This window comes from Amycolatopsis ponsaeliensis (assembly GCF_030182635.1).
GTDB classification, from domain to species: domain Bacteria; phylum Actinomycetota; class Actinomycetes; order Mycobacteriales; family Pseudonocardiaceae; genus Amycolatopsis; species Amycolatopsis ponsaeliensis.
This window is the reverse complement of sequence record NZ_JAPZLD010000042.1, coordinates 1-55,057: the sequence shown is the minus strand read 5'-3', so window position 1 is coordinate 55,057 and position 55,057 is coordinate 1. Positions and strand designations below refer to the sequence as shown.

General features: G+C 71.7%; 59 protein-coding genes (1 of these 59 cut by a window edge). 39 read left to right on the top strand and 20 right to left on the bottom strand.

Translation table 11 applies throughout. From position 1 onward, the window contains the following. A protein-coding gene (locus tag QQ657_RS42930; protein ID WP_284748123.1) for a sigma-70 family RNA polymerase sigma factor crosses the window boundary here: on the bottom strand, positions 1-464 show its 5' portion. The gene continues 229 nt to the left of window position 1, outside the view; 464 of the gene's 693 nt are visible here — the first part of the coding sequence; the start codon lies at positions 462-464; the stop codon falls past the left edge of the window. Between the two features lie 316 nt (positions 465-780). On the opposite strand from QQ657_RS42930, the gene QQ657_RS42925 reads away from it, so the two are divergent. From QQ657_RS42925 to QQ657_RS42895, 7 genes are all read left to right on the top strand, one after another. After that, complete coding sequence (locus QQ657_RS42925; protein WP_284748122.1) at positions 781-2,298, top strand: long-chain-fatty-acid--CoA ligase; 1,518 nt, start codon at positions 781-783, stop codon at positions 2,296-2,298. Positions 2,299-2,317: 19 nt separating this feature from the next. Further along, a complete protein-coding gene (locus QQ657_RS42920; protein WP_284748121.1) occupies positions 2,318-2,557 on the top strand; it encodes a glutaredoxin family protein in 240 nt (79 codons plus the stop codon). Positions 2,558-2,639: 82 nt separating this feature from the next. Continuing rightward, complete coding sequence (locus QQ657_RS42915) at positions 2,640-4,226, top strand: molybdopterin-dependent oxidoreductase (RefSeq protein WP_284748120.1); 1,587 nt, start codon at positions 2,640-2,642, stop codon at positions 4,224-4,226. A gap of 426 nt (positions 4,227-4,652) precedes the next feature. Then, positions 4,653-5,564 (top strand): redox-sensing transcriptional repressor Rex, encoded by a 912-nt coding sequence (locus tag QQ657_RS42910; RefSeq protein WP_284748119.1) that lies wholly within the window; start codon positions 4,653-4,655, stop codon positions 5,562-5,564. Then, a complete protein-coding gene (locus QQ657_RS42905) occupies positions 5,561-6,868 on the top strand; it encodes a glutamyl-tRNA reductase (protein WP_284748118.1) in 1,308 nt (435 codons plus the stop codon). Before QQ657_RS42910 ends, QQ657_RS42905 begins: the two co-directional genes overlap by 4 nt. Positions 6,869-6,889: 21 nt before the next feature. Next, a complete protein-coding gene (hemC, locus tag QQ657_RS42900) occupies positions 6,890-7,819 on the top strand; it encodes a hydroxymethylbilane synthase (protein WP_284748117.1) in 930 nt (309 codons plus the stop codon). A gap of 83 nt (positions 7,820-7,902) precedes the next feature. After that, positions 7,903-9,435: a bifunctional uroporphyrinogen-III C-methyltransferase/uroporphyrinogen-III synthase gene (locus QQ657_RS42895; RefSeq protein WP_284748116.1), complete on the top strand. Its 1,533-nt coding sequence runs from the start codon at positions 7,903-7,905 to the stop codon at positions 9,433-9,435. Between the two features lie 63 nt (positions 9,436-9,498). On the opposite strand, the gene QQ657_RS42890 is transcribed toward QQ657_RS42895, so the two are convergent. Further along, positions 9,499-10,389, bottom strand: coding sequence for an NAD-dependent epimerase/dehydratase family protein (locus tag QQ657_RS42890; RefSeq protein ID WP_284748115.1), 891 nt, complete (start codon positions 10,387-10,389; stop codon positions 9,499-9,501). Next, positions 10,386-11,243 carry a helix-turn-helix domain-containing protein gene (locus QQ657_RS42885; RefSeq protein WP_284748114.1) on the bottom strand — a complete coding sequence of 286 codons (858 nt, stop codon included), beginning with the start codon at positions 11,241-11,243 and terminating at the stop codon, positions 10,386-10,388. The genes QQ657_RS42890 and QQ657_RS42885 overlap by 4 nt, the downstream gene beginning before the upstream one ends. Positions 11,244-11,310: 67 nt before the next feature. On the opposite strand from QQ657_RS42885, the gene hemB reads away from it, so the two are divergent. From hemB to QQ657_RS42845, 8 genes are all read left to right on the top strand, one after another. After that, the gene (hemB, locus tag QQ657_RS42880) at positions 11,311-12,282 is read left to right on the top strand and encodes a porphobilinogen synthase (protein ID WP_284748113.1); all 972 of its coding nucleotides are present in this window, start codon (positions 11,311-11,313) and stop codon (positions 12,280-12,282) included. Between the two features lie 18 nt (positions 12,283-12,300). Beyond that, entirely contained in the window at positions 12,301-12,858 is a 558-nt protein-coding gene (locus tag QQ657_RS42875; protein WP_284748112.1) for a heme-copper oxidase family protein, read from the top strand. Then, positions 12,855-13,301, top strand: coding sequence for a transport-regulating membrane protein Mce1N (gene mce1N, locus QQ657_RS42870; protein ID WP_284748111.1), 447 nt, complete (start codon positions 12,855-12,857; stop codon positions 13,299-13,301). The genes QQ657_RS42875 and mce1N overlap by 4 nt, the downstream gene beginning before the upstream one ends. Positions 13,302-13,314: 13 nt before the next feature. Continuing rightward, complete coding sequence (locus tag QQ657_RS42865) at positions 13,315-13,653, top strand: hypothetical protein (RefSeq protein WP_284748110.1); 339 nt, start codon at positions 13,315-13,317, stop codon at positions 13,651-13,653. Positions 13,654-13,715: 62 nt separating this feature from the next. Further along, positions 13,716-15,029, top strand: coding sequence for an efflux RND transporter periplasmic adaptor subunit (locus QQ657_RS42860; protein WP_284748109.1), 1,314 nt, complete (start codon positions 13,716-13,718; stop codon positions 15,027-15,029). Then, a complete protein-coding gene (locus tag QQ657_RS42855; protein WP_284748108.1) occupies positions 15,026-15,730 on the top strand; it encodes an ABC transporter ATP-binding protein in 705 nt (234 codons plus the stop codon). Before QQ657_RS42860 ends, QQ657_RS42855 begins: the two co-directional genes overlap by 4 nt. Then, on the top strand, positions 15,727-16,932 hold the full coding sequence (locus tag QQ657_RS42850; RefSeq protein WP_284748107.1) for an ABC transporter permease: 1,206 nt from the start codon (positions 15,727-15,729) through the stop codon (positions 16,930-16,932). Before QQ657_RS42855 ends, QQ657_RS42850 begins: the two co-directional genes overlap by 4 nt. Positions 16,933-16,944: 12 nt before the next feature. After that, positions 16,945-17,568: a hypothetical protein gene (locus QQ657_RS42845; RefSeq protein ID WP_284748106.1), complete on the top strand. Its 624-nt coding sequence runs from the start codon at positions 16,945-16,947 to the stop codon at positions 17,566-17,568. On the opposite strand, the gene QQ657_RS42840 is transcribed toward QQ657_RS42845, so the two are convergent. Next, on the bottom strand, positions 17,565-18,041 hold the full coding sequence (locus tag QQ657_RS42840) for a TspO/MBR family protein (RefSeq protein WP_284748105.1): 477 nt from the start codon (positions 18,039-18,041) through the stop codon (positions 17,565-17,567). The two genes, QQ657_RS42845 and QQ657_RS42840, sit on opposite strands and share 4 nt — an antisense overlap. Before the next feature lie 60 nt (positions 18,042-18,101). Between QQ657_RS42840 and hemL the strand changes: the two genes are divergently transcribed. The 8 genes from hemL (at position 18,102) to QQ657_RS42800 (ending at position 26,159) form a co-directional block, all read left to right on the top strand. After that, entirely contained in the window at positions 18,102-19,403 is a 1,302-nt protein-coding gene (gene hemL / locus QQ657_RS42835) for a glutamate-1-semialdehyde 2,1-aminomutase (RefSeq protein ID WP_284748104.1), read from the top strand. Then, on the top strand, positions 19,400-20,026 hold the full coding sequence (locus QQ657_RS42830) for a histidine phosphatase family protein (RefSeq protein WP_284748103.1): 627 nt from the start codon (positions 19,400-19,402) through the stop codon (positions 20,024-20,026). The genes hemL and QQ657_RS42830 overlap by 4 nt, the downstream gene beginning before the upstream one ends. Next, on the top strand, positions 20,023-20,592 hold the full coding sequence (locus QQ657_RS42825; protein WP_284748102.1) for a TlpA family protein disulfide reductase: 570 nt from the start codon (positions 20,023-20,025) through the stop codon (positions 20,590-20,592). The genes QQ657_RS42830 and QQ657_RS42825 overlap by 4 nt, the downstream gene beginning before the upstream one ends. Positions 20,593-20,682: 90 nt before the next feature. Continuing rightward, positions 20,683-21,048: a hypothetical protein gene (locus QQ657_RS42820; protein WP_284748101.1), complete on the top strand. Its 366-nt coding sequence runs from the start codon at positions 20,683-20,685 to the stop codon at positions 21,046-21,048. A 371-nt stretch (positions 21,049-21,419) separates the two neighbouring features. Continuing rightward, entirely contained in the window at positions 21,420-22,193 is a 774-nt protein-coding gene (locus QQ657_RS42815; RefSeq protein ID WP_284748100.1) for a cytochrome c biogenesis CcdA family protein, read from the top strand. Then, the gene (gene resB, locus QQ657_RS42810; RefSeq protein ID WP_284748099.1) at positions 22,190-23,785 is read left to right on the top strand and encodes a cytochrome c biogenesis protein ResB; all 1,596 of its coding nucleotides are present in this window, start codon (positions 22,190-22,192) and stop codon (positions 23,783-23,785) included. Before QQ657_RS42815 ends, resB begins: the two co-directional genes overlap by 4 nt. A gap of 4 nt (positions 23,786-23,789) precedes the next feature. Beyond that, complete coding sequence (ccsB, locus tag QQ657_RS42805; protein WP_284748098.1) at positions 23,790-24,758, top strand: c-type cytochrome biogenesis protein CcsB; 969 nt, start codon at positions 23,790-23,792, stop codon at positions 24,756-24,758. Between the two features lie 75 nt (positions 24,759-24,833). After that, on the top strand, positions 24,834-26,159 hold the full coding sequence (locus QQ657_RS42800) for a MinD/ParA family ATP-binding protein (protein ID WP_284748097.1): 1,326 nt from the start codon (positions 24,834-24,836) through the stop codon (positions 26,157-26,159). A gap of 128 nt (positions 26,160-26,287) precedes the next feature. Here the strand turns inward: QQ657_RS42800 and QQ657_RS42795 are convergent, their stop codons facing one another. After that, positions 26,288-26,473 (bottom strand): hypothetical protein, encoded by a 186-nt coding sequence (locus QQ657_RS42795; protein ID WP_284748096.1) that lies wholly within the window; start codon positions 26,471-26,473, stop codon positions 26,288-26,290. 151 nt (positions 26,474-26,624) lie between these two features. Continuing rightward, the gene (locus QQ657_RS42790) at positions 26,625-26,837 is read right to left on the bottom strand and encodes a BldC family transcriptional regulator (protein WP_072474890.1); all 213 of its coding nucleotides are present in this window, start codon (positions 26,835-26,837) and stop codon (positions 26,625-26,627) included. Between the two features lie 280 nt (positions 26,838-27,117). On the opposite strand from QQ657_RS42790, the gene QQ657_RS42785 reads away from it, so the two are divergent. From QQ657_RS42785 to QQ657_RS42765, 5 genes are all read left to right on the top strand, one after another. Then, positions 27,118-27,591 (top strand): Lrp/AsnC family transcriptional regulator, encoded by a 474-nt coding sequence (locus QQ657_RS42785; RefSeq protein WP_284748095.1) that lies wholly within the window; start codon positions 27,118-27,120, stop codon positions 27,589-27,591. A gap of 11 nt (positions 27,592-27,602) precedes the next feature. Further along, positions 27,603-27,890 (top strand): DUF4229 domain-containing protein, encoded by a 288-nt coding sequence (locus QQ657_RS42780; protein WP_284748094.1) that lies wholly within the window; start codon positions 27,603-27,605, stop codon positions 27,888-27,890. Next, positions 27,887-28,969: an L-cysteine desulfhydrase Cds1 gene (cds1, locus tag QQ657_RS42775; RefSeq protein WP_284748093.1), complete on the top strand. Its 1,083-nt coding sequence runs from the start codon at positions 27,887-27,889 to the stop codon at positions 28,967-28,969. Before QQ657_RS42780 ends, cds1 begins: the two co-directional genes overlap by 4 nt. Positions 28,970-29,100: 131 nt before the next feature. Continuing rightward, on the top strand, positions 29,101-30,684 hold the full coding sequence (locus QQ657_RS42770) for a DUF7405 family protein (RefSeq protein WP_284748092.1): 1,584 nt from the start codon (positions 29,101-29,103) through the stop codon (positions 30,682-30,684). Between the two features lie 101 nt (positions 30,685-30,785). After that, on the top strand, positions 30,786-31,550 hold the full coding sequence (locus tag QQ657_RS42765; RefSeq protein WP_284748091.1) for a response regulator transcription factor: 765 nt from the start codon (positions 30,786-30,788) through the stop codon (positions 31,548-31,550). Positions 31,551-31,554: 4 nt separating this feature from the next. Here QQ657_RS42765 and QQ657_RS42760 read toward each other — a convergent pair whose 3' ends face one another. From QQ657_RS42760 to QQ657_RS42745, 4 genes are read right to left on the bottom strand one after another with little or no spacing between them, the layout of a single operon-like run. Beyond that, on the bottom strand, positions 31,555-32,424 hold the full coding sequence (locus QQ657_RS42760) for a 1,4-dihydroxy-2-naphthoate polyprenyltransferase (protein WP_284748090.1): 870 nt from the start codon (positions 32,422-32,424) through the stop codon (positions 31,555-31,557). Between the two features lie 49 nt (positions 32,425-32,473). Beyond that, positions 32,474-32,617 carry a hypothetical protein gene (locus tag QQ657_RS42755; protein WP_284748089.1) on the bottom strand — a complete coding sequence of 48 codons (144 nt, stop codon included), beginning with the start codon at positions 32,615-32,617 and terminating at the stop codon, positions 32,474-32,476. A 51-nt stretch (positions 32,618-32,668) separates the two neighbouring features. Beyond that, positions 32,669-33,802 (bottom strand): o-succinylbenzoate--CoA ligase, encoded by a 1,134-nt coding sequence (gene menE, locus QQ657_RS42750; RefSeq protein WP_284748177.1) that lies wholly within the window; start codon positions 33,800-33,802, stop codon positions 32,669-32,671. A gap of 1 nt (position 33,803) precedes the next feature. Next, positions 33,804-34,727 carry a 1,4-dihydroxy-2-naphthoyl-CoA synthase gene (locus tag QQ657_RS42745; RefSeq protein WP_284748088.1) on the bottom strand — a complete coding sequence of 308 codons (924 nt, stop codon included), beginning with the start codon at positions 34,725-34,727 and terminating at the stop codon, positions 33,804-33,806. 51 nt (positions 34,728-34,778) lie between these two features. On the opposite strand from QQ657_RS42745, the gene menD reads away from it, so the two are divergent. The 3 genes from menD (at position 34,779) to QQ657_RS42730 (ending at position 38,579) form a co-directional block, all read left to right on the top strand. Then, positions 34,779-36,455, top strand: coding sequence for a 2-succinyl-5-enolpyruvyl-6-hydroxy-3-cyclohexene-1-carboxylic-acid synthase (menD, locus tag QQ657_RS42740; RefSeq protein ID WP_284748087.1), 1,677 nt, complete (start codon positions 34,779-34,781; stop codon positions 36,453-36,455). 134 nt (positions 36,456-36,589) lie between these two features. Then, positions 36,590-38,107 carry a M1 family metallopeptidase gene (locus tag QQ657_RS42735; protein WP_284748086.1) on the top strand — a complete coding sequence of 506 codons (1,518 nt, stop codon included), beginning with the start codon at positions 36,590-36,592 and terminating at the stop codon, positions 38,105-38,107. A 22-nt stretch (positions 38,108-38,129) separates the two neighbouring features. Next, the gene (locus tag QQ657_RS42730) at positions 38,130-38,579 is read left to right on the top strand and encodes a DUF3592 domain-containing protein (RefSeq protein WP_284748085.1); all 450 of its coding nucleotides are present in this window, start codon (positions 38,130-38,132) and stop codon (positions 38,577-38,579) included. On the opposite strand, the gene QQ657_RS42725 is transcribed toward QQ657_RS42730, so the two are convergent. Beyond that, on the bottom strand, positions 38,551-39,102 hold the full coding sequence (locus tag QQ657_RS42725) for a GNAT family N-acetyltransferase (protein WP_284748084.1): 552 nt from the start codon (positions 39,100-39,102) through the stop codon (positions 38,551-38,553). The genes QQ657_RS42730 and QQ657_RS42725 overlap by 29 nt on opposite strands. Positions 39,103-39,132: 30 nt before the next feature. Continuing rightward, positions 39,133-39,969 (bottom strand): inositol monophosphatase family protein, encoded by an 837-nt coding sequence (locus QQ657_RS42720; RefSeq protein WP_284748083.1) that lies wholly within the window; start codon positions 39,967-39,969, stop codon positions 39,133-39,135. Positions 39,970-40,146: 177 nt separating this feature from the next. On the opposite strand from QQ657_RS42720, the gene QQ657_RS42715 reads away from it, so the two are divergent. Continuing rightward, a complete protein-coding gene (locus QQ657_RS42715) occupies positions 40,147-41,217 on the top strand; it encodes a glycosyltransferase family 4 protein (RefSeq protein WP_284748082.1) in 1,071 nt (356 codons plus the stop codon). Between the two features lies 1 nt (position 41,218). After that, a complete protein-coding gene (locus tag QQ657_RS42710) occupies positions 41,219-42,322 on the top strand; it encodes a glycosyltransferase family 4 protein (protein ID WP_284748081.1) in 1,104 nt (367 codons plus the stop codon). 217 nt (positions 42,323-42,539) lie between these two features. Here the strand turns inward: QQ657_RS42710 and QQ657_RS42705 are convergent, their stop codons facing one another. Then, entirely contained in the window at positions 42,540-43,220 is a 681-nt protein-coding gene (locus QQ657_RS42705; RefSeq protein ID WP_284748080.1) for a hypothetical protein, read from the bottom strand. A gap of 44 nt (positions 43,221-43,264) precedes the next feature. Here QQ657_RS42705 and QQ657_RS42700 point away from each other — a divergent pair, with 44 nt between their 5' ends. After that, positions 43,265-43,921: a response regulator gene (locus QQ657_RS42700; protein WP_284748079.1), complete on the top strand. Its 657-nt coding sequence runs from the start codon at positions 43,265-43,267 to the stop codon at positions 43,919-43,921. A 4-nt stretch (positions 43,922-43,925) separates the two neighbouring features. On the opposite strand, the gene QQ657_RS42695 is transcribed toward QQ657_RS42700, so the two are convergent. From QQ657_RS42695 to QQ657_RS42670, 6 genes are all read right to left on the bottom strand, one after another. Beyond that, positions 43,926-44,105 carry a hypothetical protein gene (locus QQ657_RS42695; protein ID WP_284748078.1) on the bottom strand — a complete coding sequence of 60 codons (180 nt, stop codon included), beginning with the start codon at positions 44,103-44,105 and terminating at the stop codon, positions 43,926-43,928. A gap of 125 nt (positions 44,106-44,230) precedes the next feature. Next, positions 44,231-44,443 (bottom strand): DUF5988 family protein, encoded by a 213-nt coding sequence (locus QQ657_RS42690; protein WP_284748077.1) that lies wholly within the window; start codon positions 44,441-44,443, stop codon positions 44,231-44,233. Between the two features lie 134 nt (positions 44,444-44,577). Continuing rightward, entirely contained in the window at positions 44,578-46,134 is a 1,557-nt protein-coding gene (locus QQ657_RS42685; protein WP_284748076.1) for a helix-turn-helix domain-containing protein, read from the bottom strand. Next, positions 46,134-47,516: a carboxylesterase/lipase family protein gene (locus tag QQ657_RS42680; protein ID WP_284748075.1), complete on the bottom strand. Its 1,383-nt coding sequence runs from the start codon at positions 47,514-47,516 to the stop codon at positions 46,134-46,136. Before QQ657_RS42680 ends, QQ657_RS42685 begins: the two co-directional genes overlap by 1 nt. Then, positions 47,513-48,895, bottom strand: coding sequence for an FAD-binding oxidoreductase (locus QQ657_RS42675; protein WP_284748074.1), 1,383 nt, complete (start codon positions 48,893-48,895; stop codon positions 47,513-47,515). Before QQ657_RS42675 ends, QQ657_RS42680 begins: the two co-directional genes overlap by 4 nt. A gap of 99 nt (positions 48,896-48,994) precedes the next feature. Continuing rightward, positions 48,995-50,374: a dihydrolipoyl dehydrogenase family protein gene (locus tag QQ657_RS42670; RefSeq protein WP_284748073.1), complete on the bottom strand. Its 1,380-nt coding sequence runs from the start codon at positions 50,372-50,374 to the stop codon at positions 48,995-48,997. A gap of 74 nt (positions 50,375-50,448) precedes the next feature. On the opposite strand from QQ657_RS42670, the gene QQ657_RS42665 reads away from it, so the two are divergent. Then, complete coding sequence (locus QQ657_RS42665) at positions 50,449-51,372, top strand: AraC family transcriptional regulator (RefSeq protein ID WP_284748072.1); 924 nt, start codon at positions 50,449-50,451, stop codon at positions 51,370-51,372. Positions 51,373-51,486: 114 nt separating this feature from the next. After that, positions 51,487-51,855, top strand: coding sequence for an STAS domain-containing protein (locus tag QQ657_RS42660; protein WP_284748071.1), 369 nt, complete (start codon positions 51,487-51,489; stop codon positions 51,853-51,855). Positions 51,856-51,867: 12 nt separating this feature from the next. On the opposite strand, the gene QQ657_RS42655 is transcribed toward QQ657_RS42660, so the two are convergent. Then, complete coding sequence (locus QQ657_RS42655; RefSeq protein WP_284748070.1) at positions 51,868-52,275, bottom strand: ATP-binding protein; 408 nt, start codon at positions 52,273-52,275, stop codon at positions 51,868-51,870. A 130-nt stretch (positions 52,276-52,405) separates the two neighbouring features. Here QQ657_RS42655 and QQ657_RS42650 point away from each other — a divergent pair, with 130 nt between their 5' ends. The 3 genes from QQ657_RS42650 to QQ657_RS42640 are packed head-to-tail and all read left to right on the top strand — an operon-like array spanning position 52,406 to position 54,904. Continuing rightward, complete coding sequence (locus QQ657_RS42650; RefSeq protein ID WP_284748069.1) at positions 52,406-53,167, top strand: thioesterase II family protein; 762 nt, start codon at positions 52,406-52,408, stop codon at positions 53,165-53,167. A 34-nt stretch (positions 53,168-53,201) separates the two neighbouring features. Next, entirely contained in the window at positions 53,202-54,725 is a 1,524-nt protein-coding gene (locus QQ657_RS42645) for an acyl-CoA carboxylase subunit beta (RefSeq protein WP_284748176.1), read from the top strand. Then, positions 54,725-54,904, top strand: a complete 180-nt coding sequence (locus tag QQ657_RS42640; RefSeq protein WP_284748068.1) for an acyl-CoA carboxylase epsilon subunit — start codon at positions 54,725-54,727, stop codon at positions 54,902-54,904. The genes QQ657_RS42645 and QQ657_RS42640 overlap by 1 nt, the downstream gene beginning before the upstream one ends. Positions 54,905-55,057 lie beyond the last annotated feature (153 nt).

Sequence of the window (55,057 nt, the reverse complement as noted above, 5' to 3'; positions counted from 1 at the left end):
TGGACGCTCGCGCCGACGCTGAAGGGCGCCGAACCCGGCTCGGTCACCTCGTCGGTGACGACCTCGAGGCGGAACCGGCTCGACTTCACGTGGTCGAGCACGAGGTTGCGGGCGATGGTGACGAACCAGGCGCCGACGTCACGTCCCTGGTAGCTCACCGACGTGATCCGGCGCAGGGCGCGCAGGAACGTCTCGCTGGTGACGTCCTCGGCGAGGTCGCGGTCGCCCAGCCGGAAGAGCACGTACCGGTAGACGACGTCGACGTAGCGGTCGTAGAGCCGGCCGAACGCGGACGAGTCGCCGTCCTGCGCGGCGCGCACCAGGTCCCAGGCCTCGGCCTTCGCCGCCTCGGCGCGCTCCTCGTCGACCGCCTGCCTGCTCATCGGCACGGACGGCGATCGGCCGAAGACGCGCTCGGCGAACATGAAGACGGGCCCGCGGCTCACGGCGGTCGGCACGGTCATCGGGCGGCACCTCCGGCGGCGGCTTCGGCCCAGTGCCGGGCCACGGTACCCCCGGAACCCGGGCGAGCAAGGGCCTGCCGGCTCGCATGCCCCACGGCCTCGTGGGCAGGCAAGTTCGTCACGGCGACTCCCTCTCTCCGGTCGCGGCGGTGATCAACACCACCCCGCAACGCAGTGCAGCATACGTGTAGTTACCGCGAAGTAGGTAGTGGCTCCGGGGTTGCAGAGAAGCGACGCTCGCGGTCAGCACCCATGACGTCGCTTCGAATGACAGACTTGCAACGGTTTGGGCCGGGCGAGGAGAGGTGGACCGCGGATGAGTGCTCCAGAGGGGACGCAGCCAGGGGTCGGCGGCCTGCTCACGCGGGCCGCGGCCACCTGGCCGGACCACCCGGCCGTGCGCGAGACGGGCACCGGGCGAGGGCTGACTTACGCCCAGGTCGAAACGGCCGTGCAGGCGCAGGCCAGGCGGCTCGCGGACGCCGGGGCCGAGCCCGGCGACCGGGTCGCGCTGCGGCTGCCGACATCGGTGGACTTCGTGGTCGCGTTCTTCGGCGCGCTGCGCGCCGGCGCGGTCGTCGTGCCGCTGTCGCCGCAGGCGCCGGGGCCCGAGCTGGAGCAGCTGCTCGAGCACAGCGGTGCCAAGGTTGTCATCACGCGTGACGCCGAAGAGGCGCTGCCGGCCGGCGTGACCGGTCTCACTCCGGAATCCGACCCGGATGGCCCAATCGAATTCGTCGACGACGACCGGGCGGGCGCCGGTGAGGACATCGCCGTCGTCTCCTACACCTCGGGCACCACCGGCCCGCCGCGCGGCGCGATGCTCTCGCACCGCGCGCTGCTGGCGAACCTGGAGCAGCTGAGCGGCGTCGAGGGCGTCCTGACCCAAGACGACCGCGTGCTGATCACCATCCCGCTCTTCCACGTCTACGGCCTCGGCCCCGGCCTGCTGCAGGCGGTCTCGGTCGGCGCGACGACGATCCTGTCCGAGCGCTTCGAGGCGCAGCGCACGCTGGACGACTGCGCCGAGCAGGGCGTCACGACGATCACCGGCGTCCCGACGATGTACTCCGAGTTCGCCGCGCTCGGCACCGAGGAGCTGAGCCGGGGGCTGGCGACCGTCCGGCGGATGACGTCGGGCGCCGCGCCGCTGCACCCGAAGGTGCTGGGCGCGCTCCGCGAGGCGACCGGCCTCGACGTCTACGAGGGCTACGGGCTCACCGAGTGCGCGCCGGTGGTGACGTCGACGCTGGTTACGGGCTACCCGAAGCCGGGTTCGGTCGGGCGGCCGCTGCCCGGCGTCGAACTGCGGCTGGTCGACAGCGACGGCACCGACCAGGCCGTGCCGCTCGACCCGGACGACGTCGACGACGTCTTCGAGGCCGAGGGCGAGACCGGGCTGGTGTCGATCCGCGGCGCGAACCTGTTCTCCGGCTACTGGCCCGACGGCGGCCACGGGCCGGACGACGAAGGCTGGTTCCGCACCGGCGACGTCGGCTACCTCGACGTCGACGGCGACCTGCACCTGGTCGACCGCGCCAACGACCTGATCATCGTCAACGGCTTCAACGTCTTCCCGAACGAGGTCGAGTCGGTCATCTCCCGGCTGCCGGAGGTCGCGGAAGCGGCGGTGGTCGGGATCGTCGACGAGCGCAGCGGCGAGGCCGTGAAGGCGTTCGTGGTGCCGGTCGCCGGCGCTTCGCTGTCCGAACAGCAGGTCGTCGACCAGTGCGCGGCCCACCTCGCGGGGTACAAGGTGCCGCACGCCGTGGAGTTCGCCGAGTCACTGCCGCACTCGGCCACCGGCAAGCTCCGCCGCATGCGGCTGCGGTAGGTGCGGTAGTAAGGACGGCATGACGCACGAAGTGACGGTCATGAGCCGGGCGGGCTGCCACCTCTGCGAGGTCGCGGAGGCGGACGTCGCCCGGATCTGCGGCGAGCTCGCGGTGACGTGGAAGACGGAGGACGTCGACACGGACCCGGAGTGGCGCGCGGAGTACGGCGACCGCGTCCCGGTGATCCTGGTCGACGGCGCCGAGCACGGGTACTGGCGCGTGGAAGAGGAGCGGCTGCGCAAGGCGCTTTCGTCCTGAGTGTCCCGGCCTGGTGAAGCCGTAACACGTCCGTAAGCACCGGCGCCCACCCGATCGGCCCAGCGGTGCCGAAGATGGAGGCGTGAGCACTCTGCAGGAAGCGCCGCCCGAAGCGCCCAGGCGGCTTTCGCTGCCCGTCGCCACCCTCATCGGGCTCCTCGCGCTGGCCGCCGCCCTCGGGGTCGGGCACCTCGTCGCGGGCTTCGTCGGCTACACCGCTTCGCCGTTCATCGCGGTCGCCAACTACATCATCGACCACAGCCCGACCGGTATCGTGAAGTGGGCCGAGCGGACGCTGGGCACGTGGGACAAGCCGGTCCTCAAGATCGGGCTCGCCGTCGTGCTCGTGCTGTTCGCGATGCTCGCCGGCCAGCTCTCGCGCCGGACGCCACGCGCCGGGCAGATCCTCGTCTTCCTGCTCGGGGCCGCCGGGGTCGCCGCCGTCTACGCGCGCAGCGACCTCGGGCAGGTCTCGCTGTTCGCGCCGGTCGCCGCCCTCGTCGCCGGGCTCGTCGTGTTCACCCAGCTGCACCGGGTCGCACTTTCACGTGAAAGTGCCCACCAGGGGGCCGCACTTTCACGTGAAAGTGCGGATTCGGGGGCGTCCAGGCGGAAGTTCCTTCGGGTCGGCGTCGGGGTGGTGGCCGGATCCGGCGTCGCCGCCGTGGTCGGCCAGGTCGCCGGGACCAGCTCGAACGCCGAGGACTCCCGGGCCGCCGTCGGGCCGCTCGTCCCCGCGCGCACCGCGCCGCCGCTGCCCGCGGACGCCGACTTCGCGAAGCTGGGCTCGCCACCGTTCCTCACGCCGAACGGCGACTTCTACCGCATCGACACCGCGCTGGTCGTGCCGCAGATCCGCACCGAGGACTGGAGCCTGAAGATCCACGGGATGGTCGATCGCGAGGTGACGTTCTCCTACGCCGACATCCGCAACCGGCCGCTGGTCGAGCGCCGCGTCACGCTCACCTGCGTCTCCAACGAGGTCGGCGGCCCGCTGATCTCGAACGCGACCTGGCTCGGCGTCGACCTGGTGGACCTGCTGGACCAGGCCGGCGTGCAGGCGGGCGCCGAGCAGATGTTCGCCACCAGCGTCGACGGCTGGACGTGCGGCACCCCGGCGAACGTCGCGCTCGACCCGCAGCGCGGCGCGATGCTGGCGATCGGCATGAACGGCGAGCCGCTGCCGGTCGAGCACGGCTTCCCGGCGCGGATCGTCATCCCGGGTCTCTACGGCTACGTCTCCGCGACGAAGTGGGTCGAATCCCTCGAATTCACGAAGTGGGACGCCCGGCAGGCGTACTGGCTCAGCCGCGGCTGGGCCGAGCAGGCGCCGATCAAGACGGAGTCCCGGATCGACACGCCGACCGGCTTCGCGGGCGTGACGGCGGGGAAGGTCCGGCTGGCCGGCACGGCGTGGGCGCAGCACACGGGCATCGCGAAGGTCGAGGTCCGGCTGGACCAGGGGCCGTGGCAGCCGGCGGTGCTCTCGGCCGAGGTGAGCAAGGACACCTGGCGCATGTGGTGGATCGAGCTGGACGTGCCGAAGGGGACGCACCAGGCGTTCGTCCGGGCGACCGACCAGGACGGCTACACGCAGACGGAGAACCGCGTGGACCCGGTCCCGGACGGGGCGACCGGCTGGCACTCGGTGACCCTCGACGCCCACTGAGCCCGGCTCGGCCGCTCGCAAAGGTCTTGAATGAGTCATTCAGGACCTCCGAAGACCTGAATGACTCATTCAAGACACCGCGGACCCGGCCGGCACCCCGGCGCCGTTCACCGTGTCCGGTGGGCCGCTCGCCGCGTCGCGGCCGGCGGCAGCGGCCGGCACTCGAGCACCCTCGACGCCCGCTGAGTCCCGGAAGTGCCTGCCGGACAAGGATTCTGACGCCGTGTCATGATCGGTGGCCCCGTCCCAGCCCCCGGGAACCGCCTCCGACCAGTGACTTTGTGCGCGCGTTCACAAGTGGTCTACCGTAGGACCATCGCCCCCGGGCGGTCCGTATCGAACCGGACCCCGCGCCCTGGGTCAAGACACAGTTCGGACCGGCCGTGGCGATGGCCGCCGGGTGCACAGCGGGCAGGAGACGACGGCGTGGTGACACAGCGGGGGAGGCGCGACGAAGCGGGCTCCCCGGGCCGGCCGCCGCGCCGGTCGCGCCGGGACACCCCGGACGCGGACAACGCACCGACCGCCGAGATCCCGGCCGTACCCGCCGATGGCAACGGCCGCACCGGGGATGCCCCCGAGGCCGTCCGGGCGAAGCAGATCCCCGAGGCGGCGGTCGCCCGCCTCGCCGTCTACCTCCGCGTGCTGTCCGGAATGTCCGAACAGGGCGCGACGACCGTTTCGAGCGAGGAACTCTCGCAGGCGGCGGGCGTCAATTCCGCGAAATTGCGCAAAGACCTCTCGTACCTGGGCTCCTACGGCACCCGCGGCGTCGGCTACGAAGTCAGCGTCCTGATCAGCCAGATCGAGCGCATCCTCGGCCTGACCCGGCAGCACAAAGTGGCCGTGGTCGGGATCGGCAATCTGGGTCACGCGCTGGCCAACTACGGGGGCTTCCCGGGGCGCGGATTCCCGGTCGAAGCGCTGTTCGACCTGGACGCGGACCTGATCGGCGTGCCGGTCGGCGGCCTCCCGGTATCGCACATGGACGACATCCCGCGGGTGTGCGCCGAGCGCGGCATCTCCATCGGCGTGATCGCCACCCCGCCCACCGCCGCGCAATCGGTCTGTGACCGGCTGGTCGCGGGCGGTGTCCAGTGCATCCTCAACTTCGCTCCCGTCGTGCTGCAAGTTCCTGCTCACATCGAGGTCCGCAAAGTGGATTTGGCCGTGGAGCTGCAGATACTCTCGTTCCACGTGGCCCGCCGCGCGGATGACGCCGCCGGTAATCAGGGCAATTCCGGATTACCCGGTGCGGGCCTGCCGTCCGAGAATGGGAAGGGCGGCCGGAACGGTTCGGGTCCGGACGGCGGACGGGAAATGGTGGTGCGCGGATGAGTGTCCTGGCGGTCGGCCTTTCGCATCGGAGTGCGGAGCTGAGCACGCTCGAGCGCGTCGCGGTGCCCGCGCCCGAGGTCGGCAAGGTCCTCGACGAACTGCAGCAGGCCGAGCACGTCAGCGAGGTCATGCTCGTCTCGACGTGCAACCGGATCGAGGTCTACGCGGTCGTCGAGACCTTCCACGGCGGCCTCGACGACGTCTCCGCGGTGCTGGCCCGCCAGGCCGGCATGGAACCGGCCGACCTCTACGACAGCCTGTACGTGCACTACGCCGGCGCGGCTGTCGAACACCTCTTCTCCGTCACCTCGGGCCTCGACTCGATGGTCGTCGGCGAGACGCAGATCCTCGGCCAGGTCCGGTCGGCCTACGCCACCGCGCGCGAGGTCGGCACCGTCGGCCGCACGCTGCACGAGCTGATCCAGACCACGCTGCGCGTCGGCAAGCGCGTGCACTCCGAGACCGGCCTCGACCAGCTCGGCGCGTCGGTCGTCTCCGAGGCGCTCGCCGCGGCCGGTGACGTCACCGGCAAGCACGCCGTCATCGTCGGCGCCGGCTCGATGGGCGCCCTGAGCGCGTCACAGCTGCGCAAGGCCGGGATCGGCGAGATCACCGTCGCCAACCGCACCGACGCCCGCGCCCGCCGCCTCGCCGCGAACGTCACCGAGCAGGGCGTGCCCGCCCGCGCGATCCCGCTGTCCCACGTCGCCGACGCCGTTCGCGACGCCGACATCGTGATCTGCTGCACCGGCGCGCAGGACGCCGTCTTCGGACCGTCGCAGGTGCTGCCGCGCGGCGGCCGTGACCTCGTGGTCTGCGACCTCGGCCTGCCCCGCGACGTCGACCCGGCGGTCGGCGAGCTGGCCGCCGTGCGCGTCGTCGACCTGGCCACCGTCCAGCGCCGCATGCGCGAGGCCGGGACGCCGACCACCGAACGCCAGACCGCCAAGGCCACCGGCATCGTGCTCGACGAGGTGCGCGAGTACCTCGCCGGCCAGCGCAGCGCCGAGGTCACCCCGACCGTGACCGCGCTGCGCAAGCGCGCGGCCGAGGTCGTCGACGCCGAGCTGCTGCGGCTCGACCACCGGCTGCCCGACCTCGACGGCGCCGTCCGCGAAGAGGTCGGCCGCACGGTCCGCCGGGTGGTCGACAAGCTGCTGCACGCGCCGACGGTGCGGGTCAAGCAGCTGGCCGCCGAGACGGCCGACACCGACTACGCGAACGCGTTGCGCGAACTATTCTGCCTCGACCCGCAGGCACCCGCCGCGGTGGCGAGCCCGACGCCCCCACCAGAGAAGAAGTAGTAAGTGACCAGAGTCATTCGCATGGGTACGCGCGGATCGAAGCTCGCGCTCACCCAGACCGGGATCGTCGCCGACGCCCTGCGCGCCACCGGCGTCGAGGTCGAGATCGTCAAGGTGACCACCCCCGGCGACAAGTCGATGGCGCCCATCGCGACGATCGGCGTCGGCGTGTTCACCTCCGCACTGCGGGAAGCGTTGCTGCGCAACGAGGTCGACGTCATCGTCCACTCGTACAAGGACCTGCCGACCGCACCCGAGCCGGGCATCACGCTCGCCGCCGTGCCGCCGCGCGAAGACCCGCGAGACGCCCTGATCGCACGCGACGGGCTGACGCTGGGCGAGCTGCCGCCGGGTTCGAAGGTGGGCACCGGCGCCGCGCGCCGCACCGCGCAGCTGAACGCGCTGGGTCTCGGTTTGGAAATCGTGCCGATTCGCGGCAATATCGACACCCGCATGCGCAAGGTCACCGACGGCGAGCTCGATGCCGTGGTGCTCGCGCGTGCCGGACTGGCCAGGGTCGGACTGGTCGAGGCGATCACCGAGACCCTCGACCCGATCCAGATGCTGCCCGCGCCCGCCCAGGGCGCGCTGGCGGTGGAGTGCCGGACCGCCGACGTGGACCTCGAGCACCTGCTCGCATCCACATTGGACGACGAGGGCACGCGGGCCGCGGTGACGGCCGAGCGTTCCCTGCTGGCCGCGCTCGAGGCGGGGTGCAGCGCGCCGGTGGGCGCGCTCGCCGAGATCGTCGAAGATCTCGACGCCGACGGCAAGGTCGTGGAACGGATCTCGCTGCGCGGCACCGCCGCGATCGAGGGCGAGGAAGGTGCGGTGGACATGGTCCGGGCCATCGCGCTGGCCGACAAGCACCAGGCCGCCCAGCTGGGCAAGGACCTGGCCGCCGAGCTGCTGGACCTCGGAGCCGGAGCCCTCTCCGGTCCCGCTCAGTAGCGCTCTCGCGAGCGCTTCAGAAGACGTAGGAGACCTGCGTCCGTGCGATCCCGCACGGCCGCCGCAAGAGGAGAAACGCACAGATGACCCCCGCGCGAAAGACCACCGGGCGCGTAGCGTTCGTGGGCTCCGGGCCCGGCGACGCCGGCCTGCTCACGGTCCGTGCCCAGGAACTGCTCGCCAAGGCCGAGGTCGTGGTGACCGACCCCGACGTGCCCCAGGCCGTGCTGGCCATGGCCGCCGAGGGCGCCGAGGTCCGGCCCGCCGTCGGCGAGGCCACCGAGGTCGCCAAGGACCTCACCGCCGAGGCCAAGGCCGGCCGGCTGGTGCTGCGCCTGATCGCGGGCGACCCGCTGACCACCCCGGCCGTGGTGGCCGAGGTGCAGGCGGTCGCGCGCACGAGCGCCGTGTTCGACGTCATCCCGGGCGTCTCGCCGGGCGCGGCCGTCCCCGCGTACGCGGGTGTCGCGCTGGGCGGCACGCACACCGAGGTCGACGTCCGCGGCGACGTCGACTGGGCGGCCCTGGCGGCTTCGCCGGGCCCGCTGGTGCTGCACGCGACGTCGGCCCACCTGGCCGAGGCCGCGTCGGCGCTGACCGGCAACGGTGTCCCGGCGTCGACCCCGGTCGCGGTCACCGCGAACGGCACCATCAACACCCAGCGCACCCTCGACACCACGCTCGAGAAGGTCGCCAACGACGCGGGCGAGCTCGTCGGGCCGCTGATCGTCACGATCGGCCAGGCCGCCGGGCACCGCTCGAAGCTGTCGTGGTGGGAGTCGCGCGCGCTCTACGGCTGGAAGGTCCTGGTGCCGCGCACCAAGGAGCAGGCCGGCGAGATGGCCGAGCGCCTGCGCGGCCACGGCGCGACGTCGCACGAGGTGCCGACGATTTCGGTCGAGCCGCCCCGCAGCCCGGCGCAGATGGAGCGTTCGGTCAAGGGCCTGGTCGACGGCCGTTACCAGTGGATCGTCTTCACCTCCACCAACGCGGTCCGCGCGGTGTGGGAGAAGTTCGAGGAGTTCGGCCTCGATGCCCGCGCGTTCTCCGGCGTGAAGATCGCCTGCGTCGGCGCGGCCACCGCGGAGAAGGTGCGCTCGTTCGGCATCATCCCGGAACTGGTGCCCTCGGGTGAGCAGTCGTCGGAAGGCCTGCTGGCCGAGTTCCCGCCGTACGACGACGTGCTCGACCCGGTCGACCGCGTGCTGCTCCCGCGGGCGGACATCGCCACCGAGACGCTGTCGGCCGGCCTGCGCGAGCGCGGCTGGGAGATCGACGACGTGACGGCCTACCGGACCGTCCGGGCGGCGCCGCCGCCCGCCGAGACCCGCGAGATGATCAAGACCGGCGGGTTCGACGCGGTCTGCTTCACCTCGTCTTCGACCGTGCGGAACCTGGTCGGCATCGCCGGCAAGCCGCACACCCGCACGCTGGTCGCGTGCATCGGCCCGAAGACCGCGGAGACCGCGGTGGAATTCGGGCTCCGGGTCGACGTCCAGCCGGAGAAGGCGGACGTGCCGCACCTGGTGGACGCTTTGGCGGAACACGCCGCGCGTCTCCGCGCGGAGGGCGCGCTGCCGCCGCCGCGCAAGGCGAAGCGGGCCCGCCGCTCCTGAAGTTGTAGTACATGAAGGGCACCCTCATGGCTTTTAAGTCCATGAGGGTGCCCTTCATGGCATTCAACGGGGGTTGGCGGCGCGCCACTTCGTGTAGTCGGCTACCGAGGCGGCGACGTCGAAGGCCGGCTTGAAGCCGGTGTCCTCGGTCAGGCGGGAGATGTCCAGGTACGGGTCTTCGCCCGGCCCGTTCGCGCGTCCCGGCGGGAGTTCCAGCCCCAGCGCGGCCGCGAACTCGCCGTAGGTGAACGGGCGGCCACTCGACACGTTGTACGTGTCGTGCCGCAATGTCGGTGTCGTTGTCAGCAATGCGATCGCGCGACCCGCGTCCGGCGCGTAGCAGACGTCGCCGCCATCGTCCGCGTGCAAGTCCGGGGGCGGCGAGGCCGAGTTGACCAACGAGGGGATCGGGCAGAACGGCGACGCCGGATCCACCAGCGGACCCCAGATCGTCCCGATCCGCAGCACCACCGGCTCGACACCACTGCCCGCGAGGCTGTGCGTCGTCAGCGGCTCGACCGCCTTCTTGAACGCGATGATCACGTGCGGCAGGGCGGCCGTCGGCAGGGAAAGGTCCTCGGTCCAGGGGATCTCCGGGCGGCCGATGTACACCCCGAGGCTGCTCGCGACCGCGAACCGGCGCACACCCCACGCGCGCGCCGCGTCGAGGGCGTTGAGCAGGCCGGCCAGGTCCGTCCGGAAGAAGTCCACCGGGTTCTCGCCCGGGATGCTGCCGGCCAGGTGGACGATGTCGCCGATGTCGTGGCGCGCGCCGAGTGCGAGGAACGCGTCCCGGTCGGTGACGTCGAGGGTCTCCACGGTGACCCGCCCCTCGAGGAAGGACGGCACCTCGACGCGCCGGTGGGCGGTGACGACCACCTCGTGGCCGAGGTCGAGGAGCGCGCGGGCGGTGTGGGCGCCGATCATGCCGAGCCCGCCGGTGACGAGGATCATCGCGCCAGGCTAGGGACGCCGGCCCGGCCGTTCTTGAACGAATCGCGCAGGAACGGCAGGTAGGACGCCGAGTGGTCGTGGCCGCAGGCGCACTCCTCGACGCTGCCGCCCAGCAGCCCGCGCGGGGTGAGGCCGGTCAGCCGGACGCACTCCCGGTTGAGGTGGGCCTGGTCGGCGTACCCGGCGTCGGCGGCGAGCCCGGCCGCGCTCCGGAGCCCGGCCTGGGCCAGCGCGAGGAAACCCTGGAACCGCAGCGTCCGCTGGAGGACCTTCGGCGGGACGCCCACCGCGTGCAGGCAGCGGCGCCGCAGCTGGCTGGGGGAGAGCGCGAGCCGCGCGGCCAGGGAGTCGATGTCGACCGGATGCCACGGCATCAGCGCGTCGACGGCCGCGCCCACCAGCGGATCCGCCGCCTGCCGCGGCAGCTGGGCCTGCAGGACCGCGAGTGCGCGCTCCGGCGTTCCGGCGAGGGTCACGGCGGTCGCGAGCCGCTCGGCCCGGGCGCCCCACAGGTCCGCCAGGTCGACGTGCCGGCCGGCCAGCACGTCGAGCGGCACCGGGAGCGGCGGGGCGGCGCCCGGGCGGAACCGCACGCCGACGAGGGTCGTGCGCGCGGGAAGGACTTCGACCAGGGGTGCGGTCAGGGGGCCGAGCAGCCGGGGACGGCCACCGATCGGGAAGTGCAGCTCGACCCCGCCGGTGGGCAGGTGCCGCTGGACGTACGGCGCGGCGCCGGTGCGCTGGAACCAGACCGTCCGCACGACGTCCGCCAGCTCCGGCACGGGCAGGCGTTCGACGTACTCGGTCACGCCTTCCACCGAATCGTCCGGGCCGAACGGCGTCAAGCCATTCACCGAGCGGAAAGTGCCGCTGAGCACCCTTGCGGAACGCCGGCGAGCAGAGCGGGGGTAACTTGGAAGGGTGTTCCCAGAGCATCGTCCCCGCAGGCTCCGCACCACCCCGGCCATGCGCAGGCTGGTGGGTGAGACGACGCTGCGGCCACGCCAGCTGATCCTCCCGATGTTCGTCGCCGAAGGGCTCGACCAGCCGAAGGCGATCTCGAGCATGCCGGGCGTCGTGCAGCACACCCGTGACACGCTGCGGAAGGCCGCCGTCGACGCGGTCAACGCCGGGGTCGGCGGGCTCATGCTCTTCGGCGTCCCCGAGCACCGCGACGCCGAGGGCTCCGGGGCGGTCGACGAGAACGGCATCCTCAACGTCGCCCTGCGCGACCTGCGGCACGAGCTCGGCGACGCCACCGTGCTGATGGCCGACACCTGCCTCGACGAGTTCACCGACCACGGCCACTGCGGCGTCTTGGACGCCGACGGCGGGGTCGACAACGACGCCACCCTGCGCCTCTACGCCGAGATGGCCGTCGCGCAGGCCGAAGCCGGGGCGCACGTGCTCGGGCCGTCCGGGATGATGGACGGCCAGATCGGCGTCATCCGCCGGGCGCTCGACGAGGTCGGCCACAGCGACAAGGCGATCCTCGCGTACTCCGCGAAGTACGCCAGCGCGTTCTACGGCCCGTTCCGCGAGGCCGTCGACTCGCAGCTCAAGGGCGACCGCAAGACCTACCAGCAGGACCCGGGCAACGCCCGCGAGGCGCTGCGCGAGATCGAGCTGGACCTCGCCGAGGGCGCGGACATGATCATGGTCAAGCCCGCGCTGTCCTATTTGGACGTCATCAAGGCGGCCGCGGACATCTCCCCGGTCCCGGTGGCGGCGTACAACATCTCGGGCGAGTACGCGATGGTCGAGGCCGCCGCGGCGAACGGCTGGCTCGATCGCGAGCGCACGGTCCTCGAGGTCTTGACGTCGATCCGCCGCGCGGGCGCCGACATGATCCTCACGTACTGGGCCGCCGAGGCCGCTGCCTGGCTGGACTGACCAGCTATATTCACCCGCGTGGCGGACAGCAACCCCGAAAAAGCCGACATCGAGGACCTCAGCGGTCTCACCGACGACGAACGACGCAAGAAGGGCCGCTCGCCGGACCCGCTGATGCCGGGTCAGAAGGCACCGAAGGCGACACCGCCGCGGCCCGTGGCGATCTCGTTCTGGCTGTGGCTCGTCGGCGGCGTCGTGCTGATCCTCAGCTACGTCCAGCTGCTGACCAGCAAGTCCGCGGTCATCGACCAGTACGTCAAGGGCACCACCGACCCGAAGTACACGCCGCAGATGATCGCGGACGGCGTCACCGCGCTGCTGTGGTACCTGCTCGGCGGGTCGATCGTCTTCGTGCTGCTGTTCCTGCTCTTCGCGTACAAGGCCCGCGAAGGCACGCGCTCGGCCCGGACCGTGCTGACCATCCTGCCGATCGTCATGGTGCTGCTGATCATGGTCGTCGCGCCGATCATCAACTACCTGACGCTGGTCGCGGTGCTGCTGTTCGTCATCGCGCTGGTGATGATGTACCTGCCGTCGGTGGCCGGCTACTTCCCGAAGGCCGGCCGCAAGCCGTGAGTGACCGGCTCTATGCCGAGTCCGGCGTGAGCTGGGTCGCCATTGTGTGGGGCCCGGTGTTCGCGCTGGTCGGCGCGTTGGCGGAGCTCGCGACGGGCGGGCCGGTGCACATCGTGGGCTGGCTGATGGTCGGCGCCGGGCTGTGCGCGATCACCGTGCCGTGGGTGTACGCGCGGCGCCGGTTCCTCTCGCTGGAAGTCACCACGAAGCAGCTGCGCCAGGGCCGCGAGAAGGTCGCGGCGGACCAGCTGGCCTCGGTGCAGGACGTCGGCGTGCCGGTCGGGGCGCGGGTGCTCGGCGGCGGCTGGTCGGTCCCGCGGAAGTACGACTCGCTGCCGGTGGAGCTGGCGGACGGCACGGTGGTCCTGGCGTGGGCGAAGGACGTCGAAGCCCTCCAGGACGCGCTCGACCGGCTCGTGCGGGCGACGCGCAAGGAAGCATGAGAAAATCGCTTCCGTGATCGACCTTCCGCAGCCCACCGGGGCCGAGCTCTGGCCGCCCGAAGAGCCCGGCCCGCAGGCTCGGCTGCACAAGCCATGGCGGACGCTCGTCGCCGTCGTCGAGGTCGTGCTCGCCGTCGCCGCCGGGTGGGCCGCCTACGCGCTTTGGCACAGCGGGTCCGCCACCGTCGTCACGCGCACCGACGACGGTGCGATCCTCGAGTCGCACCGGTACTTCGGCGGGATGCTCGCCGCCGCCATCGGGCTCGGGACCGTGGCCGCGATCCTGCTGGTCGACGCGGTGCGTCAGCTCTCGCTCGCGGTCCGTGCGCGGCACCCCAAACCCAAGGCCTGATACACAGCTCCCGCACAGGGAACGAACAGTCAATTGCTAAGCGGCGGCACCACTGTTGCCGCATGACGCGCGTGCGTGCCTCGAAGGCATGGGTGATCAACGGTGCTCTGGTCGTACTGCTGGCCGGAGCCGGTTTCGGGATATACCAGGCATTCAGCCCCGAACCGAACACGGCGCAGGCGCAGACGCGCAGCACCACGGTGCGCCGGGCGACGGTCACCGAGACCATCTCCGCCGCCGGGACGCTCGCCAGCAGCTACACCGGCGCCGCGAACTTCTCGAGCGCGGGCAAGGTCACCTCGATCGACGTGAAGGTCGGCGACGTCGTGAGCTCCGGTCAGAAGCTCGCGACGATCGACAGCACGCAAGCGTCGAAGCAGCTTCAGGTCGCGAAGGCGAACCTCGCGGTCGCGCAGGACAGCCTCGACTCCGCCGAGGACGCCGAAGACACCCCGGCGACCGGGCAGAACAGCCAGAACTCCCAGAACAGCGCGCAGTCGGCGGCCAACAGCGTCACGTCGGCGCAGGCGAAGCTGGACCAGGCCCAGCTGGACGTCCAGACCGCGCAGGAAACCCTCGACAACACGACGCTCTACGCACCCGGCGCGGGCACCGTCACCGCGGTCAACGGCACGGTCGGGCAGCAGTCCTCCAGCGGCTCGGCTTCGAGCAGCAGCTCCCAGTCGACGTCGAGCAGCGGCAGCGGCCAGGGCGGGCAGGGCTCGTCGAACTCCACCGCCGCGACGAGCAGCAGTAGCAGCAGCGGCTTCATCACCATCACGAACATGACCGGCCTGGTCGTGAACACCTCGGTCGCCGAGATCGACGTCAGCAAGGTCAAGGCGGGCCAGAAGGCCACCGTGACGCTCAACGCGCTGCCGGACAAGCCGGTCCAGGCGACCGTTTCGAGCATCAACCTGACGCCGACCACGAGCGGCAGCGTCGTCTCCTACGGCGCGCAGCTGGCCCTGACCGACCCGCCGGACGGGCTGCGGCCCGGCCAGTCGGCGAGCGTCGTGATCACCGTCGCGTCCGCCGAGAACGCGCTGAGCGTGCCGGCCGCGGCCGTGACGACCGCCGGCAACACCAACATCGTCACCGTGCAGGTGAACGGCCAGAACGAGCCGCGTCAGGTGCAGGTCGGCATCCGCGGCGAGTCCACCGTGCAGATCACCTCCGGGCTGACCGAGGGCGAGAACGTCGTGCTCACCGCGACGGCCGCGACCGGCGGCACGGGAACCGGCCGGACCGGCACCGGGACCGGCGGCACGGGCGGGTTCCCCGGCGGCGGGACCGGCGGGTTCCCGGGCGGCGGTACCCGCACGGGCGGCACGGGCGGCACGGGCGGCACCGGTGGTTTCGGCGGCCGCGGGTGAACCCGGTGATCGCGGTCTCCGGGCTGCGCAAGACCTACGGCGCCGGGGAGACGGCCGTGCACGCGCTGCGCGGCGTCGAGCTCACCGTGTGGCCCGGCGAGTACGTCGCCATCATGGGTGCCTCGGGCTCGGGCAAGTCGACGCTGCTGAACATGCTCGGCTGCCTCGACGTCCCGACGTCCGGCCAGTACCTCTTGGACGGATTCGGCGTCGGCAAGCTGAACGAGCGGCAATTGGCGTTGCTGCGCAACCGGAAGATCGGGTTCATCTTCCAGTCGTTCAACCTGGTGCCGCGGACGTCCGCGCTGTCCAATGTGGAACTTCCACTCGTCTACAGTGGACTGCGCCGGTCCGAACGCCGCCGTCGCGCGCTCGCGGCGCTCGACATGGTCGGCCTGTCCGACCGGGCCAAGCACCTCCCGAGTGAGCTCTCCGGCGGGCAGATCCAGCGCGTCGCCGTGGCGCGGGCGCTGGTCACCGGCCCGGCGATGCTGCTGGCCGACGAGCCGACCGGCAACCTGGACCGCCACAGCACCGAGGACGTCCTCGGCGTCTTCGACCGGCTCAACCGGCTCGGCCGCACCATCGTCGTGATCACGCACGAGGACGAGGTCGCGGCGCACGCGCACCGCGTCGTGCGGGTCGACGACGGCCTCATCGTGTCGGATGAAGTGACCCGCGCGGTGGGGGCGGTCTCGTGAACTTCTTCGAAGTCCTGCGCTTCGCCGTCCGCGGGCTCACCGCGAACAAGCTGCGCTCGGCGCTCACCACGCTCGGCATCACCATCGGTGTCGCGGCGGTGATCCTGCTCGTCGCGGTCGGCAACGGCGCGTCGGCGGCCATCGCGGCCAGCATCCAGGGGCTCGGCACCAACGTCGTCAACGTCTCCCCGGCCCGCGGCGGCGGGCAGGGCGCGTCCGCGCGGCCGCTGACCGTCCAGGACGCGCACGCGCTCGTCGACCCCGTCGGCGCGCCGGACGTCAAGGCCGCCTCGCCGGTGGTGAACACGACGGCGACCGCGACCTACGGGCAGACGTCGTACGACATCTCCAGCGTCGCCGGCACCGAACCCGCGTACTTCACGACGACCAACCGCGACCTCGCCCAGGGCCAGCTGTTCACCAGCGAAGACGTCACGGCCGCGCGCAAGGTCGTCGTCCTCGGCCCGACCACGGCGGAGTCGATCTTCGGCAGCAGCACTGACGCGGTCGGCAAGAACGTGCTGCTCAACAGCATCCAGTTCACCGTGATCGGCGTGCTCCAGGCCAAGGGCAGCACCGGCCTGCAGAACGCCGACGACGTCGCGATCGCCCCGATCTCGGCCGTCCAGAACTCCCTGGCCGGCTACGGCAGCCTCAGCCAGATCGCCGTCCAGGCCACCAGCGCGGACTCCGTCTCGCTCGCGCAGTCCGAGATCACCGCGATCCTCAACGCCCGCCACGGCATCCGGCTCGGCGGCACCGCCGACTACCAGATCCAGAACTCCGAGCAGCTGCTCGCGACGCGGACGTCGGCGACCGAGACGTTCACCGTCCTGCTGGCGGCGGTCGCGGCGATCTCCCTGCTCGTCGGCGGGATCGGCGTCACCAACATCATGCTCGTCACCGTCACCGAGCGAATCCGCGAAATCGGCATCCGCAAGGCCATCGGCGCCCCGCGCGCGGCCATCCTCGGCCAGTTCCTCGCCGAAGCGACCATGCTCAGCCTCTTCGGCGGGCTGCTCGGCGTCGCGATCGGGCTCATCGGCAGCCGGTTCACCATCTCCGGGATCAAACCCGTCGTGGTGCCTTCGTCGATCCTGCTCGCCTTCGCGGTATCCGCCCTGATCGGGCTGTTCTTCGGCAGCTTCCCGGCGAACCGGGCCGCCAAGCTGCGGCCGATCGACGCCCTGCGTCACGAATAAGGAGTTCCCTCGATGTCTTCGTCCACGACGAACCCGCCGGGCTCGGCCCCTGGGGACGACCCGACGACCGAGCTGCCCCTGTCGGCGCTTTCCCGGGAAAGCGACGCTCCGGAGCCGACCGCGGAGCAGATCATCGCCAACCCGGCGGTCGGTGGCGACCTGAACGAGGAGATGCGCCGCGCCGCGAAACCCTTCTCCCGCACCACGGTGGTGCTGGCCGGGCTCGTGGTGCTCGCGATCGCGTTCGGCGGCGGCGCCTGGACGCACGCGGCGTTCGGCTCGTCGTCTTCGTCGACGCCCACCGGGCGCCAGGGCGGGACCGGGGGCACGGGCCAGACCGGCGGCCCGAGTGCTGCCCAAGGCGGCACGGGTCAGCAGCAGGGCGGCGGCTTCCGCGGCGCGGGCGGCCGCGGCACCACGGGCACGGTCGACCGCGTCGACGGCACCACGGTGTACGTGAAGACCGCGCAGGGCGCCGACGTCAAGGTGTCCACATCGGACTCGACCACGGTCGGCGTGACGCAGCAGGGCAAGCTCTCGGACCTCAAGCCGGGCTCGACGGTCGTCGTCCAGGGGCAGGCGGGTGACGACGGGACGGTGGCCGCGCAGGCCATCACCCAGCAGGCGGCGCGCTAGTTCAGCGCGATGATGGCGGTGTTGAGCGCGGTCGCGTAGAGGATCCAGGCCAGGTAGGGCACCTGCAGCGCGGCCGCGAGCTTCGACCTGCGGGCGAACAGGACGATCGTCACGACCACGACGACGTCCAGCACGACGATGTCGAGCAGCGCGAGCACGGCGGCGGCGCCTTCGAAGAACAGCGGGGGCCAGAGCAGGTTGGCCAGCAGGCCGATGCCGTAGGCGGCGAACCCGCGGGTCTCGCCGTCGGTGCGCCAGTAACACCAGCCGGACAGCGCGATCGTGACGTACAGCACTGTCCACACCGGACCGAACAGGGACACGGGCGCCGCCCACGACGGCAGGTCGAAGCGCTCGTAGACCGCCTTCGACGACGTCGCGGCCAGGGCACCGACCGCGGCGACCACGGCGACGACACCGAGGAAGCCGGCCAGCACCAGCCACGGGTTGCGCTGTGACACACGTTCGGTCACCGGCTGTTCCCCTCCCGGGCGGCGTCCGGCCATCTTAGGGGGGTTTGCGAGACTGGGACGGTGAGCACTGGAACCGAGCAGTCCAAGGCATGGTTCGAACGCGCGAAGGCGGCCGTCCCGGGCGGGGTGAACTCGCCGGTCCGGGCGTTCAACTCGGTCGGCGGCACCCCGCGGTTCATGGTCCGCGGCGAGGGCCCGCACCTGTGGGACGCCGACGGAAACCGCTATGTCGACTTGGTGTCGTCCTGGGGCCCGATGATCCTGGGCCACGCGCACCCGTCGGTCGTCGAGGCGGCGCGTGCGGCGGCGTCGTCCGGGCTGTCGTTCGGCACGCCGACCATCGGTGAGGTCGAGCTGGCCGAGGAGATCATCGGCCGGGTCGAACCCGTCGAGCAGGTCCGGCTGGTCAACTCGGGCACCGAAGCCACGATGAGCGCGATCCGGCTGGCCCGCGGGTTCACCGGCCGGTCGAAGATCGTGAAGTTCGCCGGGTGTTACCACGGGCACGTCGACGCGCTGCTCGCCCAGGCCGGCTCCGGCGTCGCGACGCTCGGGCTGCCGACGTCGCCGGGCGTCACCGGCGCCCAGGCCGCGGACACGATCGTGCTGCCCTACAACGACCTCGACGCCGTCCGGAAGTCCTTTGCGGACAACCCGGGCGAGATCGCCGCGGTGATCACCGAAGCCGCGGCGGGCAACATGGGCGCGATCGCGCCCGACGAGGGTTTCAACGCCGGTCTGCGCGACCTGGCCCACGAGCACGGCGCGCTGCTGGTCATGGACGAGGTGATGACCGGGTTCCGCGTCTCGCGCGCGGGCTGGTTCGGCCTCGAAGGCGTGGCAGGCGACCTCTACACGTTCGGCAAGGTGATGTCGGGTGGCCTGCCGGCGGCGGCCTTCGGCGGCCGCGCCGACGTGATGGCCAAGCTGGCCCCGGGCGGGCCGGTCTACCAGGCCGGGACGCTGTCGGGGAATCCCGTCGCGGTGGCCGCGGGCCTCGCGACGCTGCGCGCGGCCGACCACGCCGTGTACGCGGCCCTCGACGCCAACGCGAAGCGCCTCGGCGACCTCTTCCGGCGCGAGCTGAGCGCCGCCGGGGTCGCGAACAACGTCCAGTACGCGGGCAACCTGGTCAGCGTGTTCTTCGGCGACCGGCCGGTGCGCGACTACGCCGGCGCGCAGGCGTCCGAGACGTGGCGGTACCCCGCGTTCTTCCACGCGCTGCTCGACGCGGGCGTGTACGGGCCGCCGAGCGCGTACGAGGCCTGGTTCGTTAACGCGGCGATGGACGACGAAGCGTTCTCGGTGATCGAAGCGGCGCTGCCCGCGGCGGCTCGCGCGGCGGCGGAGGCAGTCAAGTGACCACCGTCGTCCACATGCTGCGCCACGGCGAAGTGCACAACCCCGAGAAGATCCTCTACGGCCGGCTGCCCGGCTACCGGCTGTCCGAGCGCGGACAGCGGCAGGCGCTGACGGTCGCCGAGGCCGTCGCCGGCCACGACCTCGTGCACGTGGTCGCGTCGCCGCTGCAGCGCGCGCAGGAGACGGCGCGCCCGATCGCCGCGGCGCACCGGCTCGACATCGCGACCGACGAGAACCTGATCGAGGCCGGCAACCAGTTCGAGGGCCTGCACGTGGCGGTCGGCGACGGCGCGCTGAGGGAGCCCAAGCACTGGTCGAAGCTGGTCAACCCGTTCAAGCCGTCGTGGGGCGAGCCGTACCTGGAGATCGCGCACCGGATGCTCGGCGCGGTCCACCGCGCGCGGGAGGCGGCGGCCGGGCACGAGGCGCTGTGCGTGTCGCACCAGCTGCCGATCTGGACGCTCCGGCGGTTCCTCGAGGGCAAGAAGCTGTGGCACGACCCGCGTCGCCGTCAGTGCTCGCTGGCGTCGCTGACGTCGCTGGTCTTCGACGGTGACGAGCTGCGCGAGATCGTCTACAGCGAGCCCGCCGGCACCACGGACCCGAAGGTGACCGGGGCATGAAACGGCTGGTCGCCGGGCTGATCGCGCTGGGTCTTCTGGCTGGCTGCAGCAGCGGCAAGGACGCGGTGGTGCAGGGGAGCAGCTTCAGTTTCGTGTCCCCGGGCGGCCAGGTCGACATCACCTACGACCTCGCCCAGCGCCAGACGGCCCCGGTGCTCGCCGGCGACGACCTGATGAACGAGGGCAAGCAGCTGTCGCTGGCGGACTTCCCCGGCAAGGTCGTCGTGCTCAACCTGTGGGGCCAGTGGTGCGGGCCGTGCCGCACGGAGGTGCCGGAGCTGGAGTCGCTGGCCCGCCAGGCACCGGGGGTGCAGGTGGTGGGCATCGACGTCCGCGACCCGGCGCGCGAGGTGGCGCAGGACTTCGTCCGCGACCGGCAGCTGACGTACCCGTCGATCTACGACCCGGACGGCCGGGTGCTGCTGAAGCTGAGCGGCTACCCGCGCAACATCATCCCGTCGACGATCATCCTCGACAAGCAGCACCGCGTGGCGGCGGTGTTCCTGCGGCCGGTGCTGGCCCAGGACCTGCTCCCGGTGACCCAGCGCCTGGAGAAGGAAGCCTGATCGAGGGGCTTTTGCCGGGTTTTAACCGGCTTGCGCGGTTGTTCGGCTAGGTTTCCCCATGATCGTTTTGGGTGACCATGGGGAGGAACCATGCTGAAGAAGATCGCGGCCGCCGCGCTGATCGCGGCGGCTGCCACCACGATGGCGGCGACGCCCGCGCTCGCGTCCGCGGGCGGCTGCAACGACCGGACCTGCATCGAGGTGGACGGGAGCGGCCTCCGGGTCGACATGATCCAGGGCCACCTCACGCCGGGGGACAGCTTCTACGGCCACTTCCACATCTACGGCGGCGGCATCGACGTCAACAGCCCGACGCAGACGTGGGGCTTCGCCGGGTACAAGATCTACCCGGGGCGAGACCTGCCGAACGGCTCGGTGCTGTGCGTCGAAGGCTGGGAGCAGACCGGCGGCGGCCACGCCCTGCGCGGCCGCCCGTGCGTCGAGGTGCACTTCTGATCCACCGGTGACGGCGGTGCCCCACCCATCCCTGGCAGGGCCCCGGCAAAGTCGGATTCTCGGCGGAAATTGCGGCGGGCGCAGGTCGGCGGCCTCGCCGGCGGCTGTCTTGAATGAGTCATTCAGGGCGTGGGAGGTCCTGAATGACCCATTCAAGACGTTTGGCCGGGGCACCACACCCGTCGGGACAGCCAATTCGGGCGACTTTGCCGGAACCCCGCCCATCCCTGGGGCGTGCCCTTGTCTAGTTTATCGGCGAGGTGTGACAAACCCCGCCCAAAGCGGGACCAACGTCCTGATCTGCTGTGACCGAGGTCCTGTGAACCGGCCCCGGAGTTCTCACCAGGACCTCACTGCCTACCCTCAACGGGGTGAACTCCGTGACCGAGCTGGCGATCTCCGGACCGCTGCTGCTCGCCGCGGGCGTGGCGCTGCTGGCCGGAACCATCTCCTTCGCCTCGCCGTGCGTCGTGCCGCTCGTGCCCGGGTACCTCGCGTACCTCGCCGCGCTCGTCGGTGCCGATGCCCCCGCCGTCAGCGGCGATGAGGAGCGCAAGAAAGGCCGGTGGGCCGTCCTCGGCGCCGCCCTTCTCTTCGTGCTCGGGTTCACCGTCGTCTTCGTCGCCACGCTGGGCACCCTCGTCTGGCTCGCCGACACCCTCACGCTCAACCAGGACCTCCTCCAGCGCATCGGCGGCGTCCTGACCATCGCCATGGCGCTCGTCTTCCTCGGCTGGATCCCCGGCCTGCAGCGCGAGGTCCGCTCGCACCGCGTCCCCGGCGGTGGTGTCTGGGGCGCCCCGCTGCTCGGCGCGATCTTCGGCCTCGGCTGGACGCCCTGCATCGGCCCGACGCTGTCCGCCGTCACCACGCTGGCCAGCGCCACCGGCGGTGCCGAGGCCCGCGGCTACCTGCTGATCGCCGTCTACTGCCTCGGCCTCGGCGTGCCGTTCCTGCTCATCGCGCTCGGCGCCCGCTGGGCCGTGCGCGCCACCGACTGGGTGCGCCGGCACGGCCGCCAGGTGCAGATCTTCGGCGGCGCGCTGCTGCTGATCGTCGGCGTCCTGCTGGTCACCGGCGTCTGGGGAGATCTGATGGGCTGGCTCCGCAACGAGCTCGCGGTCAACCTGGAGCTGCCGCTGTGACGACGACCGAAGCGCCGCCCGCGGCACCGCAGGGGCCCACCCCCGCCAAGCGCACCTTCGCCTTCGTCCGCAACACCTGGCGCGGCCTGACGTCGATGCGCACCGCGCTCGTTCTGCTGTTCCTGCTGGCCCTGGCCGCCCTGCCCGGCGCGCTCCTGCCGCAGCGGAAGCTCAACGCCCCCAAGGTCGACGAGTACATCGCCGCGCACGGCTGGTGGGGCACCCTGCTCGACAAGCTCGAGTTCTACGACGTCTACTCCAGCATCTGGTTTTCGGCGATCTACCTGCTGCTGATGATCTCGCTCATCGGCTGCCTGACCCCGCGCAGCTTCGACTACGTCAAGGCGATGCGCGCCAAGCCGGTGCTGACCCCGCGCAACCTCGCCCGGATGCCGCACTACCGGCTCGGCCGCGGCAAGTCCGACGTCGGTGCGGAGATCGCGGCCGTCCACAAGCAACTCTCCGGCTGGCGGCGCGTCGAGCGCGAAGAAGCCGACGGCGTCCGCACGATCTCCGCCGAACGCGGGTTCCTGCGCGAGACCGGCAACCTGCTCTTCCACTTCAGCATGCTCGGCCTGATCGTGTTCTTCGCCCTGGGCAAGCTCTACGGCTACGAGGGCCAGGTCATCGTCCAGGCCGACGGCGACAGCTTCTGCAACTCCGGCATCTACAACTACGACTCCTTCAACGCGGGCCTGCGCGTCGACGGCACCGACCTCGACCCGTTCTGCGTGAAGGTCAACGACTTCACCGTGCGGTACACCCCGGCCGGCGAGCCGGAGTACTACCACGCGAACATCCAGTACCAGTCCGGCGAAGACCTCGACACGAACACCTGGCGCCCGTACGGCCTCGAGGTCAACTCGCCGCTGCGCACCGCCGGCGACCGCGTCTACCTGCTCGGCCAGGGCTACTCGCCGCAGTTCACGGTGACCTTCCCCAACGGCGACAAGCGCACCCAGAACACCCAGTGGCGCACGGTCGACCCGACCACGATGCTCGCCGAGGGCGCGACGAAGTTCGACCAGCCCGGCGTCACCGACGAGGTGCAGCGGCGGACCCGCCAGCTCGCCATCACCGGGCTGTTCGCGCCGACGTCGTTCCTGCACGGCAACGTCCTGACGTCGGCGGCGCCGGAGCTGAAGGACCCGGCCGTCGCCGTCGACATCATGCGCGGCGACCTCGGCCTGGACGCCGGGCGCGGGCAGTCGGTGTTCGAGATCGACCAGTCGCTCGTGGACGACGGCAGGCTGAAGAAGATCGCCCGCGAGAACATGAAGGTCGGCCAGGAGATCAAGCTCGACGACGGTACGAAGATCCGCTTCGACGGCGTCAACCACTGGGTTTCCCTGCAGGTGTCCCACGACCCGACGCAGGGCTTCGTGCTCGGTTTCGCCATCTCGATGTTCCTCGGCCTCGGCGCGTCCCTGCTGGTCAAGCGCCGCCGGCTGTGGGTGCGGGTGAAGCCGGGGACTCCAGCCGAGCCGAGTACGGTGATCGAGGTCGCCGGACTGGCCCGCACCGACCAGGCCGGGTACGGCGAAGAGTTCCACCGGATCAGTGAACGCCTGATCAGTGGTCAGAAGGGCTGAGGCAATGCCGATCGACGAGACGCTGTCGCAGTACAGCGACTGGCTCTACACCACCGCCGCGGCGATCTACGTCGTCGCGCTGATGATGACGCTGATCGAGCAGGGCTTCGGCGCCAAGGGGCGCCTGGCCACCGAACGGGCGAAACTCCGGGCGCGCGAGCTCGTCGGCGCCGGCGGGCCGCCGATCGAGGAGGTCCAGGCCGCGCAGCGCACGGCCGGCCGCCCCGAGCGGATCGGCAAGATGGGCGCGTCGCTGCTCGTGCTCGGCGCCCTGCTGCAGCTGTCGGCGATCGTGCTGCGCGGGCTCGCCGTGCACCGCGCGCCGTGGGGCAACATGTACGAGTACGGCATGGCGGTCACCTTCATCACGGTGGTCACCTGGATCGTCGTGATGGGGAAGTTCCCGGTCCGGCACCTCACCGGCTTCCTGCTGCTGCCCGTCGTGATCCTGATGTTCATCAACGGCACGCTGCTGTACACGACCGCGGCGCCGGTGCAGCCCGCGCTGCAGTCGTACTGGCTGGTCATCCACGTCTCGGCGGCCATCATCGGCTCCGGCGTGTTCCTCGTGCCGGGCGTCGCCAGCGTGCTGTACCTCTTCCGCTCGGCGTACGAAAAGGACGGGACGAAGTTCGCCCGGTTCGCCTCGAAGCTGCCCGCGGCCGACGTCCTCGACCGGATCGCCTACCGGACGACGATCTTCGCCTTCCCGGTCTTCACCTTCGGCGTGCTCTGCGGCGCGGTCTGGGCCGAGTCGGCCTGGGGCCGGTTCTGGGGCTGGGACCCCAAGGAGACCGTCGCGTTCATCGCCTGGGTGATCTACGCGGCCTACCTGCACTCACGGGCGACCGCGGGCTGGCGCGGGGCCCGGGCCGCGGCGATCAACATCGTCGGGTTCGCCGCGATGATCTTCAACCTGTTCTTCGTGAACCTCGTCACGGCGGGGTTGCACTCGTACGCCGGGGTGGGCTGAGCAACCCGCGGGTACTCCGACTACCGTCGTCATCAGGGGGAAGATGTCGGGCGGAGTGCGCGGAGGTTTACACCGGTGACCGGACCCAATGAAGAATCGGCTCCTGGCCACCCCGAACAGGCCGAACCGGCCGCTGCCCCGCAGCAGCCGGAGGTCAGCCTGTTCGCCGAGGATCGGACGGACTCGCACCCGCACCCGGAGACGTCCGGGGCCTTCGACGTGCAGCCGACGCAGGCGGTCACGCCGCCGCCCAACCCGGCGGTCTCCGGACCCCACCAGGTGCCGAACCCGGCGGTCTCGGGACCGCACCAGGTGCCTCCGGGCCAGTACGGCTACGACCAGAACCTTCCGCCGCTGCAGCCGCAGTACGCGCAGGCCCAGTACCCGCAGCAGCAGCCAGGACAGCCGTCGGGCCTGCCGCAGCCCCAGGGCGGCCGGCACGCGGCGCCGCCGCAGCAGCCGGGCCACGGGCACGACCTGTCGACCGCGCACCTGGTCAAGCAGGTCAAGCGGCCCCCGCAGTCGGGCTGGCGCAAGGCCGTCTACGTCGGTTCCGGCAAGCTGGTCAACCCCGGCGAGAGCCCGGCGGACACGCAGCGCCGTGACCTCATCGCGCGCGTCAACCAGCCACTGCGCGGGTGCTACAAGATCGCGATGCTGTCGCTGAAGGGCGGCGTCGGCAAGACGACGGTGACCACGACGCTGGGCGCGACGTTCGCCTCGCTGCGCGGCGACCGCGTGGTGGCGGTGGACGCCAACCCGGACCGCGGCACGCTGTCGCAGAAGCTCCCGCTGGAGACGACGGCGACGGTCCGCCACCTCCTGCGCGACGCGGCCCGCATCACGCGCTACAGCGACGTCCGGTCGTACACGTCCCAGGGGTCCAGCCGGCTGGAAATCCTCGCGAGCGAGCAGGATCCGGCCGTTTCCGAGGCCTTCTCCGAGGACGACTACCGGCGCACGGTCAACCTGCTCGAGCACTTCTACAACATCGTGCTCACCGACTGCGGCACCGGCCTGATGCACTCGGCGATGAAGGGCGTCCTCGACGTCGCGGACGCGCTGGTCGTGGTGTCGTCCGGCTCGGTCGACGGCGCCCGCAGCGCCTCGGCGACGCTCGACTGGCTCGAGGCCCACGGCTACGGCGAGCTGGTGAAGCGCTCGGTGGCGGTGATCAACTCGGTCCGCCCGAAGGGTGGTTCGGTCGACCTCGACAAGCTGTCGGCCCACTTCGGGGCGAAGGTCCGGGCGGTGTGCAAGGTCCCGTTCGACCCGCACCTGGAGGAGGGCGCGGAGATCGAGCTGGACCGCCTGTCCGGCGACACGCGCCTGGCGTTGCTCGACTTGGCCGCGACCGTGGCCGACGGCTTCGCCACCCCGCTCTCGCAGGGCTACCGCTAAGTCGTAAGCCGCGTGATCAGGGCCGGAACTCGCGTGATTCAAGCCGGAACTCGCGAGTTCCGGCCCCGATCACGTCAGTTCCGGGTCCGATCACGTCAGTTCCGGGTCCGGGCACGCGGAAGTAGAGCTCAGCCGTCTTCGTCCCGGCGTTTGCGCTGCTGTTCGGACAGCTGGCGCAGGAAGTCGGGGTCGTCGTCCGGGGCGATCGGGGCGCGGCGTGGGGGCGAGGTGACCCCGACCCGCTGACCGGCGAACGACCGCCACAGGAGCAGGGCGACGACCAGCGCGCCGACCGCTGCGAGCAGAGCGAGCATGCCGGATCCTTCCGTAGGTCCCCCGAGGTTAACCCGTCGAGCCGGGTTTCGGCTCGAACCCCGGCGAGCGGGGTGACGACCGGTACACGAAGGGCCGCGCGGGGCGGGGGAAAGTCCCCCGTACCCGACACGGCCCGGCGCTCGAGATGGTTCAGGCCTTGCGGGCCGGTTCGCTGGCGTCCGTGGTCAGCTCCGCGAGGAGCTCGTTCACCTCGGACTCCCGGAACCGCCGGTGCCCGCCCGGGGTCCGGATCGAGCCGATCCGGCCCGCTGTCGCCCACCGGGTGACCGTCTTGGGGTCCACTCGGAACAGTGCTGCCACCTCGCCAGGGGTGAGCAGGCGTCCGCCCATCGTCGCGGTCATTTTCCGCCTCCTTAACGACCTCACTGCTATACCGGAGGCGTCCGGGCCCTTCTGGCCCGTTCCGCCGGGGTAGCCAACACGGCAATCGTTGCACTTCACCCGTCGGGTACTCGAACGGTTGTCCAAGAGTAAAGAGCCCTTAAAGGTCAAAACGGACAGGTTGCTTACGTTGTGCAACTAATTTCCGGTGACCTGACGTGCTCGGATGTCATTCGGCCCGGTCAACGGCGGCGAGGCGTGGTGCCAATGGGGGATTGTCCAACCGCATAGAGTGATCCCCGTGGATCAGTTGGACCGGAAGATCATCGCGGCGTTGCGTATCAACGGACGGGCCACCTACGCCGATCTCGGGCGGGCGGTCGGCCTCTCGGCGTCGTCGGTGCACGAGCGGGTGGGCAAGCTGGAAGCCGCCGGCGTGATCACCGGCTACCACGCGGTCGTCGACCCGAACTCGGTCGGCCTCGGCGTCACCGCCCTCGTCAGCATCCACCCGACCGACACCGCCACGGAGGACGACGTCTCCGACGCGCTCGCCGAGCTCGACGAGGTCGAGAGCTGCTACGCGGTGGCGGGCGACGAGGCCTTCGTCGTCAAGGTGCGCGTCTCGACCGTCGACGAGCTGGAGCGGACCCTCGGCCGCCTCCGCCGCATCCCCGGCGTCGGTCGGACGAACACGACCGTGGTGCTTTCGACGCGCTTCGAGGGGCGTCCGAACAACGCAGGCCTGCAGCGGGACCGGGCGGGCGGCGCGTAGCCTGCCTTGGTGTGAGCGACGAGAAGGCCCCGCAGCTGGCCCGTGACCTGACGCTGTACCTGCTGGCGCGGTTCGTGCTGGTCGCGGTGATCGCGTGGGTGCTGTCCCTGGTCGGTGTGCCGCTGCTGGTCGCCCTCCTCGTCGGCCTGGTCGTCGGGCTGCCGCTGGGCCTCCTGCTGTTCCGCCCGCTGAACGCCCGCGTCACGGCCGGCCTGGCCAAGCGCAACGAGAACCGCGCCCGGGCCCGTGCCGACCTGCGAGCGCAGCTGCGCGGTGACGTCTCCGGTCAGCCGGAATGAGCCGCCTGCACGCCCGCAGCTGGGTCCGCGAGGCCGTCCGGATCATCGAGGCCGACGCGAACCGCAGCGCCGACACCCACCTGCACGTCTTCCCGCTGCCCCCGGAGTGGGGCATCGACCTGTACCTCAAGGACGAGTCCGTCCACCCGACCGGCTCGCTCAAGCACCGGCTCGCGCGGTCGCTGTTCCTGTACGGGCTCGTCAACGGCCAGATCGGGCCGGACACCGTGCTCGTCGAGGCCTCCAGCGGCTCGACGGCGGTGTCCGAGGCCTACTTCGCCCGCATGCTCGGGCTGCGCTTCATCACCGTCGTGCCGCGGCGCACGTCGAAGGAGAAGATCGCGCTCATCGAGTTCTACGGCGGTGAGTGCCACTACGTCGACCAGGCGCCGGCGATGTACCCCGAGGCGGAGCGGCTCGCGGCCGAGTGCGGCGGGCACTACCTCGACCAGTTCACCTACGCCGAGCGCGCGACGGACTGGCGCGGCAACAACAACATCGCCGAGTCGGTCTTCGCGCAGATGCGCTCGGAGCGCCACCCGGTGCCGGCCTGGATCGTGGTCGGCGCGGGCACCGGCGGCACGAGCGCGACCTTCGGCCGGTACGTCCGCTACAAGCGTCACACGACGAAGATCTGCGTGGTCGACCCGGAGAACTCGTCGTTCTTCGGGGCCTGGGAGACCGGGGCGCTCGACTACGCGACCGGCATGCCGTCGCGGATCGAAGGGATCGGCCGGCCGCGCTGCGAACCGTCGTTCGTGCCGGGTGTCATCGACGAGATGTTCCAGATCCCCGACGCGGGCTCCCTGGCGGCGATCCGGCTGCTGCGCGAGCGCACCGGGCACTGGGCGGGCGGCTCGACGGGCACGAACCTCTACGGCGCGTTCCGGCTCATCTCGCGCATGGTCGAGGACGGCCAGGCGGGCAGCGTCGTGACCCTGCTGTGCGACGGCGGCGAGCGGTACGCGCACACCTACTACAACGACGACTGGGTGGCGCAGCAGGGACTCGACCTGGCACCGCACACGGCGTTGTTCGAGGAGTTCCTGACGACGGGGAAGTTCGTCCCCGAGAACTGATCCTCTGTGGACGGTCGGGTACCTAGGGATTTCCCCGCACACCTAGGTTCTTCTCGTCATGGTGGCGTGCGCGCGCGAAGATCTACGGTGGCCGGGCGCCGACGAGGGGCGGCGGGTCCCCGGAGGTCGCCGTGTCCGCTGTTCCCGAACGTCCCGTGTCGAAGTGCCCGCTCGCGCACCGCTCCGCCGGTGCCGCGGGTGACGCCGGCGTGAGCATCGTCCCGATCCTGTCCCGTCCGGTCGGCCGCCGGACCGCGTTGCGCCGCACCGGCGTCGTCGCCGGGGCGATGGCCGCGCTCGGCACGCTCGACCTGGTCGCCGGCTTCGCCAGGGTGCCGGTGCGGATGGCCTGGGCCGCCGAGGACGTCGCCTTCCCCGACGTCCAGTTCGACCTCGGCCCGTTCATGCCGCCGGCGCAGACGCTCGACGGCGTCCCGGTCGGCATGCCGCCGATCCACACCACGTTCGTCACCGCGCGGCTGGGCCGGGCACCGTCCAAAGCGGACGCGGGCCGGATGGAAACCGTACTGCGCACCATCGAAGGCAACTACCCGTACGCGCCCGGCGGCGTCATGACGCACGTCGCCTACAGCGACACCTACTTCGCGCGGTTCCCCGCCGCGCTGGTGAACGCGAACATGCCGCGCACGCTGGCCGGGAACCAGCCGGTGCTGAAGCGGGCCGTCGCGAGCCCGACGGACGTCGCGCCCGGCGCGCACGCGCTCGAACTGCGGCGGCCCGAGTTCACCGTGCCGCTCGTGCTGGAGAACAACGACGTCCTGTTCACCATCCGCGGCGACGACTGGAGCTACGTGGCCGACGTCGTCGCGTGGCTGGGCGGCAGCGGCCGGCTCGTCGGCCGCCCGATCGCGTCACCGCGGTTCGACGCGGGCATGACGATCACGTCGTCGCGCGCGATGTTCGTGCAGATGGGGCTGCCGCGCTACCTCGCCGACGCCAACCGGCTGCCGTTCGCCTCCTTCGTCAACCCGTTCTCCCCGATGTGGATGGGGTTCGCCGACCAGCAGGTGGACGCGAGCGCGCCGCCGCAGGACGTCACCTTCGCAGGCGGCCACGGGATCCGGCTCACCACCGCGCAGCCGGGCGCGTACTTCGACAACGGGGCCGTGCAACACCTTTCGCACGTCCTGCTCGACCTCCAGCAGTTCTACGTGGACGGCCGCGAGCCGGAAGAGGACGTCGACCACCGCGAGAACTTCGACGAGCGGCTGCAGTACATGTTCCAGTCACCGGCACAGGTGCTCGAAGACCCGGCCGACCCGTTCCTCGACGGCGGCGGCCCGCGCAGCCTCGGCATGCGAGGCGCGGTGCTGCGGAACCTGTTCAACGGCCGCGACTACGCGCGCACCAGCGCCCAGCGGTTCGCCCGCATCGGGCACGTCTCGCAGCTGCACCGCACCGGCCGGACCGCCGAAGGGCGCCCGATCCACCTGCGGATCGACGGCCCCGGCTTCGACGCGATGGACACCCGGACCGGCCGGAACACGCCGAAGCTGCAGTTCTCCGGGTTCTTCCCGAGCGCGGACTTCTTCGCGGATCTCCGGCGCAGCCAGGCTTCCGTGGATCTGCTGGACGAATTCGACCTCGAGGAGGAGGACCACGGCCTGGAACGTTTCATCACGGCGACCCGGCGGCAGAACTACCTGATTCCCCCGCGGCGGCACCGCGCGTTCCCGCTCGTCGAGCTGACCTGAAAAGACAGTGCCCCCATTTGGTCCAGACCCTTTCGTGAGCGGGTGTGCGAAACTGTCGAACGGGCGATTCGCGAGGGGAACCGACCGGATCGAGGTGGGGCATGGCGACGAGGCCTGCCGTACGAGTCGTGGTGCAGCACGGCAACCGCCTGTTGCGTGAGCTGCTCGCGGAGAACCTGGCGCGTGTTCCCGGTGTGTCCGTCGTGGGGACCGTGCCGTCCCGGACCCGGCTGGCGGAAGTGTGCGCGGGCCGCACCCCGGACGTCGCCGTCTTCGAAGCGGGCCCAGAAGAGTGCGGCCCCTTGCCCGCTCCGGTCCGCCTGGTCGGCCTGGGCGACGGCGGACCCGGAGCGCGGCCGGCGGGGACGGACGCCGTCGTGCCGTACGGCAGCGGGCTCCGGGTGCTGCTCGACGTCATCAAGCGGGCCGGTGCCCCGGTCCGGACGCCGTCGCTGACCACCCGGGAACGGCAGGTGCTGTGCCTGATCTGCGCCGGCCACACCCCGCGGGAGGCCGCGGCGGTGCTGGGGATCAGCCCGCGGACCGTCGAGAACCACAAGCAGCAGATCTTCGCGAAGCTCGACGTCCACAGCCAGGCGCACGCCGTCGCCCACGCCGTCCGGCTCGGCCTGGTCGGGGCGCCCGCGGAGCTGCCGGGGCCGTACGCGCTGTCGCTGACGCGGCGGGAGCGCGAGATCCTGGCGGCCATCGGCTCCGGCCACACGACCCGCCAGACGGCGTCGGAGCTGGGGATTTCGGCGCGGACGGTGGAGAACCTGCAGGGCGCGTTGTTCCGCAAGCTGCGGGTCCACACGCGCACCGCGGCCCTCGTCGCCGCCCGCGACCTGCGGCTGATCGAGGTCTGACGCGTCAGAAGCTCAGCGCCACCGCGGCCAGCACCGCCCAGGCCAGCATCGCCAGGCCCGTGTCCCGCAACGCCGGGATCAGCTCGCGCCCGTGGGCGCCGCCGCCGACCGCGCGGACCGACTTCAGCAGCATCGGCGCCGTCAGCAGGGTGATCAGCAGCAGGGGGTGGAAGATCCCCAGGACGATGCCGAGCACGTACGGCGCCGCGATCAGCGCCAGGTACAGCCGCCGCGTCCCACCGTCGCCGAGACGCGTCGCGAGCGTGCGCTTGCCGGACTCGACGTCGGTCGGGATGTCACGCAGGTTGTTGGCTGTCAGGACCGCCGTCGAGAAGCTGCCGACTGCGACCGCGCACGCCAGCGCCGCCCAGCTGACCCGACCGGCTTGGACGTAGACCGTGCCCAGGACGCCGGCCAGCCCGAAGAACACGAACACGGCGATCTCGCCGAAACCGTAGTAGCCGTAGGGCTTCTTGCCGCCCGTGTAGAACCACGCGCCGAGGATGCACAGCGCGCCCATCGCCAGTAGCCACCACTGGCCGCTCAGCGCGACGAGCAGCAGGCCGAGGACACCGGCCAGGCCCAGCGCGACGAGCGCCGCCGTCAGCACGGCCTTCGGCGCGGCGACCCCGGACCCGACCAGCCGCAACGGCCCGACGCGGTTTTCGTCCGTGCCGCGGATGCCGTCGGAGTAGTCGTTGGCGTAGTTGACGCCGACGATCAGCGAGAGGGACACGAGCAGCGCCAAAGCCGAGCGCCACCACGAGAACGCGTCCAGCGCGATCGCCGCGCCGACGCCCGCCACCACCGGCGCCACCGCGTTCGGCAGCGTCCGGGGCCGGGCCCCCTCGATCCACTCGCTCAAGCTCGCCATGGCGCCATTCAACGCCATGTCGATCAAAGCCCGGCGAGAGCCCGTGAAGTCAGTCCGTGGTCGGCAGCTGCCAGGTGAGCGTGCCGCTGTTGGGATCCGCGGCGGGCGGATCGGCCAGTGCGGCGCCCACGGGAAGCAGGAGCCCCAGTGTGACGGCGGTCCCGACGAGGGCCGTTCTCATCCAGCGCGTCATGGTGAGTAGCCAAGCGGGTGCACGCCGTACATGTCAACGAAGTGCCGCCATTCAGCCGCCCAAACCCGACTGAAGTCGCGCCTTCACCGCCGCGCGGTCGATCTTGCCCGGGCCGCGAAGGGGCAGCTCAGTGCCGTATTCGACGCGTTTCGGCGTGGCCGCCGCGCCCAGTTCGGCCCGGACCGCGGCGCGCAGTTCGTCCGCTTCACGAGGTTCACCCTCCGGGACGACCAGCGCCACCACGGCCTCGCCCCACTCCGGGTCCGGCAGTCCGACGACGCAGGCGTCGCGCACGCCCGGCTGGGCGCCGAGGCACCGCTCGATCGCGTTCGCCGACACCTTCACGCCACCAGTGTTGATCATGTCGTCCGCGCGGCCGAGGACCTCGATCCGGCCGTCGTCGTGACGAACCCCACGGTCGGACGTCGTGAACCAGCCGCCGTCGAACGACTCCGCGGTGAGGTCGGGCCGCAGGCGGTAGCCGTGCGCGAGGACGTCGCCCGCGATCCGGATCCGGCCGCCGTCGAGGTCGACGCGGACACCGTCGAGGGGGAAGCCGTCGTAGACGCAGCCGCTGGCCGTCTCGCTCATCCCGTACGCGGGCACGATCCGGACGCCGGCGTCGGCCGCGCGCTCGCGCAGGGCCGCCGACGTCGCGGCCGCGCCGACCACGATCGCGTCGAACGCCTTCGCCGCGGCCAGCCCGGCGCCGCCGTCGTCGAGGAGCCGGACCAGCTGGGTCGGCACGAGCGCCGTGTACCGCGGCCCGCCATCGAGGTGCGCCGCCGCGGCCGCGAAGTCGTCCGGCCGGAAGCCCTGGCCGGTGAGCAACACCGGTGTCGTGCCGGCCAGCAGCGACCGGACCAGCACCTGCAGACCGCCGATGTAGTGCGCCGGAGTGGCCAGCAGCCAGTGGCCGGGGCCGCCGAGCCGCGCGTGCGTGGCCTCGGCGGACGCGACCAGCGCGCGGGCCGAGAGCAGCACACCCTTGGGCGCGCCGGTCGAGCCCGACGTGGCGATGACCACGGCGGTGTCCGCTTCGGCGGGCTCGCCCGGCCTCATGGCGTCACGCAGCGCGGGGTCGGTGAAGGGCAGCACGGCCGGGCCGCCGCCGAGCGCGTCGGCGATGGCCGTGGTGAGGGCTTCGAGCGACTCCGGAGAGCCGTCGAGCTCGATCGGGAGCAGCTCAGTAGTAATAGGGGACGTCCTTGAAGTCGGGGTCGCGCTTCTGCAGGAAGGCGTCACGGCCTTCGACGGCTTCGTCCTGCATGTACGCCAGCCGGGTGGTCTCGCCGGCGAACAGCTGCTGGCCGACCAGGCCGTCATCGGTGAGGTTGAACGCGTACTTGAGCATCCGCTGCGCCGTCGGCGACTTGCCGGCGATCGTCCACGCCCAGCTCAGGGCCTCTTTTTCGAGGTCGGCGTGCGGGACGACCGCGTTCACCGCGCCCATCTGGTGCATCTGCTCGGCGGAGTACTCCCGGCCGAGGAAGAAGATCTCCCGGGCGAACTTCTGGCCGACCATCTTCGCCAGGTAGGCCGAGCCGTAGCCGCCGTCGAACGAGCCGACGTCGGCGTCGGTCTGCTTGAATTTGGCGTGCTCGGCCGAGGCGAGCGTGAGATCGCACACGACGTGCAGGGAGTGCCCGCCGCCCGCGGCCCAGCCCGGCACGACCGCGATCACCGGTTTCGGCAGGAACCGGATCAGCCGCTGGACCTCGAGGATGTGCAGCCGGCCGGCCCGCGCGGGGTCCACCGTGTCGGAGGTCTCGCCGCTCGCGTACTGATACCCGGAGCGTCCGCGAATACGCTGGTCACCGCCGGAGCAGAACGCCCACCCGCCGTCCTTGGGCGAGGGGCCGTTGCCGGTGAGCAGGACACAGCCGACGTCGGAGCTCATCCGGGCGTGGTCGAGGGCCCGGTAGAGCTCGTCGACGGTGTGCGGGCGGAAGGCGTTGCGAACCTCCGGGCGGTCGAACGCGATGCGCACCACGCGTTTGCCGCCGCGGCTCTCAGCGGAGCGGTGGTAGGTGATGTCGGTGAAGGCGAAACCTTCGACCTCGGTCCACGCGGCGGGGTCGAACAGCTCGGAAACTCGGGCGTCATCCACGTTTGGGAGAATAGAACCTGTGGACACAAGTGATCTGTTCGGAGCCTGCCGGTGAACCCTTCCACCGCGCAGGCCAGGGTCATCGTCGACGAACTCGTCCGCAACACCGTTTCGCACGTCGTCCTCTGCCCGGGCTCCCGCAACGCGCCGCTGTCGATCGCGCTGTATGACGCGGCGGCCGCCGGGAAGCTCCGGCTGCACGTCCGCATCGACGAGCGCGGGGCCGCCTTCCTCGCCCTCGGCATCGCCGCGCGCACCGGCCGCCCGGTGGCCGTGCTCTGCACGTCCGGCACCGCGGCCGCGAACTTCCACCCGGCCGTGCTGGAGGCCGACCGCGCCGGCGTCCCGCTGATCGTGCTGACCGCCGACCGGCCGCCCGAGCTGCGGGCCGCGGGTGCGTCGCAGGTCATCGACCAGCACCGGCTGTTCGGCAACGCCGCCCGCTACTTCGACGAGCTGGCCGTCGCCGAGCGGCGGGCCGGCCAGAACTCGTACTGGCGCAGCCAGATCTGCCGGGCGTGGAACGCCGCCTACGGCGAGTGGCGCTGCGGCCCGGTGCACCTGAACATCCCGTTCCGCGAGCCGCTCGTCCCGGACTTGGACGACGACGGCGAGTGGTACGAGTCCCTGGACGGCCGTCCCGACGGGTCCCGCTGGACCGAGCTGCCGGACTTCGGCGCGCTGCCGTCGTTCGTGGTGCCCTCGGCGCGTCACGGCCTGGTGATCGCGTGCGACACCGGCGTCCAGGCGGCCAGCGAGTGGGCCGAGCAGCACGGCTGGCCGGTGGTGTCGGAGACGGGCGGGCTGGGTCTGTCCGGCGGCACGGCGATCTCGTCCGGCGCGTGGCTGCTGGGCGTCGAGGAGTTCATCGCGAAGCACAAGCCGGAGCAGGTGCTCTGTCTCGGCCGGCCGACGGTGTTCCGGCAGATCCAGAAGGTGATTTCGGACCCGTCGATCGAGGTCCTGCTGGTGCGCCCGGACTCGGACTGGCCGGCGCCCGCACACAACGTCCGCCAGGTCGGGCAGTGGTTCGACGAGCCGACCAAGCCGGCCGACCCGGAGTGGCTGGCGAGCTGGCGCCGCGCCGACGCGGCGGCGTCCGCGGCGGTTTCGGCGGTGCTGGACGCGGAGCCGTGGCCGTCGGGGCTGCGAGTGGCGTCCGAGCTGGTGGACGCACTGCCGGCCGACTCGCTGCTGGTGGTGGGCTCCTCCAACCCGACGCGCGACGTGGCGCTGGCGGGACGGCTGCGCCCGGACGTCCTGGTGCACCGCAACCGCGGGGTGGCGGGCATCGACGGAACGGTCTCGACGGCGATCGGCGCGGCGTACGTCCACCGCGGGCCGTCGTACGCGTTGCTGGGTGATCTGACGTTCCTGCACGACGCGTCGGGGTTGCTGACGGGCCCGGCGGAGCAGCGCCCGGACCTGACGATCGTGGTGTGCAACGACGACGGCGGCGGGATCTTTTCCCTGCTGGAGCAGGGCGCCCCGGAGCACTCGGCGAGCTTCGAGCGGGTGTTCGGGACACCGCACGGCGCGGACTTGGGCGCGTTGTGCGCGGGGTACCGGGTGCCGCACGTGGTGGCGGAGACGCTGACGGAGTTCCGCGCGGCTTTGCGTCCGGCGCCGGGGTTGCGGGTGGTGGAGGTGCGGGTGGACCGATCGCGGCACCGGGACCTGCACGGCCGGCTTCGGGCGGCGGTGTCGGGCGCGGTTTCGGCCGGTTGATCGGGACAAACCGGCACGTCAAGCGGTTTCCGATCTTGATCCCAGTAGGCAAGAACCTTCCTTTGGCTGTACCTGGCACCTCCTTGGCTGGCTACGTTCGACCGCGCTGAACCTCACCCGTTGGAGGGATTCGAATGCGTGCAAGAACTCGCACCGGCCTCGGTGTGCTCGCGGCCGGGGTCGCCTCGGTGCTGCTCGCCGGTACCGCCAGTGCGGCCCCGACGCCCGGTGCTCCCGGTGTCGGTGACTCGTACTACCCGAACGCCGGCAACGGCGGGACGGACGTGCTGCACTACGACATCCGCCTGACCTACCAGCCCGCGACCGACGTGCTCGCCGGCACCACCACGCTGCTGCTCACCGCCACGCAGGACCTGTCGCGGTTCGACCTGGACTTCGCGCTCAAGGCGTCGAGCGTGCTGGTGAACAACCGGCCGGCCCAGTTCGCCAACCAGACCGGCAACGGCGAGCTCGTCATCACGCCGGCGCAGCCGCTGCTCAAGGGCCAGACGGCGACCGTCGTCGTCGCCTACTCCGACACCCCGTCCACCGAGAAGGTCGACGGCATCAACGCCTGGAAGAAGGGCTCCTTCGGCGCGCTCGGCATCGACGAGCCGCAGAGCTCCGCCTGGTGGTTCCCGGCCAACGACCACCCGACCGACAAGGCGACCTACGACGTCTCCATCGAGGCGCCGGACGACAACGTCGCCGTCTCCAACGGCACGCTCGTGCGGACGACGAAGAGCCGCGCCGGCTGGACGCGCTGGCAGTGGCGCAGCACGAAGCAGCAGGCCACCTACCTGACGTCGTTCATCGTCGGCAAGTACGAGCTGAACCAGTCGACCACCCCGGACGGCAAGCCGTTCATCACGGCGTACGGCTCCGACCTCGGCGACTCGCTGTACGCGGCCAAAGCCAGCGTCGAGCGCACGCCGGAGATCGACGCGTTCCTCGCGACGAAGTTCGGGCCGTTCCCGTTCGAGGCCGAGGGCGGCGTCGTGACCAGCGGCATCACCTTCTCGCTGGAGAACCAGACCCGGCCGACCTACGGTGCTCGCAACTTCCGCGCGGGCTCCAACACGACGCTGATCGCGCACGAGAACGCCCACCAGTGGTTCGGCGACAACGTCTCGCTCGGCCGCTGGAGCGACATCTGGCTGAACGAGGGCTTCGCGTCCTACGCCGAGTGGCTGTGGTCGGAGCACGAGGGCGAGGGCACGGTCGCCGAGCTCGCGCAGTACACCTACGACTCCAACCCGGCCGACGGTGACCTGTGGAAGCTCGTCCCGGCCGACCCGGGCGCGGACAACCAGTTCGACAACGCCGTGTACGACCGCGGCGCGCTGACGCTGCAGGCCCTGCGGACGGCTGTCGGCGACGACGCGTTCTTCAAGATCCTGCAGGCCTGGCAGGTCCAGAAGGGCGGCAAGGACGGCCGGATCCAGGAGTTCATCGCGCTGGCCGAGAAGGTTTCGGGCAAGCCGCTGTACGACCTGTTCCAGACCTGGCTGTACACGGCGGGCAAGCCGGCGGTCGGCCCGAACGGCGCGTCGCCGGCGGCGTTCACCGCGCGGGCGGCCTCGGTGAAGCCGAAGTCGTTCGACCAGATCCAGGCGAACCACCGGAATCTCGCCGCGGAACACACGCACTGAGCGAGACCGCTACGCTCGCCGCGTGAGCACGAGAGGTGAGCGGGTGAGGCGCGTCGGGTGGTGGACCGCCCTCGGCGTCGCCTCGCTCCTCACCGTGATGTGCGTGTGCCTCCTGTTCGCGGCGATCCGCAACGACGGCGCGATCGCGGCCCAGCTCGGCACGGCGAACGCGACGGTGGACTCGGTGGCGTTCGACCGCACGATCATCCACTTCGAGACCCCGGACGGCATCGTCCACAGCCCGGCGAACGGCGTCCTCTACCCGGACGGCCTGGCGGCGGGCCAGCTGGTCCGCATCGAGTACGACGCTTCGGACCCGGAGCTGGCCCGGGTGGCCGGCCGGTCGGCCGCGTTGACGCTGCTGCCGCTGGGGAGTTTCGTGTTCTTCACGTGGCTGGTGGCGGGTCCGCTGCTGTGGTGGATCCGGCGGCTGAACAAGCGGGCTACCGCGCCTGCCACCGCTTCCGTGTGATCTCGTACTCGACTTCGCCCTGCTCGGCCCCGTCGATCGGGTCGTCGTAGTCCACGGCCGAGGTGAACTGCCTCGCGAACGTGAGCCCGGCCGAGGTCATCGTCGCGCGGGACGGGGTGTTGACCGCCATCGTCTGCGCGAAGACGCGGTCCAGGCCCAGCACCTCGAACCCGTACCGGATCAGCTCGAGTGAGCCTTCGCGGGCGTAGCCCTGCCGCCAGTGCCGTCGCAGCAGCCGGTAGCCGAGCTCGGCTTCGCCTTCGACGTCCGGCTGGTCCGGGCCGTGCGGCGGGCGCAGGATCCACCAGCCGACGAAGTCCTCGCCGGCGAAGCCCATCCAGAAGCCGAACCCGGGCGCGACGGCGATCCGGCGGAGGTGTGCGCGTTCGACCTCGGCCCGGGTCGCGGCGCGGCCGGTGAGGTAGCGCATGACCTCGGGGTCGGAGTCCAGCTCGTACTCCAGCTCGAGGTGCTCGTCGGCGAGGGGCACGAGCGTGAGCCGCGGCGTGTGCAGCGTGGGCATGCCCCGATCCTCACAGCGCGCGCAACCCGATTAGCCCGCGTGCGCCGTCTCCTGCCACCACCCCAGGACCTCGTCCGCCACCCCCGGCGCCGCGACCAGCAGGCCGTCCGTCGGCAACGCCGTGTCGTCCCCATGCCGGTCCAGAACCACCGCTCCCGCCTCGATCGCCATCGCCACCGATCCGGCCACGTCCCACTCGTGGTAGCTGTGCAGCACCGCCGCCGCCGCGTGCCCCAGCGCCACCTGGGCGATCGACAACGCTGCCGAGCCCAGCACCCGCACCCCCGTGTGCGCCGCCGCCGCGCGCTCGATGAAGCCGCCCATTCCCGGCCACGGTCCCTTGCGAGCGAACTCCGTGCAGACCAGCGCGCCCGCCGTCACGCAGCGGTCCGTCAGCCGGACCGGCTTGCCGTTCGCGCGGGCCCCTCGTCCGCGCGCGGCCGCGTAGATCTGGGCCCGGTACGGGTCCGCCACCACGCCCACCACCGGTCCGGCCGCGTCGACCAGCGCCAGGCTGTACGCGCACCACGGCACCCCCGCCACGTAGTTCGCCGTGCCGTCCACCGAGTCGACCACCCAGCGGTACTCGGCGACGTCCGCGCCGTGGTCCGCGCCGAACTCGTGGCCGACCACCGGGATGCCCGGGAACTCCGCGGTCAGCACGCGCCGGGTGTGCCGCTCGAGGATCCGGTCGGTGTCGGTGACCCAGTCGAACGGCGAGTCCAGCGTCGAGGGGTGGGCGCCGCGGCCGGCGGTCGCGGTGATCACGTCGGTGGCGTCGTTGGCCAGCCGTCCGGCCACTTCGAGCGCCCTCGACAGCAGGCCGGGCTCGACGGGCCGCGGCGGCCGGGAGGACAAGAGGGTCATGCCTGCTTAGTCTGGGCCCCGCTGGTTTCCGGGACACGACCTTGAGATGACATGTCGTGGCCGATCTGTTCCGGCAGCGTTGGCCGCAGTGTCACGCCGCCGCCAGGATCGGGTGCGATCGTCCAAGGCGTGCGAGTCGCCATAGTCACCGAAAGTTTCCTGCCCCAGGTGAACGGCGTGACCAACTCCGTCCTGCGGGTCGTCGAGCACCTGCGCGAACGCGCGCACGACGTGCTGATCATCGCCCCCGGGCCCGGCCCGGACTCCTACCGCGGCGCCCCGGTCGTCCGGATCCCCGCGCTCGACTTCCCCGGGGTCAACTCCCTCCCGATCGGCGTGCCGACGCGCACGGTGCTCAACGCGCTCGCCGCGTTCGGCCCGGACGTCGTGCACCTGGCCTCGCCGTTCGTGGTCGGCGCGCGCGGGCTGGCCGCCGCGCGCCGGCTGCGCGTCCCGTCGATCGCCGTCTACCAGACCGACATCGCCGGGTTCGCCGCCGCGTACGGCTTCGGCATCGCCGCGCGGGCCGCGTGGCGCTGGGTGCGGCGGCTGCATTCGCGGGCCGACCGGACGCTGGCGCCGTCCAGCGACGCGGTCGAGCAGCTGGAGCTGCACGGCGTCCCGCGGGTGCACCGCTGGGCGCGGGGCGTCGACATCGAGCGGTTCTCCCCGGACCACGCCGACCCGGCGCTGCGGGCCGAGCTGGCGCCGAACGGCGAGCTGCTCGTCGGGTTCGTCGGACGGCTGGCGCCCGAGAAGGAGGTCGACCGGCTGGCCGCGCTCGCCGGGATGCCGGGGATCCGCGTGGTCGTCGTCGGCGACGGCCCGGAACTCGGAAACCTCAAGGAGCAGCTGCCGGGCGCCGCCTTCCTCGGCGCGAAGTACGGCGACGAGCTCTCGAAGGCGTACGCGAGCTTCGACGTCTTCGTCCACACAGGTCCGCACGAGACGTTCTGCCAGGCGGTGCAGGAGGCGATGGCGTCCGGCCTGCCGGTGCTCGCGCCGGACGCGGGCGGCCCGAAGGACCTCGTCCTGCCCGGCCGCACCGGCTACCTGCTGCCCGCGGACCGCGAGGCGTTCGGCCCGGCGCTCGTCGAGAAGGTCGGCGCCCTGCGTGATCCCGCGCTGCGGGCGAGGCTCGGAGAGAAGGCTCGCAAGGTGGTGCTGGGCCGCACCTGGCCGGCCGTCTGCCGCGAGCTGATGGGGCACTACGAAGCCGTGCAGGGCCGGGCCGCCCGCGCGGCCTGACATGCACATCGTCCAGCTCGCGAACTTCTACGGGCCGCGCTCGGGCGGGCTCCGCACGGCGCTGCACCACCTCGGCGCGGGGTACGTCGCGAGCGGGCACGAGGTCACGCTCGTCGTGCCCGGCACGCGGTACGCCGACGAGGTCCTGCCGACCGGCGTGCGCCGGTTCTCCCTGCCCGCGCCGAAGATCCCCGGCACCGGCGGCTACCGCGCCGTCGACCCGCACCGCGTCCGCGCGGTCCTGCGCGGACTCGAACCCGACCGGCTGGAGGTGTCGGACCGGCTGACGCTGCGGGGGATGGGCGGCTGGGCGCGACGGCACGGCGTCCCGAGCACGGTCATTTCGCACGAGCGCCTCGACCGGCTGCTGGAGCAGTTCCTGCTGCCCGAGCCGGTGGCGCGCCGCGTCGCCGACGTCGCGAACCGGCGGATGGCCGCGAGCTACGACACGGTCGTCTGCACGACGGCGTTCGCGCGCGCGGAGTTCGACCGGATCGAGGCGCCGAACGTCCACCGCGTGCCGCTCGGGGTCGACCTGGCGACGTTCCGGCCCGCCATGCGCGACGCCGGCTGGCGCACCGATCTCGCCGGGGGAGCGGACGCGCTGCTCGTCCATTGTGGACGCTTGTCGCCGGAGAAGCACGTGGAACGCAGTGTGGACACGGTGGCGGAGCTGACGGAGGCGGGCGCGCGGGTCCGGCTGGTCGTCGCCGGGGACGGCCCGCGACGGCGGGCCCTGGAGCGCCGGGCGCGCGGCCTGCCGGTGACGTTCCTGGGGTTCCTGTCCGGCCGCGGCGACGTCGCGAAGCTGCTGGCCAGCGCGGACGTCTCCCTGGCGCCCGGCCCGCACGAGACGTTCGGGCTCGCCGCCCTGGAAGCGCTGGCGTCCGGGACGCCGGTGGTGGTGTCGGCCTCGTCGGCGCTGCGGGAGATCGTCCGGCCGGGCTGCGGCGCGGCGGTGGACGACCACGCACCGGCGTTCGCGACGGCGGTGAAGAACCTCCTCGAAAGCCCAGAAGACCTGCGCCGCGCGGCTGCCCGGGCGCGGGCGGAGGAGTTCACGTGGCCCGCCGCGGTGGCCGGGATGCTGGCCGCCTTCCGCTGACCCGCCGGCAGTGGGGGGGGGGGGGGGGGAAGGGGCGGGGGCGGCCGAGGGGAGAGGGGGTCGCGGGGGAGGGGCGGGCTGGGGGGGGGGGAGGGGGAGGGGGGGGGGGGGGGGGGGGTGGGGGTGGTTGGCGCCGCGCGGGGGGGGGGGGGGGCCGGGGCCGGGGGGGGCCGGGCGGGGGGGCCCGGCCCCCCCCCCCCCCCCCCCCCCACCCCTCTCAGTTGACGTACCACTCCATCCGGACCGCGTCCGGTGAAAGAGTCCGCAGTTCCGCGCACACCTCGTGGTCCACCAGGAGCCCGGTGCGGCGGCAGAACCGGGGGACCCGGGTGATCTCGCTCTGCGGCGCGGGCGTGAAGTTCCGGGCGACGAGGTGGTCGCGCAGCACCTCGGGGGCGCGGTCACCGGTGGCTTCCAGGACCCGCCAGCAGCCGCCGGAACCGCAGTCGATGTCCCCGGCGGCCCACAGCCCGGCCGGTACGGGCAGGATCCCTTCGTCGCCGGGCGCGGCCTCCAGGCCGGCGATCCACGCAACGCCGGTGGCGGCGAACCCGGCGAGCACCATCGCCAGGAGCCACCCGTACCCCCGGCGCGCGCCGACAGCGCACACCACTGCCGCCAGCGTCGGGTGGACCCAGTAGATCTCGCGCACCGCCGGGACCCAGGGGCCGGCCAGGCTCAGCGCGCCCGGCAGGACGAACCACGCCAGCAGCGCCAGCAGCACCACGCCGACGATCAGCCCGGACCGGCGTGACGGCGCCAGCCCACTCCAGGCCAGGATCGGGACCAGGCCGAACAGCCCGGCGAACGGGCTCGCCGAGAAGCTCGCCACGACCATCGCCGCCACCGCGAGAGCGACGCGCCACCAGTGGGTCTTGACTCTTTCGGGGGTCAGCACCCGGCCATTCTCCCGGACACCCGGAATGCGGCAGACTGCCGATCATGACGATCGCGGTGATGGTGGTGGACGACCAGCAGGTCGTGCGCGAAGGCCTGGTCGCGCTGCTGGGGCTCCTCGACGACGTCGAGGTCGTCGGCTCGGCGGCCGATGGCGCTCAGGCGCTCGAACTGGCCGGGACGCTCGACGGCCTCGACGTCGTGCTGATGGACCTCAACATGCCGGTCCTGGCCGGAGCCGAGGCGACCCGGCGGCTCACGCGAGAACACCCGGACGTCGCCGTCCTCGTCCTCACGACCTATTCGGACGACGCGTCGATCGCCGTGGCGCTCGCCGCGGGGGCGAAGGGCTACCTGACGAAGGACGCGGGCCGGCACGAAATCGGCGCCGCGCTGCGGGCCGTTGTCGCCGGGCAGCTGACCTTCGGGGCGGACGTGTCGCGTCAGGTCGCCGGGGCACTGTCCGGTGCCGCGAAACCCAAGCCGCGCAAGGAAAGCCTCCCGGACGGGCTCACCGCGCGCGAAGCCGAGGTGCTCGGGTGGATCGCCGCCGGGAAGAGCAACGGCGAGATCGCGGCCGAGCTGTTCATCGGCGAGACGACGGTGAAGACGCACATCAACAACGCGTTCGCCAAGATCGGGGCCCGCAACCGGATCGAGGCCATGCGCTACGCCGTGCGGCACGGCCTCGACCACGACTGACCGGTCACGATTTGCGGCGCTCTTCGATGTATTCGAGCGCTTTGCTCCCGGCCTGCTTCGCCTGGTCGTACCGGCCCGCTTTCTTGAGCGCGAACACGACCACGCCGAGCAGCAGGATCAGCAGGAAGATCCCGCCGCCGATGATGGCGAAACGGAGCAGCATGAAACCGAGTACTTCACCCATGGCGAATTTCCCTCCGGACGGCGGCGCCGCTTTTCGCGACGCCCGACCGGAAGGAAACTAACGCCGGAACCGGGTGGAGCAGGACCTCCGCGGGGTGGAGATCCGGGTGGAGGCGCGGCCGCGGGTCACTCGGCGACTCTGGTGCGGCCGCACCAGGCGAACACCGGCACGTGGTCACCGCCGCTGGTCGTCGTGAACTCGCCCTCGTGGGAGAAGTGCTCGTAGCCGGCGCCGAAGCTGACCTTCGCGACGTCTCCGATACTGCCGACCGTCCAGTCGCGGTGCTGCTCGGTCAGCTCGGCCGGACCACCGGAAAGCGCAACTTTGATGTTCGTCATGATTCATCTCCGTGGGTTCGTCTACGCGGAGGAAAGACCGAAAATGTGGCCTTCGTCTCTCGACGATGCCTGACGGACGTTCGTCGTGTCAATATGTGCGGTTCTGTGCGAAATTGGCCCGGAATAGGGGTTGACTAATTCACTTCGCGGCTCAGCCGGTGGATGCGCAGGGCCAGGTGGACGTCCAGCGCGCGGTCGCCCTCCTGCCAGTCTTCGCCGAGCAACGCGGTGATGCGGTCCAGACGCTGGTAGAGCGTGTTCGGGTGGATCGTCAGCTCCTCGGCCGCCGTGGCCTTGCGGCGCCCGCCGCGCAGGAAGACCTCCGCCGTGTGGACGAGGTCCGTGCCGCGCTCTTCGTCGTGGGCCAGCAGCGGGGAGAGGGTCCGGGCGACGTACGCGCCGGCCTCCGCGCGGCCGGCCTGGCTGAGCAGGTAGCGGTACGGGCCGAGATCGGCGGGCGACGCCGTGGCCCCGGTGCGGCCCAGTGCTTCCAGGACCCGCACGCACGCGACCGCGTCGTCGTACGCGTCGGCCAGCGCGGTCGCGCCGGTCGCCGGGCCGGCGAGGCCGGTCGTGCCCAGCGACCAGGACCGGACCGTCGCCTCGTCCGCGCGGACCAAGGCGACCACGCGACCGTCCACTCTGGACGAAAGCGGGGCGAGGTTCCGCAACCGCTGGTCTTCGCTCACCACGACCAGGTGCGGGCGCCGCAGGTCGCGGGCGTACGCGGGGACCTCGCGGACCCGGCGGGTCACCAGGTGTTCCACCAGCTCCTCGGTCGTCCGGCGTTCGGCCCGCTCGACCGACGCCACCAGTGCGACGGTCATCGCCGAGCGCTCCAGCAACCGGACGTCCGCCTCGTCGAGCGGCGCGTCGGGAACCACTTGCAGCGCCCCGAAATACGTGTTCGCCGAGGCGACCGGCACAGTGACCGCCCGCTCGGTCACCTGAGTCCGCCGGACGCCGGCGAACAGCGCCGACGGCTTGCCTTCGAGCCCGGCATCGACGAGCGAACCGTCGCGGGCCGCGGCGCGGACCTCGTCGTGCTCGTCCGCGACCAGGACCAGGCCCGGCACCAGCTCCGACAGCGGGACCACGACGTCTTCGGGCGCGCCGCCGTGCAGGGCGACCTCCGAGAGCCGGTCGTGCAGCCGGACGGCGCGTTCCAGCCGGCCGTTCGCCGCCGCCAGCGCCGTGACCAGCTTGGCGTTCTCGATGGCGATCGCGGCGAACGACCCCAGCGACGTCAGCAGCGACGACTCCGCCGCGGTGAACCGGCGCACCGCGCGCTGCGACACCATCAGCACGCCGGCCACCTTGCCCCGCAAGCGCAACGGCACGCCGAGGATCGTGCGCAGGCCCTCGTCCTCGGCGACGCGGTCGACCTCGCCGAGGTGCGTCAACCGGGCGTCGCCGAGGTAGTCGGCGCTCTGCACCGGTTCGCCGGTGTCCGCCACCTGTCCGGCCAGCCCGCCGTGCGGCGGCAGCACGACCCCGCGCAGCCGCGGGCCCAGTGAGCCGTCGGTGACCCGGATGACGAGCGAGCCGTCCGGCTCGGCCAGCGCGAGGTAGGCGACGTCGACGCCGAGCAGGCGCCGCGCGTGGTCGACGACCTCCTGCACCAGCGCGTCGAGGTCGTGGACCGCCGACAGGCGCAGGACGAGGTCGTAGAGCTCGCGCTGGGCGTCCATCAGCCCAGGTGGGCCGTGGTGCCCTCGGCCCAGCCGGGGTCGCCGGTGGCGGCGAACCGCACCCATGCGGCGTTGACCTCGCGGGCCAGCTCCGCCGGTGGCCGGTCGCCGACGAGGCCGGCCGACTCGTCGAGGGAGTCGAACACGAACGGCAGCTCCATGCCGTGGCACGCGCCGAGCGTCGGCGCCCGCCACTCGAACTCGTACCGGAAGGAGCGGCCCTGGTGGCCCGCCACGAGCTCCTTGACGCCGTCGCGGAAGACGAGGTCGGTCATGGCCTCGACGAACACCTCGCCCGCCTTCCGGCCGTCGCCCAGGCCGTAGCTCTCGAGCACGCCCGCCGCGTCCGGGTGCGACGCCGACAGCATGGCCACGGCCTGCTCGTCGGTCAGCACGTCCGCCAGCCCGGTCGGGCCGAAGTAGAGCAGCATCTCCTCGCGGCACGTCCCGGCGATGAGGTCGACGTCGGAGCCCGCGCCGTTGCGGATCGCCTCGCCCGGGTGCTCGGGCAGGACGTCGTCGCCGACCAGCGGGAGGAACGGGCTGAGGCCGAAACTGCGGTCCCGGCCGTCCGCGTCACGCAGATCGGGCCCGCCGCCGGGCTTGAGGAGGGCGTCCTGGGCGTCGAGCAGCTGCTCGGTGGAGAGCTTCCGGAACGCTTCGGCGGTGGGTTCGACGCCGAGCCCGTCGGCGACCGCCTGCGTCACCCGCTCCAGCTCGGCCCGGCCGCGCACCATGTTCGCGTGTCCGCTTTGGACGATCGCGCGCCGGAAGAGCCCGGCCGAAAGCGGTGAACCGAGCAGGCAGGCGACGCTGATCGCGCCCGCGGACTCGCCGAAGAGCGTGACGTTGGCGGGGTCGCCGCCGAACGCGGCGATGTTCTCCCGGACCCAGTGCAGCGCGGCGAGCTGGTCGCGCAGGCCGAGGTTGGTCGCGCCGCCGTCGAGGGGCAGGAAGCCGTCGATGCCGAGGCGGTACTGCAGCGTCACCAGCACCGCGCCGGCGCGGGCGAACGCCGTGCCGTCGTAGACCGGGGCGGATCCGGTGCCGCCGATGAACGCGCCGCCGTGCACGAACACCAGCACCGGCAGGTTTTCGGCGCCCGGGTCCGGGGTCCAGACGTCGGCGGTGAGGTACTCCGGGCCTGGCCGGGGGCTGCCCACCAGCGGGGAAAGGTCGAGGCCCGGGATCGTCCGATGCCGTTGCGGCGCGGTGGGTCCGGGCTCGCGGGCGTCGCGCACGCCGTCCCAGGCGGGCGGCGGGACCGGCGCGGCGAACCGCAGCTCGCCTTCGGGCGCGGCGGCGTACGGGATGCCGCGGAACCGGACGCCGGTGGCGATCGGCTCGCCGCGGACCTCGCCGGCGGTGGTGCGGACGATCATGCGGGTGTCCCTTCGGGAAAGACCTTGCCGGGGTTGAGGATGTGGTGCGGGTCGAGGGCGTTCTTGACCGCGCGGTGCAGTTCGAGCACTTCGGGTCCGAGTTCGCGCGCGAGGCCGGGCTGCTTGAGCAGGCCGACGCCGTGTTCGCCGGTGACGGTCCCGCCGAGGTCGAGGGCGTCGGAGATGATGTCGTCGAAGGCCGCCTGGGCGTTCTTCCGGGCGGCCTCGTCGCCGGCCGGGGTGACCAGCAGCGGGTGCAGGTTGCCGTCGCCGATGTGCGCGACGTTGGCGATGTGGACGCCGTGGCGCTGCCCCGCCGCGTCGATGCGGGCGAGCATCTCGGGCACGGCCTGCGTCGGGACGCAGACGTCCTCGGTGAGCAGCGGGCCGAGCCGTTCCAGCGCGGGGTAGGCGAGGCGGCGGGCGGCGAACAGCGCGTCGGCCTCGGCCTGGTCGGTCGACTGCGCGGCCCACGTCGCCCCGGCCTGCTCGAAGCAGTCCAGGATCTCCGCGGCTTCGTGCTCGCCGAGGGCGCCGGGTGCGTCGGTGCGGGCGAGCAGGACGACGTTCGCGTCGGCGCTCAGGCCCATGTTCTTCCACTTGTCCACCGCGGCGAGGCAGTGCCGGTCGACGAGCTCCAGCGCCGAGGGCAGCACGCCCCGGGCCGCGACCGCCGCGGCGGCCTGCCCGGCGGCGACCGTCGTGTCGAAGTACCCGGCGACCGTGCGTTCCGCGGCGCGGGCCGGCCTGAGCCGCACGGTGACCTCGGTGATCACGCCGAGCGTGCCCTCCGACCCCACCATCAGCCCGGTCAGGTCGTAGCCGGCGACACCCTTGGCGGTGCGCCGGCCGAGCCGGACGAGCTCGCCGGTGCCGGTGACGACCTGCAGGCCCAGGACGTAGTCGCGGGTGACGCCGTACTTCACGCAGCAGACGCCGCCGGCGTTGGTGGCGACGTTGCCGCCGATAGTCGACCACGGCGAGCTGGCCGGGTCGGGCGGGTACCAGAGGCCGCGTTCGGCACAGGCGGCGCGCAGGTCGTCGTTGACGACCCCGGGCTCGACGACGGCGTACCGCTCCCGCTCGTCGATCTCCTTGATCGCGGTGAGCCGGTCGGTGACGAGCACGACGCACCCGCCGACGGCGTTCGCCCCGCCGGAGAGGCCGGTGCCGGCCCCGCGCGTGACGAGCGGGGTCCGGTGCTCCAAGCAGGCCTTGACCACGGTCTGGACCTCTTCGGCGGTGTGTGGCCGGACGACCACCGCGGGCTGCTCGTACGGCGCCCACTCGGCCTCGTCGTGGGCGAAGCCCGCTACGACGTCCGGGTCACGGACCAGCCGGTCCGCCGGCAGCCGGGCGGCCAGGTCGTCGATCAGCATCCGCGGGAACCTCCTCGTCACCGGGTTCCCACGCTAGGTCGGCGGCGCCGATCCGGCCATGGGGAGAATCTCCACCGGAGGCGGCAGTGGGTGTGCGTTCTACCCGCTGACCACCTTGCCGAGGACCTCGTTGAGGGCTTCGGTCGAGCTCGGGTGCGTGTAGATCGCGGTGCGCAGCTCGGTCGCGGTGACGTGGTGGCGGATGGCCAGCGCGACGGTGTTGACGATCTCCTGCGCGTCGATGCTGAGCAGGGCCGCGCCGAGGATCAGGTCGGTGTCGGCGTCGATGACGAACTTCATGACACCGCGCGTCTCCTCGACGGTGTAGGCCCGCGGCATGGCGACGATGTCGGCGACCTTTTCGCGTGCCACCTTGATGTTCAGGCCCAGCGTGCGGGCTTCGCGCTCGGTCAGGCCGACGGTCGCCAGCGGCGGGGTGATGAAGAGCGTGTGCGGCACGGCGACCCGGTCGCCCGTGGTGCGCTTGCCCTCGCCGAGCAGCTGGTCCAGCACGATCCGGGCGTCGTCGAGGGCCACGTAGGTGAACTGCGGGCCGCCGTTGACGTCGCCGACGGCGTAGATGTGCGGCTGGTTCGTGCGCAGGTGCTCGTCGACCTCGACGGCGCCGTTCGGCGTGGTCCGGACGCCGGCCGCGTCGAGCCGGAGACCGTCGGTGACGGGACGGCGGCCGGTGGCCGGGAGGAGGGCGCTCGCTTCGACCTCGTGCGTCTCGCCGTCTTTTTCGTAGACGACCTTCGCGACGGCGCCGCTGTCTTCGACCTTCGTGATCTTCGCGCCGGTGATGATCCGGATGCCGTCGCCCTCGAGGATTTCCCGGGCGGTCGCGGCGATGTCCTCGTCCTCGCGGGGCAGCAGCCGGTCGGCTCCTTCGAGGACGGTGACGTGCGTGCCGAAGTGCTGGTAGATCGCCGCGAACTCGAGCCCGAGGTAGCCGCCGCCGACGACGATCAGGCGTTCGGGCAGCGTCGCGGCCTGCGTCAGTTCGGTGCTGCTGACCAGGTGCTTGCTGGTGGCCAGGCCCGGGATCGGCGCGACGACCGGCGCGGAGCCGGTGCTGAGGATGATCGTCGGCGCGGTGACGGAGATGCGGTCGTCGCCTTCGCCGATGTCGACGGTGTGCGGGTCGGCGAAGCGGGCGGTGCCGGTGATGACGGTCGCGGTGTCCTTGCCGTCGAGGGAGGCGAAGTTGCCCGCGCGGAAGGCGCTGGTCAGGGCGCGGACGCCGGCGATCGAGTGGGCGAAGAACTCCTGCGCGTCGTCTTCCAGGCGGCGGGCGTTCGAGTAGTGGACGAGCATTTTGGTCGGCACGCAGCCGACGTTCGGGCAGGTACCGCCGTACATGTTCGCGGACTGCTCGACGAGGACGACGCGCTTGCCCGCGTCGCTGAGCGCGTGGGCGGCGGTCTTCCCGCCCTTGCCGAAGCCGATGACCAGGACGTCCGCGGTGAGCTTTTCCATGTGGTCGAGTGTGCGTCGGTGACGATGAGACGAACAGGCTTGCCAGTATCAGTTTTCTACCCGAAAGTATCACCGTGGATACCGTCAGCCGGTTGCTTCGCATGGCCGACCTCGAGGCGGTGCTCGAGAAGCACTGCCTGCTCGGAGCGGGCACGCGCATGGACGTCGCCCGGTCCCGGGCGCTGACGGTGCCGTTCCACGTGCTGCTCGAGGGGGAGTGCCGGCTGTACGTCGGCCGCGAGGTGTTCGAACTGCGTCCTGGCGACGTCGTGCTGATTCCGAGCGGCGTCGGGCACCGGGTGGTCACGGCGGGGCCGGGCCGGCCCCGCGGCACGGTCGAGACCGAGGGCGCGGCGTTCGCCACCCAGCTCAGCGAGCGTGGCGGCGACCCGGTCATCGACCTGTTCTGCGGCCACTACACGGTGAACGCGGGCCCGGGCGCGCTGCTGTTCCGGAGCCTGCCGGGCGCGATCCACGTGTCGTTCGGGCAGTCCGCCGAGACGGACGAAGTCCTGCGTGGGCTGAGTTTCCTGATGCGCGGGGAGGCGCTTCGCGACGGCTCCGGAACGGCGGCGATCCTCTCGGCGCTGAGCACGGTGCTGCTGGCGATGGTGCTGCGGACGGCCCGCGGCGCGGCCACGGCGGACGCGCTGTGGACGGCGGTGGCCGACCCGGGGATCGCCGAGGCGGTGTCCGGCATCCTGGCGAACCCCGGAGCGGACTGGACGATCGAGCGGCTCAGCCGTCAGGTGGCGATGTCACGTGCGACGTTCCTGCGACGGTTCGTCCGGGAGACGGGGACGACGGCGGGGGCGTTCCTCACCCGCGCCCGGATGATGACGGCGGCCCAGCTGCTGACCACGTCCGATGCGACCGTCGCGGTGGTCGCCGGGAGGGTCGGCTACCAGTCTGAATCGGCGTTCACCCGTGCGTTCCGGGCGGAGCTGGGGACGACGCCGGCGCGGTTCCGTCGCGAATCGGTTGTGCATCGGTTGTAGAGTGACGGGAGAGCGGTTCAGCCTGCAGCCGTCGTGCCTCGATCTCGCAGCCCCACCCGGGGCTGCCGTGCGGCCGGACCGGCCTCACGCGTCTTCGCCAAGGAGGCCTTCGCGATGCTCATCCCCGCTCCGAGCAGCTGCCCGATCTTCGAAGTGACCACAACGCCGGAGGCAAGCGTGGTGACCGCGACCGGCGACCTCGACCTCGCGGTGACCGGCCGGTTGGGGGAGTTGCTGAGCCGCGAAGTCCGGCTGGCCCCGCCGGCGTTGGTGTTCGACGCCTCGGCGGTGACGTTCTGCAGTGCTCGGGTGCTGACGATTCTGCTGGACACCGCGTCGGCCGGCGTGCCGTTCGCGGTCGCCGGTCGGGGCCGGGCTCTGCTGCGGCCGATCGCCGCGCTGGGGCTGGAGCTTGTGCTTCCGGTGCAGTGGAGCGTCGACGAGGCTTTGGCTTGGTTGAAGCTGGTTCCTCAGCTGCGTTGACGGGTGCGGTGGCTAGTCCGCCGAGCACTCCACCCGGGCCCAGACCAGCTTTCCGTCGTCATGCCGGCTGACACCCCAAGCCAAGCAAAGCTGATCGACCAGCAACAACCCCCGCCCACCACCACGGTCAGGCACCCGCAGCTTCGGCTCGCCGCCCCCGGCGTCGGCCACCGCCACCGTCACTTCGCGGGGATCGTGCGCGCAATGGATCCGCAGCTGCCGGGGCCCACCGCCGTGGACGTACGCGTTCTCCAGCAGCTCGCCCACGATGATCAGCGTGTCGATCAGGTCTTTCTCGCGGAGCTTGCCCAGCTTGGTCTCGGCCCAGCGGCGGGCCGCCGTCAGTCCGGTGCGGTCCAGGCCGGCGACGTCCAGCACCTGCCAGCCGGCCGGGTCGGCTCCGCTCCAGGTCACGCGCATGCCATCACGGTTACCCGGTTCGGCCGCCGCTACCCGTCACCCGTTAGGGGCCGTTAGGGGTCGTTGGTCACCGTGGGTGCTGGCTAGCTTGGCCGGGAGGAGCCTCCGACACCGAAGGGCGGTGGACGACATGGTCGCCCCCGTGGACCACGCCGAGGAGAACTGGTTCCGCCGGTTCGCCGCGTCACCCGAGGCGAAAGCGCGGCTCGTCTGCCTGCCGCACGCCGGCGGGTCGGCACCCTTCTACTTCCCCGTCGCCAAGGCGCTCGCCCCGGACGTCGAGGTGCTCGCCGTCCAGTACCCCGGGCGGCAGGACCGGCGGCACGAACCCTTCTTGACCAGCATCGACGCCATGGCCGAGCGGGTTGCCGAGCTTCTCCTGAAGCACACCGACCGGCCGCTCGCGCTGTTCGGGCACAGCATGGGCGCGATGGTCGCCTACGAGACCGCCCGGCGGCTCGAACGGGCCGGGGCCGAAATCGCCGCGCTGTTCGTCTCCGGGCGGCGTGCTCCCTCGCGAACCCGCGACGAGAGCGTGCACACCCGGACCGATGACGGCGTCATCGCCGAACTGCGGCGCCTCAGCGGCACCGAGGCCGACCTGCTCGGCGACGACGACGTCGTCCGCATGATCCTGCCGGTCGTGCGCAACGACTACCGGGCCGTCGAGACCTACCGGTACACCCCGGGCGAGCCCCTGACCGCGCCGATCGTCGCCTTCACCGGCTCCGACGACCCGATGGCCACCGTCGACGAGGTCGCCTCCTGGGCCGACCACACCGCCGGCGGCTTCGACCTGGTCGAGCTGGCCGGTGGGCACTTCTTCCTCACCCGCCACCAGGACGTCATCCTGCGTCGGCTGGCCGGCGAGCTGGGAGGTGTCCGTGTCTGAGGCACCGGCCGCGTTCGCCAACCGGCTCGACGAACTGCGCGAGATCAAGGACGCGGCGCGCCGCGGGCCCGACGACGCCGCGACGCAACGCCAGCACGAACGCGGCAAGCTGACCGCGCACGAGCGGATCGAACTGCTCCTCGACCCGGGCTCCTTCACCGAGCTCGAGGCCCTGCGCCGGCACCGGGCCACCGGCTTCGGGCTGGAACAACGCCGCCCGCACTCCGACGGCGTCGTCTGCGGCTGGGGCACCGTGGACGGCCGGACGGTCTTCGTCTACGCCCACGACTTCCGGATCTTCGGCGGCGCGCTCGGCGAGGCGCACGCGCAGAAGATCCACAAGGTGATGGACCTCGCCGAGGCCGCGGGCGCGCCGCTGGTGTCGCTCAACGACGGTGCCGGGGCCCGGATCCAGGAGGGCGTCACGGCGCTCGCCGGCTACGGCGGCATCTTCCGGCGCAACACCCGCTGCTCCGGCGTCATCCCGCAGATCTCGGTGATGCTCGGCCCGTGCGCGGGCGGCGCGGCGTACTCGCCCGCGCTGACCGACTTCGTGTTCATGGTCCGCGAGACCTCGCAGATGTTCATCACCGGACCCGACGTCGTGCAGGCGGTGACCGGCGAGCAGATCACGCAGAACGGCCTCGGCGGCGCCGACGTGCACGCCGAAACCTCCGGCGTCGCCGCGTTCGCCTACGACGACGAGGCGACCTGCCTGGCCGACGTCCGCTACCTGCTTTCCTTGCTGCCGGCCAACAACAACGAGGCGCCGCCGCACGTGCCGGCCGCCGACCCGCCCGGCCGCCGCACGGACCGGCTGCTCGACGTCGTGCCCACCGATCCCGCCCGCGCCTACGACATCTGCGACGTCATCGCGGAGGTCGTCGACGACGGCGAGTTCCTGCAGGTGCACGCCGGCTGGGCGACCAACGTCGTGTGCGCGCTCGCCCGGCTGGACGGACACGTCGTCGGGATCGTCGCGAACCAGCCCGCCGTGCTCGCCGGGGTGCTCGACATCGAGGCGAGCGAGAAGGCCGCCCGGTTCGTGCAGACCTGCGACGCGTTCAACATCCCGCTCGTGACGCTGGTGGACGTCCCCGGCTTCCTGCCCGGCGTCGACCAGGAGCATGGCGGGATCATCCGCCACGGCGCGAAACTGCTCTACGCCTACTGCAACGCCACCGTGCCGCGCGTGCAGGTGATCCTGCGCAAGGCCTACGGCGGCGCGTACATCGTCATGGACTCGCGGTCGATCGGCACCGACGTCTCGCTGGCGTGGCCGACGAACGAGATCGCCGTGATGGGTGCCGAAGGCGCCGCGAACGTGATCTTCCGCCGCGAGATCAAGGCGGCCGACGACCCGGACACCGTGCGGGCGCTGAAGATCAAGGAGTACCGCACCGAGCTGATGCACCCGTACTACGCGGCCGAGCGCGGCCTCGTGGACGACGTGATCGAGCCGGGCGAGACGCGCGAGCTGCTGATCCGTTCGCTCGCGATGCTTCGCACCAAGCACGCCGACATCCCGGCGCGCAAGCACGGGAACCCGCCGGTCTGATGGGCGAGCCGGTGGTGCGGGTCCTGCGCGGCGCGCCCGACGAAACGGAGCTGGCGGCGCTGGTCGCGGTCTTGGCCGCGGTCAGCGCCCCGAAGCCCGTCGAACCCGAAGTGCCGGCCCCGCGCCCGCGCCGCTTGCCGCGCTTCCAACCGGCCACGAGCTGGCGCGCCCTCCGCTGACCGCCATGAGGGGCACCCTCATGGCCTTAAGTGGCTCTTTGTACCGATGTGTGGGTGGTTGAGCGTGGCGTGAAGGGGCGCACGCCGTTGTCCGGCTTAGTTTCTGGCTTGTCGAAGGTCAGCAACCAAGTGATCGGGGAACGGCGTGCGCAA

What these genes read in the sequence shown, in the direction of transcription:
- QQ657_RS42765 (WP_284748091.1), top strand. Translation starts at nt 30,786, where the DNA reads ATGGCGACGAGGCCTGCCGTACGAGTCGTGGTGCAGCACGGCAACCGC.
- QQ657_RS42845 (WP_284748106.1), top strand. Translation starts at nt 16,945, where the DNA reads ATGTCTTCGTCCACGACGAACCCGCCGGGCTCGGCCCCTGGGGACGAC.
- QQ657_RS42675 (WP_284748074.1), bottom strand. Translation starts at nt 48,895, where the DNA reads ATGCTGATCGACGACCTGGCCGCCCGGCTGCCGGCGGACCGGCTGGTC.
- QQ657_RS42755 (WP_284748089.1), bottom strand. Translation starts at nt 32,617, where the DNA reads ATGACGCGCTGGATGAGAACGGCCCTCGTCGGGACCGCCGTCACACTG.
- QQ657_RS42670 (WP_284748073.1), bottom strand. Translation starts at nt 50,374, where the DNA reads ATGGAAAAGCTCACCGCGGACGTCCTGGTCATCGGCTTCGGCAAGGGC.
- QQ657_RS42760 (WP_284748090.1), bottom strand. Translation starts at nt 32,424, where the DNA reads ATGGCGAGCTTGAGCGAGTGGATCGAGGGGGCCCGGCCCCGGACGCTG.
- QQ657_RS42640 (WP_284748068.1), top strand. Translation starts at nt 54,725, where the DNA reads ATGGGCGAGCCGGTGGTGCGGGTCCTGCGCGGCGCGCCCGACGAAACG.
- QQ657_RS42795 (WP_284748096.1), bottom strand. Translation starts at nt 26,473, where the DNA reads ATGCTCGCTCTGCTCGCAGCGGTCGGCGCGCTGGTCGTCGCCCTGCTC.
- QQ657_RS42690 (WP_284748077.1), bottom strand. Translation starts at nt 44,443, where the DNA reads ATGACGAACATCAAAGTTGCGCTTTCCGGTGGTCCGGCCGAGCTGACC.
- QQ657_RS42735 (WP_284748086.1), top strand. Translation starts at nt 36,590, where the DNA reads ATGCGTGCAAGAACTCGCACCGGCCTCGGTGTGCTCGCGGCCGGGGTC.
- QQ657_RS42655 (WP_284748070.1), bottom strand. Translation starts at nt 52,275, where the DNA reads ATGCGCGTGACCTGGAGCGGAGCCGACCCGGCCGGCTGGCAGGTGCTG.
- hemC (WP_284748117.1), top strand. Translation starts at nt 6,890, where the DNA reads ATGGGTACGCGCGGATCGAAGCTCGCGCTCACCCAGACCGGGATCGTC.
- QQ657_RS42685 (WP_284748076.1), bottom strand. Translation starts at nt 46,134, where the DNA reads ATGGACGCCCAGCGCGAGCTCTACGACCTCGTCCTGCGCCTGTCGGCG.
- QQ657_RS42860 (WP_284748109.1), top strand. Translation starts at nt 13,716, where the DNA reads ATGACGCGCGTGCGTGCCTCGAAGGCATGGGTGATCAACGGTGCTCTG.
- QQ657_RS42825 (WP_284748102.1), top strand. Translation starts at nt 20,023, where the DNA reads ATGAAACGGCTGGTCGCCGGGCTGATCGCGCTGGGTCTTCTGGCTGGC.
- QQ657_RS42700 (WP_284748079.1), top strand. Translation starts at nt 43,265, where the DNA reads ATGACGATCGCGGTGATGGTGGTGGACGACCAGCAGGTCGTGCGCGAA.
- QQ657_RS42650 (WP_284748069.1), top strand. Translation starts at nt 52,406, where the DNA reads ATGGTCGCCCCCGTGGACCACGCCGAGGAGAACTGGTTCCGCCGGTTC.
- cds1 (WP_284748093.1), top strand. Translation starts at nt 27,887, where the DNA reads ATGAGCCGCCTGCACGCCCGCAGCTGGGTCCGCGAGGCCGTCCGGATC.
- QQ657_RS42720 (WP_284748083.1), bottom strand. Translation starts at nt 39,969, where the DNA reads ATGACCCTCTTGTCCTCCCGGCCGCCGCGGCCCGTCGAGCCCGGCCTG.
- QQ657_RS42895 (WP_284748116.1), top strand. Translation starts at nt 7,903, where the DNA reads ATGACCCCCGCGCGAAAGACCACCGGGCGCGTAGCGTTCGTGGGCTCC.
- QQ657_RS42695 (WP_284748078.1), bottom strand. Translation starts at nt 44,105, where the DNA reads ATGGGTGAAGTACTCGGTTTCATGCTGCTCCGTTTCGCCATCATCGGC.
- QQ657_RS42920 (WP_284748121.1), top strand. Translation starts at nt 2,318, where the DNA reads ATGACGCACGAAGTGACGGTCATGAGCCGGGCGGGCTGCCACCTCTGC.
- QQ657_RS42710 (WP_284748081.1), top strand. Translation starts at nt 41,219, where the DNA reads ATGCACATCGTCCAGCTCGCGAACTTCTACGGGCCGCGCTCGGGCGGG.
- QQ657_RS42925 (WP_284748122.1), top strand. Translation starts at nt 781, where the DNA reads ATGAGTGCTCCAGAGGGGACGCAGCCAGGGGTCGGCGGCCTGCTCACG.
- QQ657_RS42905 (WP_284748118.1), top strand. Translation starts at nt 5,561, where the DNA reads ATGAGTGTCCTGGCGGTCGGCCTTTCGCATCGGAGTGCGGAGCTGAGC.
- ccsB (WP_284748098.1), top strand. Translation starts at nt 23,790, where the DNA reads ATGCCGATCGACGAGACGCTGTCGCAGTACAGCGACTGGCTCTACACC.
- QQ657_RS42660 (WP_284748071.1), top strand. Translation starts at nt 51,487, where the DNA reads ATGCTCATCCCCGCTCCGAGCAGCTGCCCGATCTTCGAAGTGACCACA.
- QQ657_RS42820 (WP_284748101.1), top strand. Translation starts at nt 20,683, where the DNA reads ATGCTGAAGAAGATCGCGGCCGCCGCGCTGATCGCGGCGGCTGCCACC.
- QQ657_RS42680 (WP_284748075.1), bottom strand. Translation starts at nt 47,516, where the DNA reads ATGATCGTCCGCACCACCGCCGGCGAGGTCCGCGGCGAGCCGATCGCC.
- QQ657_RS42725 (WP_284748084.1), bottom strand. Translation starts at nt 39,102, where the DNA reads ATGCCCACGCTGCACACGCCGCGGCTCACGCTCGTGCCCCTCGCCGAC.
- QQ657_RS42790 (WP_072474890.1), bottom strand. Translation starts at nt 26,837, where the DNA reads ATGACCGCGACGATGGGCGGACGCCTGCTCACCCCTGGCGAGGTGGCA.
- QQ657_RS42890 (WP_284748115.1), bottom strand. Translation starts at nt 10,389, where the DNA reads ATGATCCTCGTCACCGGCGGGCTCGGCATGATCGGCGCCCACACCGCC.